General features: G+C 37.1%; 49 protein-coding genes (1 of these 49 running past the window's edge). 16 read left to right on the top strand and 33 right to left on the bottom strand.

Features of this window, described 5'->3' with window-relative positions:
• Positions 1-237 carry the 3' end of an OmpA family protein gene (locus tag DKG80_RS11735; RefSeq protein WP_162555844.1) on the top strand. It extends 1902 nt beyond the left edge of the window, so the window shows 237 of its 2139 coding nt (coding positions 1903-2139); its start codon lies off the left edge, out of view; its stop codon occupies positions 235-237.
• Between the two features lie 149 nt (positions 238-386).
• Here DKG80_RS11735 and DKG80_RS11730 read toward each other — a convergent pair whose 3' ends face one another.
• Positions 387-1685: an ATP-binding protein gene (locus tag DKG80_RS11730; RefSeq protein WP_109831534.1), complete on the bottom strand. Its 1299-nt coding sequence runs from the start codon at positions 1683-1685 to the stop codon at positions 387-389.
• A gap of 80 nt (positions 1686-1765) precedes the next feature.
• On the opposite strand from DKG80_RS11730, the gene DKG80_RS11725 reads away from it, so the two are divergent.
• The 5 genes from DKG80_RS11725 to DKG80_RS11705 all read left to right on the top strand — a co-directional run bounded on the left by DKG80_RS11725 (position 1766) and on the right by DKG80_RS11705 (position 5860).
• Complete coding sequence (locus DKG80_RS11725) at positions 1766-3103, top strand: LysM peptidoglycan-binding domain-containing protein (protein ID WP_162555843.1); 1338 nt, start codon at positions 1766-1768, stop codon at positions 3101-3103.
• Positions 3103-3477 carry a hypothetical protein gene (locus DKG80_RS11720; protein WP_162555842.1) on the top strand — a complete coding sequence of 125 codons (375 nt, stop codon included), beginning with the start codon at positions 3103-3105 and terminating at the stop codon, positions 3475-3477. Before DKG80_RS11725 ends, DKG80_RS11720 begins: the two co-directional genes overlap by 1 nt.
• Before the next feature lie 95 nt (positions 3478-3572).
• Positions 3573-3977: a hypothetical protein gene (locus DKG80_RS11715; protein ID WP_109831531.1), complete on the top strand. Its 405-nt coding sequence runs from the start codon at positions 3573-3575 to the stop codon at positions 3975-3977.
• A 156-nt stretch (positions 3978-4133) separates the two neighbouring features.
• Positions 4134-5456, top strand: coding sequence for a hypothetical protein (locus DKG80_RS11710; RefSeq protein ID WP_109831530.1), 1323 nt, complete (start codon positions 4134-4136; stop codon positions 5454-5456).
• Positions 5457-5461: 5 nt separating this feature from the next.
• Positions 5462-5860: a hypothetical protein gene (locus tag DKG80_RS11705; RefSeq protein WP_109831529.1), complete on the top strand. Its 399-nt coding sequence runs from the start codon at positions 5462-5464 to the stop codon at positions 5858-5860.
• Positions 5861-6010: 150 nt separating this feature from the next.
• Here the strand turns inward: DKG80_RS11705 and DKG80_RS11700 are convergent, their stop codons facing one another.
• From DKG80_RS11700 to DKG80_RS11670, 8 genes are all read right to left on the bottom strand, one after another.
• Complete coding sequence (locus DKG80_RS11700; protein WP_109831528.1) at positions 6011-7240, bottom strand: tetratricopeptide repeat protein; 1230 nt, start codon at positions 7238-7240, stop codon at positions 6011-6013.
• Between the two features lie 111 nt (positions 7241-7351).
• The gene (locus tag DKG80_RS11695) at positions 7352-8611 is read right to left on the bottom strand and encodes a tetratricopeptide repeat protein (protein WP_162555841.1); all 1260 of its coding nucleotides are present in this window, start codon (positions 8609-8611) and stop codon (positions 7352-7354) included.
• Positions 8612-8713: 102 nt separating this feature from the next.
• On the bottom strand, positions 8714-8881 hold the full coding sequence (locus DKG80_RS21160; RefSeq protein ID WP_162555840.1) for a hypothetical protein: 168 nt from the start codon (positions 8879-8881) through the stop codon (positions 8714-8716).
• 493 nt (positions 8882-9374) lie between these two features.
• Positions 9375-12293 (bottom strand): CHAT domain-containing protein, encoded by a 2919-nt coding sequence (locus DKG80_RS11690; RefSeq protein ID WP_109831526.1) that lies wholly within the window; start codon positions 12291-12293, stop codon positions 9375-9377.
• Positions 12294-12644: 351 nt separating this feature from the next.
• Entirely contained in the window at positions 12645-14387 is a 1743-nt protein-coding gene (gene lysS, locus DKG80_RS11685) for a lysine--tRNA ligase (protein ID WP_109831525.1), read from the bottom strand.
• 168 nt (positions 14388-14555) lie between these two features.
• Positions 14556-15263, bottom strand: coding sequence for a LytR/AlgR family response regulator transcription factor (locus tag DKG80_RS11680; protein WP_109831732.1), 708 nt, complete (start codon positions 15261-15263; stop codon positions 14556-14558).
• A gap of 2 nt (positions 15264-15265) precedes the next feature.
• Entirely contained in the window at positions 15266-16315 is a 1050-nt protein-coding gene (locus DKG80_RS11675; RefSeq protein ID WP_109831524.1) for a sensor histidine kinase, read from the bottom strand.
• Positions 16316-16486: 171 nt separating this feature from the next.
• Positions 16487-17374, bottom strand: a complete 888-nt coding sequence (locus tag DKG80_RS11670; protein WP_162555839.1) for an alpha/beta fold hydrolase — start codon at positions 17372-17374, stop codon at positions 16487-16489.
• A gap of 233 nt (positions 17375-17607) precedes the next feature.
• Here DKG80_RS11670 and DKG80_RS11665 point away from each other — a divergent pair, with 233 nt between their 5' ends.
• From DKG80_RS11665 to DKG80_RS11635, 6 genes are all read left to right on the top strand, one after another.
• Positions 17608-18135 (top strand): DUF1697 domain-containing protein, encoded by a 528-nt coding sequence (locus DKG80_RS11665; protein WP_109831522.1) that lies wholly within the window; start codon positions 17608-17610, stop codon positions 18133-18135.
• Positions 18136-18667: 532 nt separating this feature from the next.
• A complete protein-coding gene (locus DKG80_RS11660) occupies positions 18668-19396 on the top strand; it encodes an alpha/beta hydrolase (RefSeq protein WP_162555838.1) in 729 nt (242 codons plus the stop codon).
• Between the two features lie 428 nt (positions 19397-19824).
• Positions 19825-20730: an oxidoreductase gene (locus tag DKG80_RS11650; protein WP_109831520.1), complete on the top strand. Its 906-nt coding sequence runs from the start codon at positions 19825-19827 to the stop codon at positions 20728-20730.
• A 16-nt stretch (positions 20731-20746) separates the two neighbouring features.
• Positions 20747-21652, top strand: coding sequence for an AraC family transcriptional regulator (locus DKG80_RS11645; protein WP_245907000.1), 906 nt, complete (start codon positions 20747-20749; stop codon positions 21650-21652).
• Between the two features lie 240 nt (positions 21653-21892).
• The gene (locus tag DKG80_RS11640) at positions 21893-22426 is read left to right on the top strand and encodes a DUF4386 domain-containing protein (protein ID WP_221409115.1); all 534 of its coding nucleotides are present in this window, start codon (positions 21893-21895) and stop codon (positions 22424-22426) included.
• A gap of 252 nt (positions 22427-22678) precedes the next feature.
• Positions 22679-23515: a hypothetical protein gene (locus DKG80_RS11635; RefSeq protein ID WP_109831517.1), complete on the top strand. Its 837-nt coding sequence runs from the start codon at positions 22679-22681 to the stop codon at positions 23513-23515.
• 325 nt (positions 23516-23840) lie between these two features.
• Here DKG80_RS11635 and DKG80_RS11630 read toward each other — a convergent pair whose 3' ends face one another.
• The 11 genes from DKG80_RS11630 to DKG80_RS11580 form a co-directional block, all read right to left on the bottom strand.
• Positions 23841-24287 (bottom strand): GNAT family N-acetyltransferase, encoded by a 447-nt coding sequence (locus DKG80_RS11630; RefSeq protein ID WP_109831516.1) that lies wholly within the window; start codon positions 24285-24287, stop codon positions 23841-23843.
• A 327-nt stretch (positions 24288-24614) separates the two neighbouring features.
• Positions 24615-25028: a hypothetical protein gene (locus DKG80_RS11625; RefSeq protein WP_109831515.1), complete on the bottom strand. Its 414-nt coding sequence runs from the start codon at positions 25026-25028 to the stop codon at positions 24615-24617.
• A gap of 266 nt (positions 25029-25294) precedes the next feature.
• Positions 25295-25684 carry a hypothetical protein gene (locus tag DKG80_RS11620; RefSeq protein WP_109831514.1) on the bottom strand — a complete coding sequence of 130 codons (390 nt, stop codon included), beginning with the start codon at positions 25682-25684 and terminating at the stop codon, positions 25295-25297.
• 59 nt (positions 25685-25743) lie between these two features.
• The gene (locus tag DKG80_RS11615) at positions 25744-26295 is read right to left on the bottom strand and encodes a carboxymuconolactone decarboxylase family protein (protein WP_109831513.1); all 552 of its coding nucleotides are present in this window, start codon (positions 26293-26295) and stop codon (positions 25744-25746) included.
• Positions 26296-26386: 91 nt separating this feature from the next.
• Positions 26387-27235, bottom strand: a complete 849-nt coding sequence (locus tag DKG80_RS11610) for a helix-turn-helix domain-containing protein (RefSeq protein WP_109831512.1) — start codon at positions 27233-27235, stop codon at positions 26387-26389.
• A 962-nt stretch (positions 27236-28197) separates the two neighbouring features.
• The gene (locus tag DKG80_RS11605; protein WP_109831511.1) at positions 28198-29235 is read right to left on the bottom strand and encodes a DUF5694 domain-containing protein; all 1038 of its coding nucleotides are present in this window, start codon (positions 29233-29235) and stop codon (positions 28198-28200) included.
• A gap of 182 nt (positions 29236-29417) precedes the next feature.
• Positions 29418-31046, bottom strand: coding sequence for a BspA family leucine-rich repeat surface protein (locus tag DKG80_RS11600; protein ID WP_109831510.1), 1629 nt, complete (start codon positions 31044-31046; stop codon positions 29418-29420).
• A 421-nt stretch (positions 31047-31467) separates the two neighbouring features.
• Positions 31468-32475: a BspA family leucine-rich repeat surface protein gene (locus tag DKG80_RS11595; protein ID WP_109831509.1), complete on the bottom strand. Its 1008-nt coding sequence runs from the start codon at positions 32473-32475 to the stop codon at positions 31468-31470.
• Positions 32476-33093: 618 nt separating this feature from the next.
• Positions 33094-33699 carry a hypothetical protein gene (locus tag DKG80_RS11590; RefSeq protein WP_109831508.1) on the bottom strand — a complete coding sequence of 202 codons (606 nt, stop codon included), beginning with the start codon at positions 33697-33699 and terminating at the stop codon, positions 33094-33096.
• A 13-nt stretch (positions 33700-33712) separates the two neighbouring features.
• Positions 33713-34567 carry a DUF4249 family protein gene (locus DKG80_RS11585; protein ID WP_109831507.1) on the bottom strand — a complete coding sequence of 285 codons (855 nt, stop codon included), beginning with the start codon at positions 34565-34567 and terminating at the stop codon, positions 33713-33715.
• A complete protein-coding gene (locus DKG80_RS11580; protein ID WP_162555837.1) occupies positions 34551-36896 on the bottom strand; it encodes a TonB-dependent receptor plug domain-containing protein in 2346 nt (781 codons plus the stop codon). The genes DKG80_RS11585 and DKG80_RS11580 overlap by 17 nt, the downstream gene beginning before the upstream one ends.
• A 108-nt stretch (positions 36897-37004) precedes the next feature.
• Here DKG80_RS11580 and DKG80_RS11575 point away from each other — a divergent pair, with 108 nt between their 5' ends.
• Complete coding sequence (locus tag DKG80_RS11575) at positions 37005-38210, top strand: hypothetical protein (RefSeq protein ID WP_109831505.1); 1206 nt, start codon at positions 37005-37007, stop codon at positions 38208-38210.
• A 47-nt stretch (positions 38211-38257) separates the two neighbouring features.
• On the opposite strand, the gene ilvA is transcribed toward DKG80_RS11575, so the two are convergent.
• The 8 genes from ilvA to DKG80_RS11535 form a co-directional block, all read right to left on the bottom strand.
• A complete protein-coding gene (gene ilvA / locus DKG80_RS11570; protein ID WP_109831504.1) occupies positions 38258-39508 on the bottom strand; it encodes a threonine ammonia-lyase in 1251 nt (416 codons plus the stop codon).
• Complete coding sequence (locus DKG80_RS11565) at positions 39505-40833, bottom strand: pyridoxal phosphate-dependent aminotransferase (protein ID WP_109831503.1); 1329 nt, start codon at positions 40831-40833, stop codon at positions 39505-39507. The genes ilvA and DKG80_RS11565 overlap by 4 nt, the downstream gene beginning before the upstream one ends.
• Positions 40834-40889: 56 nt before the next feature.
• Positions 40890-41471, bottom strand: a complete 582-nt coding sequence (locus DKG80_RS11560; RefSeq protein WP_109831502.1) for an O-methyltransferase — start codon at positions 41469-41471, stop codon at positions 40890-40892.
• Between the two features lie 79 nt (positions 41472-41550).
• Positions 41551-42105, bottom strand: coding sequence for an acetolactate synthase small subunit (gene ilvN / locus DKG80_RS11555; RefSeq protein WP_109831501.1), 555 nt, complete (start codon positions 42103-42105; stop codon positions 41551-41553).
• A 12-nt stretch (positions 42106-42117) separates the two neighbouring features.
• Positions 42118-43860: a biosynthetic-type acetolactate synthase large subunit gene (gene ilvB, locus DKG80_RS11550; protein WP_109831500.1), complete on the bottom strand. Its 1743-nt coding sequence runs from the start codon at positions 43858-43860 to the stop codon at positions 42118-42120.
• A gap of 83 nt (positions 43861-43943) precedes the next feature.
• The gene (gene ilvD / locus DKG80_RS11545) at positions 43944-45614 is read right to left on the bottom strand and encodes a dihydroxy-acid dehydratase (protein ID WP_109831499.1); all 1671 of its coding nucleotides are present in this window, start codon (positions 45612-45614) and stop codon (positions 43944-43946) included.
• A 94-nt stretch (positions 45615-45708) separates the two neighbouring features.
• The gene (ilvE, locus tag DKG80_RS11540; RefSeq protein ID WP_109831498.1) at positions 45709-46599 is read right to left on the bottom strand and encodes a branched-chain-amino-acid transaminase; all 891 of its coding nucleotides are present in this window, start codon (positions 46597-46599) and stop codon (positions 45709-45711) included.
• Positions 46600-46893: 294 nt separating this feature from the next.
• Positions 46894-48051, bottom strand: a complete 1158-nt coding sequence (locus DKG80_RS11535) for a 2-isopropylmalate synthase (RefSeq protein WP_109831497.1) — start codon at positions 48049-48051, stop codon at positions 46894-46896.
• A gap of 142 nt (positions 48052-48193) precedes the next feature.
• On the opposite strand from DKG80_RS11535, the gene DKG80_RS11530 reads away from it, so the two are divergent.
• Complete coding sequence (locus DKG80_RS11530) at positions 48194-49741, top strand: hypothetical protein (protein WP_109831496.1); 1548 nt, start codon at positions 48194-48196, stop codon at positions 49739-49741.
• Positions 49742-49751: 10 nt separating this feature from the next.
• Complete coding sequence (locus DKG80_RS11525) at positions 49752-50930, top strand: acetyl-CoA C-acyltransferase (protein WP_109831495.1); 1179 nt, start codon at positions 49752-49754, stop codon at positions 50928-50930.
• A 120-nt stretch (positions 50931-51050) separates the two neighbouring features.
• Here the strand turns inward: DKG80_RS11525 and DKG80_RS11520 are convergent, their stop codons facing one another.
• The 4 genes from DKG80_RS11520 to DKG80_RS11505 are packed head-to-tail and all read right to left on the bottom strand — an operon-like array spanning position 51051 to position 55362.
• Complete coding sequence (locus tag DKG80_RS11520; RefSeq protein WP_109831494.1) at positions 51051-52505, bottom strand: carboxypeptidase-like regulatory domain-containing protein; 1455 nt, start codon at positions 52503-52505, stop codon at positions 51051-51053.
• Positions 52506-52520: 15 nt separating this feature from the next.
• Entirely contained in the window at positions 52521-53486 is a 966-nt protein-coding gene (locus DKG80_RS11515; RefSeq protein ID WP_109831493.1) for a FecR family protein, read from the bottom strand.
• On the bottom strand, positions 53479-54030 hold the full coding sequence (locus tag DKG80_RS11510) for an RNA polymerase sigma-70 factor (RefSeq protein WP_109831492.1): 552 nt from the start codon (positions 54028-54030) through the stop codon (positions 53479-53481). The genes DKG80_RS11515 and DKG80_RS11510 overlap by 8 nt, the downstream gene beginning before the upstream one ends.
• 3 nt (positions 54031-54033) lie before the next feature.
• Positions 54034-55362 (bottom strand): carboxypeptidase-like regulatory domain-containing protein, encoded by a 1329-nt coding sequence (locus tag DKG80_RS11505; protein WP_109831491.1) that lies wholly within the window; start codon positions 55360-55362, stop codon positions 54034-54036.
• A gap of 168 nt (positions 55363-55530) precedes the next feature.
• Here DKG80_RS11505 and DKG80_RS11500 point away from each other — a divergent pair, with 168 nt between their 5' ends.
• Positions 55531-56850 carry a toxin-antitoxin system YwqK family antitoxin gene (locus tag DKG80_RS11500; protein WP_109831490.1) on the top strand — a complete coding sequence of 440 codons (1320 nt, stop codon included), beginning with the start codon at positions 55531-55533 and terminating at the stop codon, positions 56848-56850.
• A gap of 159 nt (positions 56851-57009) precedes the next feature.
• Here DKG80_RS11500 and DKG80_RS11495 read toward each other — a convergent pair whose 3' ends face one another.
• Complete coding sequence (locus tag DKG80_RS11495) at positions 57010-57546, bottom strand: TlpA family protein disulfide reductase (RefSeq protein ID WP_109831489.1); 537 nt, start codon at positions 57544-57546, stop codon at positions 57010-57012.
• Positions 57547-57671: the final 125 nt, after the last annotated feature.

The following is a 57671-nucleotide window of genomic DNA, read 5'->3' as shown; positions in this document are numbered from 1 at the left end:
GAGACTAACCGCCCAATAGACTTGCCTTCAGCAAGAGGAGTCGTTATTCGAAAGCCATTGTCTTTGGATGAAGTCGCTGCCAAACTAGATATTCCTGTCCAAGAAGTTCATAAATGGAATGGCCCAGGTCATGACGTTATTACTCCAGGCCATGCCATTCGATTATATATCCCGTCCAATAGAGAACTCGATGCTAATTACTTTATTACAGAAGAGAATATCTGGGATGTCTTTTGATGATTGGAACATAGTTTCCTTTTGATAATTTATATAAAGTTCGTTTGAGAGCTCCATCAAAATCTATTGCTGAGCTGTTCAAACGCACTGTTTTGTGTAATTATCTTATGGATTTCATATAGTGTTTAGCTAAAAGACTTGATCTAAAATCAAATCTTACTTTTCTCAAACATGATTCCGTCACTGATCATTTTCAAGGTAATCATGGACTCTTCTAGTCTAAACATTTCTAAGACACAGAACTGCAAAACATTGGTAATCATAGCCCCTGTCATGTTGTCCACATTCGATAACTCTCGAAAATCCACCTCATCACTTATAGGAACCTCGGTGTCTAATATTTTTCTCCATAGCTCTAGTCGCTCAGGCTGCTTAGGAGAAGGGAAGCTTACCATAGCTTGAAACCTCCTCTTAAAAGCATCATCCATATTGGCTCGGAAATTAGTAGCCAATAATATCACCCCCTCGTAGTTTTCGATACGTTGAAGAAGATAAGACACCTCCTGATTAGCATATCGGTCATTAGAACTCGAAGCTTTTGTACGTTTACCGAAGATCGAATCAGCCTCGTCGAAGAACAAAATCCAATCCCTATGTTCAGCCACATCAAATATCTTTTTGAGGTTTTTCTCAGTCTCACCGATGTACTTAGAAACCATCATCGATAAATCCACCCGATACACATCTCGTCCAAACTGCTTACCCAGCAGTGCAGCAGTCGCCGTCTTACCTGTGCCTGAAGGTCCGTGAAATAAAGCCCTATAGCCCTTTTTCATCTTGCGACTCACAGAGCTTAACTCAGCTAATTGGTTTTCATACGAAAGCCAGTTCTCAACCGCCCGTAATTGTTGCTTGGTTTGATAGGTCAGTACCATGTCTTCCCATTCCAAGGTAGTAGTTAACTGTTCTGCAGGGAAGTTTGTGCTATATGAAGGATGATAGGTTCGATTAAAAAGCGTCACCGCTTGAAGTTCTTCACTTGGCAAGATGAGCTTAGACATAAAAGGAGCCTCTGGAGTGATGACATGATGAGCAATCAATCCAGCATTCATTAAGTTACCATAAATGGATAAGGCACTAGTTATTTCACGTCTTCGTTCCTCTCCCATCAAAAAACAGATCGTCTCGCCGTTAGGTATCAGGCCTGAGTGTTCAATGAAGCCACCAGATAATTTAACACCAGCTGAAGTATTAAGTTTATAAAGTATATTAAAGTCACAGTTTGGCAATAAACTAGCTACTAAGATGAACCTTTCTTCTTCGCTGATATTCTGTTTGTTGAGTATATCTGCGTAGGGGTCAGAAAACGCTTTATAATCAGCCTTGAAACCCTTCCAATGGGGTTGGTATTCTTCGCTATAGTGTTCTTGAATGTGATGGATGTGATCGATTAGGTCTGATATATCCTTGGCAAACAAGGAGTTTTGCAGATCAGGTATTTGAGACATATTAAAAAACAATTGTTAATTATAATTCAGCAATGATTTCTTATCATTGTTGCATCAGTAAAATTAACTTAAAAAATCTAATGGCAGACGGAGGAGATAGCGGTGATGGACATCGCATGTTTATCGATCGACAGAACAAAAACCAAAACCAACAAAATCAACTCAACAATCAGAACCAGATTGCACAGCAGTTAAATATTTTTCAGCGATATATGTCCAATTCAGGAGGTAATCCTTTGAAAGATATAATGCTAATGCAAAGGCAACCGGGATATGCTAAAGCAGCAACAGATCCTGAGAATATCAAACGAGCTAGGTTTGGTTTAAATCAATCCAATACTCCACAGGACAAAGAAGCCTCAAAAAAAGCAAGGCCTGTAAAGAAAATTAGGAGCGTTTGGGCAATTGATAAGCCTGAGAAAGTAAGCCATACTCAAAAAGCCTCTGATGCTGCTAATAGTGGTCAGTCTGTTAAAAAACCTAGTCAAGAATTAAATCAAGATACAACTTCAAAGCATAACACGGGTGTCCAACTTGAACAGGAAACCTACACTGTCAAATCAGGAGATAGTTTATCAAAGATTGCAAAAGCAAATAACATTTCTCTTAAAGAACTTGTTCAGTTAAATAAAGGGACTTTGACTAAGGGACTTAATACAATAATACATCCGGGAGACGTATTGAATGTTAATAATCCAGTTCCTCAATATGAATTTGATACTTCAGTATTAGAGAGTAAGTTGTTAGTTGAATCGGATAATACATTCGTTGCTCAAAGAAATTTTGAAGCGGAATTAAATATATCACCTCAAAAATTCGAGAAGAAAGAAACTAAGGAAAAAGTAGAAGCGGATACCAGTAAACCTGATTATGCAAAGATTGCTAAGAAACTAGGTGTTGAAAAAGAAGTTGTACAAGCAATAGCTACTGTAGAGTCTAGTGGGTCAGGTTTTTATAAAAACGGAAATCCAAAAGTTAGATTCGAAGGACATTGGTTTAGAAAATATCAAAAAGGGAAAGAAAACTTTAGTCAACTTCAAAAAGACAATAGCGATCTCATTTATCCTTACTCTGATAGCAGCTCAAAAAAACACGGGAGTGCTGAATATGAAAAGGCGCTAAAACTAGACTCTGAAAGTGCCATGCTTTCTACTTCGTTTGGAGCATTTCAAATTATGGGGTTTAATTTTAAAGCAGGGGGGTACGATAGTGTATCGGATTTTGTTGAAGATCAAAAAACATCAGCTGGACAAGTTGAAGCATTTATGAATTTTATTGCATCAAATAAGGCAATGCTAAAGGCTATGAAAGAAAAAGACTTTGCAAAATTTGCTAAGCTGTATAATGGTCCTGATTATAAAGTGAATAAGTACGATACCAAAATGGAAAATCTATACAATAAATTGAAAAAGAAATGATGGCAAGAATTTTATTAAGCTGTTTTATGCTGGTGAGTCTACTGTCTGGTTGTGCGAAAAAATGTGAAGTGAAGGATGGTATTTATGACGACGGAATATTAAAAATTACAACTAGCAGTAACGGTGTACAAAAAGGAGTCATTAATATATCGCAAGGACAGCCTAACATTGAATGCAATATATATTTTCAATTGAATGCCTCAAATACTGAATGTATTAAGGAAATAGTTCTCATGGATTGGGATAACAATAAATGCAAAGCATATTTAGAGGTAAGGGATAAGAACATATACATAAAATCAGAAGAGTCTTTATTCCCTTGTCAAAGAATAATTGATCTCAATGGTGGAGTAGAATTTTTCTTTGAGGAGTAATGGAGTATCACTTACTTATAGCCAACACATCTTGGGTATGAGAATACCCTGTTAGTCCGAGCGTAGAAAAGAAGAACCAATAGTTTTGTGTATAAATGATCAGATTAGCTCAAATATTTATATTAACTGTTCCTTTTATTTTTGCTTGTTCTAAAAAGAAAGAAACAAATAAAGGAGAGTTTGTACATCAAAAATGGATTTATATATCTAACAATGAAAGAAACGATCTTACGTTAGATTTAGAATTTAAGGAGGATTCGGTGTTTGGGTCTCATTGTTTCGTTTTTCAAACCGGAACTACAATTGATTGTACTGAAAAACCGTACTCAATTAGAGGTTCGAAAATTGCCCCATCTACTTTCAGAGGAATATTTACGAGTGATTATTCTATGACAAATCACGACATTATTTTTACGATAGACACTAACGAAATAAGTCTAGAGATTTCCAATTACGATTTCGTCAGCAAGCCTATCAAATTTATTCCTCGCGATGATTAACCCCTATTGTTCAGTATATGTTTGAGAGCAAAGGTATCGTGTTTTTCATGGTTGCTATACGGGGTTAGTAGGATGTGCAGTGATGAAAAAAGTTAAGTGTAATTCAGCAATGATTTCTTATCATTGTTGTATCAATATAATTAACTAAAAAATCTAATGGCAGACGGAGGAGATAGCGGTGATGGACACCGCATGTTTATCGATCGACAGAACAGAAACCAAAACCAACAAAATCAACTCAACAATCATAACCAAGTTGTACAACAGTCAAATTCTTTTCAGAGAAATACGTCCAATTCTGGAGGTAATCCTTTGAAAGATATAATGCTAATGCAAAGGCAACCGGGATATGCTAAAGCTGCAGCAGATCCTGAGAATATCAAACGAGCTAGGTTTGGTTTAAATCAATCCAATACTCCGCAAGACAAAGAAGCCTCGAAGAATACAAAACCAATAAAGAAAATTAAAAGCGTTTGGGCTGCGGGTAGCTCAGTGACCCCCAAAAACTTAGATAATACTAAAAGTGCTACTAATCAGCCCGTCAAGAAATCAAACCAAGATGGAAAGAAAGAGGCTTTATCAACATCGCTTCAGGCTGTGCAAAAGGTTACAGAGGGAGAACAAGCATCAAAAGCTAAGAGTAAAGGGTCTGTAAGAAGTCAAGTAAGACAGCAAGAGTTAGCGAATAGAGATTCTAAAACTCCACAAGGCTCAAGCGCAGTAGAAAAGGCAATAGGTAAACGAGCCGATGCAGTTGGAGATATGGGGAAAACCTTTGCAGCTGGATTAAGCATTATTCCTCAAGCTCTTAAGAATGAATTCAATGCAACATTCAAAGGTGATGGAGCTAGAGAAGAATTATCCTTACCTGAAGTCCAAACATCTAAGGGCGAAGTCACATTTGGAAGTGGTCAACATTCTCAAACAATGAAAGATGATTTCGAAGTGGTCGGTAATGATATTGTTACTGCTTCTGAATTTGCCGCTGGTGGGGTAGCAGGGGAATTAGTGGCAGGAGCTTCAAAAGTAGCTCCTTACGTAGGTGAGTTCGTCTTCGATGCGTCTACTGCAGGAGTTTCACAAAGTATAGGGAAATTTAGTGAAACAGGTGAAATATCTTTTAAACCGGGTGAAATTGATTTAGCTAATTCATTTTTTAAAGCTTTATTATCAAGCAAGTTAGGAGATAGTAATAAACTATTTAAAACTTTAAAGCCTATTATTGAAGAGGGGTTAAAAACTACTGTAGATTTTACCGCCAAAGAAGGGTTTAGAGATTTGGGAACTGCCAATGAGTTGTTAGCTGAGTTTGGCTTGAGACTGGCATTCAAAACAATACCAAATAAGAAAGATGAATTTAAGAGGAATATATTTAATACTACTCAACTAACTGTTTTAGAAATAACGAAAAAGGAGTTGAGAAATGAGGCGAGAGATGTATTCAAACAGCAAGAAACCAATACTAAACAGTTGAAGTAGCTTCAATGAAGAATCAAAAAGACAACATTTTTATTGCGGTAATCATACTAATAGTTTTATGGGTATGTTGGAGATATTACGATAAAGGTATTAATAAAAATAAGGTTCTGGAAAATTTTGACTTGACTACTGGAAGAGCTGTCAAATATGAAAGTATAGGAACAATTAAAAATTACTACCTAAAATATGAATACCTAGTTAACCGAAAAAAATATCAAGATGAAACATCAGTCCCGTATAAATTTTTCCCTAATTGCGAACATGACTTCAGTGTTTGCTCAGACAAACGTTTCTGGGTAGCCTATCAAAAGGATGATCCATCAAATAGCTTGATCAATCTCTATATAGAAATACAAGATATTGAAAATCCAAAGCCACCAGAGACGCTCGATAATTTTAGATAATTTCAATAGACAAAGACTTAAATCCTCGCTAGTCCAAACATGAATAAAAAGAACCCTTCCCGCAGCCTGCAGCAGACTTTCAGACTTACCCGAAACCTTCCTGCAGCTTGCAGGAGACCTTCAGATTGAAAAAAGTAGAGATTCCATATATCAACACTCTTTCAAAGTCTGATCGATCTCATCTATGAGCGACTTGTAAGCTATTTTTTTCCTCCGTCTAGCATAATACCACCAGCCTACAGATACTAGAAAGATGATCGACAATATACAGGCAGAGATGACCCAGATTTTGTAGTGCTTTTCCAGTTTTAGATTTGCTAAACCCTTTTCATGATCATTCATCATCAGTTTGGCACCGTTTATTTTAAGTTCAGCGTTGAACTTGGACATTTTTTCGATGATGCCAAGATCCGTCAATATATCCTCATCATTTTTTGCTTCAGCTACCAACTTGAGATATTCAAAAGACTCATTTAACTCCGCTGGATGAATGGAATTGGTAGAGGGATTGAAGTTTAGATCAAAAGCCCTATTGAGATATAAAAATGCAGAGTCGTATAGCGCTAAGTGATAGTAGCACCTTCCTAGGTTATTTAGTAGTGGTATATAAGTATCAGGATAAGTTTCATCTATCAAAGTCTCCGTCTCTCGGAACATTCCAATTGCTTTTCTATACTTTCCTTGATTCAAAAGAATATAACCTACATTAAGTTTAGATCCGGCAACTGATTCTATGTCAATATCAGGAACTTGCCCAGATTCATAGTATAGTTGAGCAGCAGTTTCTAGATCTCCTTGATCTTCACTATTCCAACCCAGTTCATTTAAAGAAGTCGAAACCATTTCATTGAGTTCAATTTCTTTAGCTATTTCATGACACTTAGAGAACATCTCTGTGGATGCTTCATATTTCCCTTGGTTTCTTAATGATATTCCTAAATTGTATAAGCAATATGTTATTCTGGTTTTGTTTCCTTCTATTTCGGCTATGGACAATGCCTTTTCAAACAATCTCTGAGCTTCAATAAAATTGCTTAATTCAAAGTTTATACCAGCAGAAAGGTGATAAGTTTTAAACTCAAGCTCTTTCAAGTCACCGTACTCTATGGCCAACTCTCTTGACTTAAGAAGATATGATAGGCTTTTTAGGTGTTCTTTATTACTAAAAAACTGATTACCTATCAGATAATAGTAATCAGCAAGTTCAGATTTACTTATACTATTATTAGAAAGGTATTGATCTAATAGCTCGATTGATTTTTGGGCAGAGTCTAGTTCTACTGCCTCAGCTTTCAGTTGCTCAAACTGCGACGACTCGGCTTGTGCTACTGATACGATCGACAACAGTCCTATCCAAAGTATGGATTGTATTAGCTTCATCTAAATGGGTTAAGAGTGATCAAGCATGAGTAAGAAGCAATGACCTCATGCTCTTGACGGTGTATGAAAACTATGATAGTGAATAAAAATCAGATACAAATCACTACCCCTCTATCTATGGAAGTCTAGCGACTGGTCGATTTCGTCCAATAGTGACTTGTAAGCCATTTTTTTCCTCCTTCTAGAGAAGTACATAAACCCTATAGTTGCTAGAATGATAGCCAACAATATGCAGGCGGAAACAACCCAAATCTGGTAGTTTCTTTCCATTTCCCTATTCATCAATTCTATTTCATGATCTTGGATTGCTAGCTTGGCATTGATTTTTTCTACATCATCTAGATTGACCATCTGGTTGGTACTGTACTGCACCATTTTCGCCACGACTCCTAGATCGGTCAATAGATACTTATCATTCTTCGCCTTGGCAACTAAGTCTAGGTATTCACAAGATTCTTTCAATTCTATGGGGTGATAAGCTAGTATGGTCGGATCAGATAGATTGAGATGAAAAGCTTTGTTAAGATACATTAGAGCTGAGTCGTATTGATTCAAGTGATAATAGCACCTTCCTAGATTGTTTAATAGTGGTATGTAGCTATCCTTAGATGTCTTATCTATACGGTTTTTAGCTTGTGAAAGTAGTATAATGGCTCTTCTATATTTCTTTTGAACTAAATTAAGATGACCCAGATTGAGTTCTGATATAGCAATAGTTTCTTCACTGATATCAGGGATTTGTCCAGATTCGTAATATAATTTGGCAGCCATTTCTAAGTCTCCTACATCTTCACTATTCCAACCGAGTTGATTTAAAGCTGATGAAATCATTTCGTTTATTTCTAACTTTTTGGCTTTCTCATGACATTTCAATAGTATATCTGTGGAACCTTCATATTTTCCTTGACTTCTAAGTGCCAGCCCCAAATTGTATAAACAATGTACTTCTCGGCTTTCATTCCCTTGGTTTTTGGCGATGGATAAGGCACTTCTTAGCTGTTTTTCAGCCTCTACAAAATTGTTCATCTCAAAATTTATGTTGGCAGAGAGATGATTTATTTTAAATTCAAGGTCTTTCATGTCACCTTGGTCTATGACTAACTCTCTTGACTTAACTATATATGATAGGCTGTTTGGATATTCTTGTTGATTAAAGAATTGTTCCGCTACCAAGTAGTAATAATCTGCAAGCTGCGAAATATTTGCTTTACTATTTGAGGAAAGGTGTTCATCTAATAGACGAATGGAGTACTGTGCGGAGTCGAATTTGGTTGCTTCAGCTTTTAGCGTTTCAAAATCTAACGATTTGGCATGTATAGCCACTGTATTCATTAGGATAAATAGTAATAGTGCTGATTGTTTTAGGTTCATGCGCATTGATTTTTAGTTCTTCACAATAGCTATTTAGACTTATCTAGATTTGGGAGAAACGAAAAGCTTCTCCCTATACTTGATACAAAAGTAAAACGCTTTTTAATAATTGGTAGTTGGTTTAAACCTTCCACCTCTACCTGCAGTAGGGTTGGTAATTTCAATCTCAGGGTCTTGATTTTCAGCCTTTGTAGGCAATTCATCTTCGTCACATGAGATGCAGATAAATGGAAGAATTAATAAAGTGAACAATTTAAGAAAAGTTTTCATGATTATAATATTTAAATGTTAAACAACCTCCAACTTAGGAAGCGTCCTTATTATAACCTTAAATCAATTACAGTTCTTTTAATTGCCTGTAAATCATGCTCTATTTTCGTTAAATGCTGTTTTTTATATCAGTTATACATAGTGTTTTGACTAGAAATGACTCAAATCTGGGGTAGAAATTATTTTGACAGCTAAGCTATGCTCACGTCTAACGCTATTACTTTCATGAAGCATGGTAAGTCGATCCGTCAATAGGCTGTACACTTCCGTAGTAGTTCGAATGATGGATTGTGCATTCTGTCTCGATTTGCAGTCAGGTCTCCACATGGTCTTTATACAGTCATCCTGACGTCAGGAAGGATCTATCTACAGGTCGAATAAAGATTCTTCCTTTGTCAGAATGACTTACTAGCCACAAAGACCTTTCATGATGATATATATTCTGCTTATCGACAGAAAGACTAGCTAGAGACTAATCGATCTGCTCTACGAGCTAGCCCTTAGTCACCAGAATGTATGCACCCCAGTTGTAAGGATTAGCGTCTTCCTCCCGATAGATATGGCGGGCATTGAAGAAGGCAATCTGAGGGTCCTCTACTTCTTTGAGTTGTTCGTAAAGCAAGTTCATGAATCGTCGAGCCGCTTGGTCATTGATTTTAACTAAACTGATCAAAACATTGTCCGCCCCCGCTACGAGAAATGCTCTCTGTAGACCGAAAACACCCTCACCATTCTTGACCGTACCTAGTCCCGTTTCACATGCCGCCAATACTACGAGGCTCGTTTCGTCGAGCTGAAGGTTCATGGCTTCGTATGCGGTCAAGATGCCGTCGTTGACACTGCTGTCTTGCTTACTCATGAATATCCCCGAGCTGTGGAGCGGATCGACATGGTCAGGATCATCTTTGAAAAAGCCGTGTGTAGCGACATGCATTACGCCAGGATTTTTGACCTGCTTGATTTGATCCTCAGTCGCTTCCTTGAAGTAGAAGGACTCCGTATCCCATTTTCTAGTATCAAGGATACCAGTGATGTCTTTAGCTTCTTCTTCTGCGCCCGGTAGTTGTTTGAGTCTCATCACATCAGTTTGCACCAATGAGAAGTCGGGGTTACCAAATATCCTTGCCTCACGCTTAAGAGATTTATCCTCAGCGAATATTAAGTCTTTACCACTCGTGATATTGGTGATATTGATTTCGTCTGCCACGTATTTGCCTCGATCATGATCAAATAGCACTGCTGGGTTGAGCTTGTGATAAATACCATCGGGAGAGAGATAGATTCTATTGACATCTCCCACGTGTTCTTGAATCGGTGCCCAGAATATTTTAAACGTCAGCTTGTCTTGAAGACCAAATCGCATGGCGTTTTTGTAGAGATTAAGCCCTTTCTCAAAGTCAATATTTCGATCCCAAGTTACTGTCTCTATCACGCTGTCTTGTTTGATGACGAAGGCGACATAGTGTGCTTGATCTTCAAAACCTTGGTCTAATTCTTTGTCTATAATCTTAGCATGGTAGTTTCTATATTGGATAATGTCAACCATCGCCGTACTGTCAGGTAGGACATTGCTGATTTCTTCCCAAGTATGGTATTGGCCTCGCTCTTCTTCTAGGAATACATGGAAGTGCTGGGCAAGCTCTTTTTCTAGATCCGCACAGTATTCCTCCATTTCTTTGATGTCTAGCCCTTGACGCTCACGTTCATCGTGAGTCAATAGATAGGCCTGAGCAAGAATGTATTTCTCTTCTCTCCACACATTGTAGGTTTCTTTGATTTCTTCATCGTCGCTTTCTTGAATGATCTGACGCATCTTTTCTGAAGCATAGAATAGCATTCCTTTGGTATTGATAAAGTGGTTGACAGCATGGACGGAGTAAGGCGTTTTTACGAAGCTAGGTTGAAAGGCCAGTGCACAGTATCGCTCGATATTGCTTCGGGTCATGTTGAAATACCGCTGTCTCTGCTTATCCGTCAGGACAGGAAAGACATCGTGCATATGGTGTATTTCCGCATCCAATGCGTGATCAAATGCATCCATCGCAGCGATGGTATCTTTTTGAACCAAATGATAGATGGCCAAGTCATTGACTGACTTGATGTAGTAGGGGTGATATTCTCCTAGTGCTTGGTATCGAATGTCTTTGGCTTTTTTCAGTAGTGTGCCAGCTAGGTGCATATTTCCTAGCTGCATGTAGAGCGTTCCTACGTTGCTGAGAGAGGAAGCATACTTAGGATGAGCATTGCCGTAGATGGCTCGATCCATGTCTAGAACTTTTGAATACGTATCTAATGCACGGTTAAGCTCACCGCGCTGTTTGTAGATACTAGCAAGTCCACTGAGGCTATTGGCATAGTCAGGATTGATGCTTCCATAGATTTCCTGTAGGGCTTTAGCGCTTTGAAGGAAAAGTTTTTCGGCTTCATCCAGTTTGCCATCTCGTATGTAGATCGTGGCTAGGTTGTTTAGCAGTTTGGGTTTGATGATCCTAGTATTCTGATTTTCGCTGAGCCCTTGCTGGATGAATTTCTCTGCGGATTCTAAGTCATTGATTCGGTAATAGAGCAGGCTTAGGTTATTGATGGTTTCTAGTTTGAGTGCCGAGTTCTGATTGAATAGTTCTTCCTTGCGCTGTAGGTTTTGAAGAGAATAGGTTTCCGCATCGGCAAAGTCGCCTTGCTCCATTTTGAGAGAGGAGAGTCTATCAATGGCTCGCAGTAGTAAAAGGTCTTGTGTACCTTCTGCGGCTTCTATAGCTGAGATGAGCATGTCTTCACTTTTGACAAGGTCACCTGAATTACGATAGGTAGTTCCTAGTTCTATTTGTAGCGCAATTTTCGTAGAGTCGAATTCTACTTCGATCAGATTGATTGCGGTACTAAGTGCTTCGATACTTTTAGGGAAGTCTCCTTTTTCTCGATTGAAGATTCCTTTGAAGTATAAAAAATCGATTCTGCTGTCGGTGTCTTTCTGATAGTGTTTGTCAACAATAGCTTCGGCTTTGTCTAGGTATTCACCTGCTTCTTGAAACCTAGCGGATTGGCGGTTGAAGGTGGCAAGGTTGTAATACAGTCCCAATAGGTCTGGATGGGTTTCAGGCTTTTCTTTGAGCTCCTCGGTCAATCCTCTTTGGAGCGCTTCTAGGCCTTTGATTTTTTCATTGATTTCCCAGAGCGAGAGGCCTATGTTATTGTATAGAGCTGCAATTCCCAGAGCAGATACGCAGCGTCCTGAGTCAAGGTCTTCGAGCAAAGCATTGGCATAAAACCTTGCTTTTTCGGGTTGATCATATTTGAAGGTATTTACGCTATCTAGCTTTTGTAGACAGGTCTGACCAAATCCAGATAGACTGAACAATATGGTGGCTAACAGGAATCCAAATTTGAATGTATGATGTACTTGTATCTTCATTTAGACTTTTCTCTCTCAATAATGTCAGGTGGTTAGGAGGGTTAGGTTCTTAAGAGGGTCAGGAGAAAGCAGATAATGAATAATCTTTAAATATAACCTGTGTTTGATATAAAAGAGATTTTACAGAAGTATTAAAACTCAATCTCTTAGCCGTATTTTCTGAATTTAACTTAAACGTAACTCCAATGTTGGGGAGTGAAACCCAATGAGTCATCGCCTTGCGATTAAATATACTGAATAAACGAAATGAGTAAAGGACTGTAAGGGAAGAGATTGGACAAATGGTCAAAAGAAAAGCGTCCGCAAGGGTTTGAATCTTACGGACGCTTATAAAATATTGTTTAGAAAAACCTATTCGGCTGCTTTAGCAATCCACCCTTGTACATCTTCCAAGCTTGGATTCTTCACCTCTTTTAGTTTGAGCTTTTTTCGAGTACCGCATACATCTTGGTGGAGCTTACCGTCTTTTGCTTCGGCAAATTGCTCTTTGGTCACCATTCCTAGTTTTTGAAGAATAGGAATCAACTCTGCTGCTACGCCAAGCTCTTCAAACTGCCCCGATGTCAATGCTACGATTTTCTTTTCAGGTTTCATCTGAGGGAAGAAAAGCACATCTTGGATAGAGTTGGAGTTGGTCATCATCATCGCTAGTCTATCGATACCCACACCCAGTCCTGCTGTAGGAGGCATACCGTATTCTAGTGCTCTCAAGAAATCTTCATCAAGCACCATGGCTTCGTCGTCTCCTCTCTTACCTAGTTCCAGCTGCTCTTCGAATCTCTTTCTTTGATCGATAGGATCGTTCAGCTCAGAGAATGCGTTGCAAATTTCTTTACCATTGGCAATAGCTTCAAATCTTTCCACAAGACCCGGCTTGTTTTTGTGCTTCTTAGCCAGTGGAGACATTTCTACAGGATAGTCAGTGATGAAAGTAGGTTGGATCAACTGTCCTTCGCATTTTTCACCAAAAATCTCATCTATCAGCTTGCCTTTACCCATTGTCTTGTCAACAGGAACTTCAAGTTTCTCAGCGGTAGCTCTCAACTCATCTTCATTCATCTCAGAAATGTCGATACCCGTGAAGTGCTCAATCGCTTCGAACATGGTATATCGCTTCCAAGGTCTCTGGAAGTTGATGACGTTTTCGCCTACTTGTACTTCTGTAGTACCATGTAGATCCATAGCCACTTTTTCGACCATAGCTTCTACCAGATCCATCATCCACTCATAGTCTTTGTACGCTACATACAGCTCTACTTGTGTAAATTCTGGATTGTGGAAACGAGACATACCTTCGTTTCTAAAGTCTTTGGAAAATTCGAATACTCCGTCATATCCACCTACGATGAGACGCTTTAGGTATAGCTCATTGGCGATACGCAAGTAAAGTGTCATGTCTAGGGTATTGTGGTGAGTCTTGAAAGGTCTTGCAGCAGCACCACCATACAATGGCTGTAGAATAGGAGTCTCTACTTCCAGATATCCTTTTTCTGCTAAGAAGCCTCTCATAGAGTTGACCAGTTGAGTTCTTTTGACGAATGTGTCACGAACCTCTGGGTTCACGATCAAGTCAACGTATCTCTGTCTATATCTTAGTTCAGGATCAGTGAAGGCATCGAAAGTTTTCGTATTGCCATCTGAGTCCTTTGCTTCTTTTACTATTGGAAGCGGTTTGAGAGACTTAGTGAGTAGTTTCAGCTCGGTCACATGAATCGATATTTCTCCTACTTCGGTGGTGAAGACATATCCTTTTATACCGATGATATCACCGATGTCCATCATTTTTTTGAAGACATTGTTGTAGAAAGACTTGTCTTCATCTGGACACAGATCATCTCTTCTTAGATAGATTTGGATTCTTCCAGTAGAGTCTTGAATCTCAGCAAATGACGCTGATCCCATGATACGACGACTCATTAATCGACCCGCGATAGAAATATCTTTATAGTCAGTCTTTCGTTTTTCGTAGTTTTCGTGGATGTCAGCCGCAGTGACATTCACCTCGAAAGTGTCTGATGGATAAGGCTCGATACCAGTCTCGATAAGCTTCTCTCTGGTCTGCCTTCTGATGATTTCCTGTTCGCTTAATATCATTGATTCTAAATTTTCAGACGGCAAAAATAGGTGTATTAGGCGAATAGATAAAACTTAATTTGATACTCGATATTCATTGCCAAATTGGCCTTGTTTTCAAGATTATTTAATAGTCTCGCTTAGACTTTTGAGACAATTTAATAGACCTTCAAGTCTATCACTTCATGATTAAAGACTCATTACCTCTTTCAGTTTGACACTCTGACGTCTAGATAGTTCTATTTCAATCTCGTTTTTAAGAAATAGCTTAATCGTCCCACTGAACCATGGTTCGACCTTTTCAATAGATTCAAGGTTAATAATCTGTTGTCGGTTGGCTCTGAAAAAGCAAGAAGGATCAAGTTTTGATTCTAACGAGTTGAGAGATTTGGGTATGATAGGGGCATGGCTATCGAAATGAATACGTGTGTAGTTGCCACTTACCTCAAAAAGATTGATGTCTCTAAGATTGATAAACCAGCATCGATCACCTTCCTTTACAAATATTTTATGGTCTTGAGGTAAGTATTTGTTAGTGCTAGTGTGTGCAAGTTTGCCTTTTACTTTTTCTATGGCCAGGGCTAGACGTTCAGATTTTACGGGCTTTTGTAAGTAATCCAGCGCATTGTACTCAAAAGCTTTGATGGCGTAATTATTGTAGGCCGTCACGAAAATCACCTCGGGTAAGTAATCAAGTGTCTCAAGCAATTCAAACCCATTTTTTTCAGGCATCTGAATGTCTAAAAAGATCAAGTCTGGTCGATGCTCTTCTACTAAGCTCTTTCCTTCTTCCGCGTTGGACGCCTCGGCTATTACTTCGACTGAGGGAATTTCCGAAAGTAGGTACTTTAGTTCCTGTCTGGCCAGCCGTGTGTCGTCAATGATGATAGACTTCATGATCATACGGGGATTTTTATAGTGGCAGTCACAAGGTTGTTTTCTTCTGATAGAGTGAATATAGGAGACTTACTGGATAATATTTTGATTCGCTCTAGAGCATTCTTTATTCCTGTGCCAGTGCTGTTTTCATTGTCAGGAGAGAGTCGACCAGAGTTTTTGACTCGTAAAGTTAGATTCTGGTGATTCAGGTCGGTTTCGATAGAGATGACCCCACTAGTTTTGGACTGAGCTATTCCGTGCTTGATGGCATTTTCAGTTAATGTTTGAATCACCATGGGCGGGATCATGCAGTCTTCGCTTCCTTGATTCATATTGACTTCATATTTAAGCCTTTCGTCGTATTGAATGGATTCAAGTTCCAAATAGTTTTTCACTATTTCAATTTCTTCCGATATGGTTACTTGAGATTGTTTGTTAAACTCAATGGAGTATCTCAACAAATCGGAGAGGTTAGTGAGCATATTTCTAGCTTTGTCTCCATCTTCTAGTATCAAGGCTTTGATATTATTCAGAGAGTTGAACAGAAAATGAGGGTTGATTTGAGCTTTGAGAGCGATAAGTTCAGCATCTTTTAGTGCTGTCGTCGCAGCTAGTTTTTCTAGTCTGGAGATTCTGGCATTTTCAATAGAATGATATCCGGTGTAGATGATAGCCCACATATTCAATAGATAAAACAGGTTAGCGGTGTAGAATGGTAAATCTTTCCATACAATAGGTTTGACAGAGTTTTGCCAGTCCAAAGCGACTATCATGATGATATGAATCACGATTATGCAAATCACAGCTGTGATAGCATTGAGCACTAGTAGTCTCGGGATGAGTTTTTTGATGGTGAGCTCCATCCATTTCTGAATGTGTATGATTTTTCTTACACCATGAGATCCAAAGAGTGCTACTATACCTATAATGAATTGCAAAAGAATGACTCTGGTCTGAGCACTTTCTGCTATTGGATACTGTAAAGTGAAGAAAAGAAGAATAAAGATATAGGTGCCCCAGCCGAGGATTTGGCAGATCCAATACAGTGTCTTTTTATTCAGAGATTTCATAAGTATATGGTTCCTTTCCTATTTTATGCTGAACACTTGACATTCAATCTTGCCTTTAAGAAATAAGACTTGAAGGAATAGACAAGTGTATTCATGATTCGAGTAATTGGGATAATAATGTAAGGAGTCAATCCATGAAGACTCCTTAGATCCACGATTAAGATAGTGAAGTTATTCAGATAAAAATTCCATAGCCATTCGATTCATAAATGTAGGATCATCCAACATGATGAAATGACGACCTATGTCTGACAGTTCTATTCTGACATTAGGCAACTTGGCAAATTGAGCTTTGTAGTTATTTAATGTCATTTCCTTAGTTACACCGTACTGTTCATATGCGACGTAGGCTCCGAGTACCAATACTGGTGATTTAATCTTAGAAATATCATCCCTGAGATCGGTAGTGTTCATGTCTTCCATAGCTGTGAAAACTGTATTTGGGTCACTGGCTTCTCCCCATGCATATACCAGGTCTTGATGATTGGGTGATGTAACCATTGACTTTACGACCATTCGTTGCTGTTGTCTAAACTGTTCGGTTGGTGTGGATCGCATACCCTTTACCCTAGCTTCTGAAGTAGCCTTCATAGTTTCCTCCGTGGCCATAGGATTGGTGATAGCGGGAAAAAATGGTAACCCATCTACAATAATAGATTTGGAGAAGGTCTCAGGGTAGCTTGATAGTAGATCTAATGCGATGAAGCCGCCCAAGCTATGACCTATTAATCCGGGCCGGTTGAGTTTTTTGTCTTGGATATAGGCAATAATATCTTGCTTTACAGTAGAGGTTAAGCCATTAGAAGGAAGGTCTATTGCTGGTAAACCTGCAAACCCTTTGATAGTGATAATGTGGCATTCGTAGGACTGTGATAATTCTGCTACGGTGCTATCCCATACTTTTCCTGAACAAGTCAGTCCCGGAATGAGGATTAGCGGGGAACCTTTTCCTTTGGTTTCAATTTCGAACGAATACGCACCGCCCTTTGCAGAGATATCGACAGTACTTAAGAAGACTAAAATGATGATGGATAGCCAGTGTTTTAGATTTGAATTCATGGTTGTGTTTTTTGATTTTGAAGCTCCTTGCCCAAGGGTAAGAGAATAAACCAAAGGGCACTTGCTTTACAATTAATTTATGATTCGAAATTAAGAGTGGCGCATGAGTAATAGAAGCTGTACATGGATGAGCGGTAGCACAGAGGTAGTGAGCGGTAAGTTGCTGCTCTGATGTGTCAAAATCTTCAATGAATTCGACACAATGCTTAGTTTTGGTTTTAAAATGATTGTCTATGGATAAGTATGTTGCTTTGCTAAGAGGAGTCAACGTCTCTGGAAAAAACAAAATCAAAATGGCCGATTTAAGAGAGGCATTGTCACGATCTATTATTGATAATGTGGAGACTTATATCCAAAGTGGCAATATCATTTTTGAAGCAGACATACCTGCTAAGGAGTCAGAAGAACTTATCAACCTGGTGATCAAAAAGGAATTTGGGTTTGATGTCCCAGTGCTGGTTTTGTCAGTGGAAACCTTGAAAACTGTGGTAGAGTGCAATCCTTTCTTAGATAAGGTAGACGATGAGAAAAAGCTGTATGTGGCATTTTTGTTTGATTACCCATCCACAGATGGTGTCCAACGCCTGAGTGATGCCGATACTAAAGGAGATGAGTACTATATGGATGGAGAGATTCTTTACGCTTGCTATCACAATGGTATGGGTAAGTCTAAAATGGATAACAATTTCTTTGAGAACAAGCTGAAGGTATCTGTTACCATGCGCAATTGGAAAACAGTCAATGTGCTAGCAGGAAGTTGAGTGTCCAAATAGTCCTAGTTCAATGCCATCGTATGAGGCAAAATATATTTGATGGTTTTTAGCTCCGCAGCGGAGCACGATTTTTACTGACGTTGGAAGCTTCCTCCGCCGCGGAGGAAGCTTTTCACGCTGAACAAAACGTTGCTCCGCCGCGGAGGAAGCTTTTTACGCTGAACAAAACGTTGCTCCGCCGCGGAGGAAGGTTTCTACGCTAAACAATTGGTCGCTCCGCCACGGAGCAGCAAACTGGTCTATTAATACCTCTTTGTTTAGAAGTTTGAGGAATTTCCTATCGTTCTAATGAACGCGCTCACCAACCTAAATTCAATTATTCCGACTTTGGTTGAGAATACCAGATCCCCTAGTTTAGCTGCATTACAAACATTAGTTGAGAGGTGCGTTATCTATTTAGGCATTGTATTCAATTAGGTAAGTACCAAACCAAATGATATGCTGAAACTGAAAATAGTAATTACAACTTTCCTATTCATAGGCCTATGCTTTAATCTAGTCGGGTAGGATAATAATTGTATTGATAGATCATCAAGACATATTATCCATTCCAAGTTTCTTGAGGAGGATAGGGAGTACTGGGTGTCACTATGCTGATTCATTAAAATATCCTGTTATATATGTTTTTGATGCTGAGTGGAGATTCGAACTAATAAAAGCGATCACTTTTGAATTAGGAGCATGGGATAAAATCCAAAAGTCTATTGTAGTTGGTATACCTCACATTGATTGGGAATATAAAAGAGGGCAAGACCTTACTTTTAGCGAATCGAGAATTGAATATGACGGAGACATAGTTGATTCTACTTGGTATAACAAGTCGAACTCCGGAGGAGCGATGAAATTTTATAACTATCTAACAAAAGAATTAATACCCAACGTAAACCAAAACTATTCTACCAATAGCCATGAAACTTTGGTCGGTCATTCCTACGGGGGATATTTTGGAGGTTATATTTTGTCCTTAAACCATCCCTTTGAAGTAATACATATTTATGATCCGTCTATTTGGTTTAGCAATGGGGAAGTGACAATCAGTTTCAAAAAAAGCAATTACAACAAACCAGTTAAGATTCACTTAACCTATCAGCCCAAGCCCAAATTTCATAGAGAAAAAATAGATGAGTTTATTGACGAGCTTTCGAAGAATAAGCATGTTCAACTCACTACTGAATTGTATGAAGATGAAACTCATAACTCTTTGTTTTTAGATAGCTTCTATAGCGGAATCACCCTAACAAACAAGTGAAAGAATACTCAAGCGATATTGTATTCTGGGGAGGTCTTCTAAAATTACCCCTTGTATACATTGGGGTTATGTTTTTCCATGTAAAACTCAGGATTGGGTACTTCCGTGAACCCAAACTTTTCATCTCCTAAATATGCCATCGTGGAAAAGTCTGAGATTATGCTAGCAAATCCAATTTGTTTACCCCAATGATAGAGCTCAAAACTTAAGGAGTGTTTAATTAATATTAATGCTATAGTGGTCAGCCCCATGTTTGGTTTATCTACATCTGCTCTACCCTTGTATCAGCAGTGGTATGTCCTGTGATTTTATTGATCTTTTAGGAATGGCTGAGATTTCTGAATTAGTATACAATAAGCCAGAATCTGTATAAATATTTATGCTTGATATGATTCTACATTTGTTATCTCAAATAAGATCGTGGAATTATGAAAACAAAGTGGAATACTAAAAACATAGATTCTCAAAAAGGAAGGATAATTTTAATCACCGGGGCAAATAGTGGTCTAGGTTTAGGAACTGCAAAAGCTCTAGCCATGAAAGGAGCACACATTGTTTTAGCTGTTCGAAACATGGACAAAGGTGCTTTCGCTACTAAGGAACTACTAAAAGAAATCCCTAATGCAAAAGTGGATCTTTTGAAAGTAGACTTATCTGATTTAAATTCTGTAAGAAGTTTTGCTGATAGATTTAAATCTAAATATGATAAGTTAGATGTTTTAATAAATAATGCAGGTGTAATGATGACCGAAGATAGATTTCAAACAATGCAAGGGTTTGAAGGTCATTTAGGAACAAATCATCTTGGACATTTTGTACTGACAAAAGAGCTGATAGATCTCATTGGGGAAACTGAGAATTCGAGGATTGTGACTTTGAGTAGTGTATATGCCAAAATGAAACCTGCTGATATCTATTGGGATGACTTGCAGTTTGAAAAAAAGTACAACAAAGAGAAGGCATATGCTCAAAGTAAGTTAGCTAATATGATGTTTGGTGTAATGCTTAACAAAAAACTATATGAAAGTGGAAGCAAAACAATATCCATACTAGCTCATCCTGGATATACAGCTACTAATTTGCAGAGACATATGGGGTTAATAGGAAAGGTTATGAATTTTTTAATTGCTCAAAAAATTGAGATGGGAATTTTACCAGTCTTAAGAGCAGCGACAGATGTTAATGTAAAAGGAGGGGAGTATTATGGACCTGAAAAAATGAGTAACTGGAGAGGTTACCCAGTTATAAACACATTAGCAGATAAAGCACTTGATGATAATGAATTAAAAAAATTATGGAAAATATCAGAAGAGCTAACTCAGACTAACTTCTAAATCTTAATAGATGAGCATGGTTTTTGGAATAAATACTATTACAGAATTACATGAGGTTTTTGGATATAAAAAACCAAAGCATCCTTTGATTTCAGTAATAAATTTATCGGATGTTGAAATTTCCGAGAGATTTCTAAATTCAAAAGTTGGGTTTCCTTTTTATAACATTACTTTAAAAACTAAGACTGCGCATCCCTTTAAATATGGGCGAGAGTATTTTGATTTTTCTGAAGGATCGTTATTTGGAACTGCCCCAAATCAGTTAGTCGAAATTGAAGAGACTTGTGAAAAAGGAGAAATGGAAGGTTGGGGATTATACTTTCATCCAGACTTAACTCATGGCTATAATCTAATCGATAAATTATCGGATTATGCCTTTTTTTCTTACGAGACTAAAGAAGCTTTACATCTTTCAGAGAAGGAAAAATCAACTTTAAACAATGTTGTATCACAAATTATTGAAGAGTATGAATCTAACATGGATGAGTTTAGTCAAGACTTACTTATTTCTAATTTAGAATTATTGTTCAATCATGTGCGACGTTTTTATAGTAGACAGTTTTTAACAAGAAAAAGTCAAAATATTAGCATTGTTACTAAACTCAAAAAGCTTTTAAAAGAATACTATAATTCGAATCAGATATCAGTAAATGGGTTACCCAAAGTTCATTATTTCGCAGAAAAACTCAATCTATCAAGTAGTTATTTAAGTGATCTCTTAAAGAATGAAACAGGAAAAAATGCTCAGGATACGATTCATACTTATTTAATAGAAAAGGCTAAAAATAATTTATTAAATACAAATAAGTCTATTTCTGAAATAGCTTTTGAACTGGGGTTTGAATATCCACAATACTTTAGTCGTTTTTTTAAAAAGGAGACAGGGCTAACACCTAAAGGGTTTAGGCTTGATGAGAACTAAATAAAATTGTCAGATAAAACCTATCGTTCCTTAAGGGTTTATTGAAGGCCTAACCTATATAGCTCGTGTTTAGTAATAGTGTAATAGCGAGTGACCAACTCAACAAGTCTATCTTCAACAATCCTTTTTGATCAATATAATCCATTGTAAATGATTACTGTAGGGGGTAGTATTGTGTATTAAGGTAAAATAAAAACTGAGTGGTTTATACTTGGCTCTTGTTTGCAACTAAAAATGAATATGAATTCAAATAAGAAAATCGGAAGATACGCTGGAGCATTATTTCTATTTGCTTTGATCCCCTATGTCATCGGCCAAGTGGGGATTTTGGAAAGCTTACTATACGTACCTAACTATTTACAGAAAATCATAGAAGTAAGGCTATTAATTGGTGTTGGAATACTACTAAAATGGATTAGTCTAACTGCGATGATAGCGTTTGCAATTCTTGTCTTTCCAATTTTAAGGAGTTTTGGAAATAAATTGACTATAGGTTATCTGTCATTAAGGTTTATTGAATTCGGAATGCTTATACTGGGAAGCACAAAGCTTTTAAGTCTAGTATCGTTGAGTAAACAATATATGAGTTGTGAAGAATCTGCTCATGACTATATAGAGGTTGAGGCAGATACCTTGCTTATTGAATGGGAATGGATCGGATTTGTATATATGTTCATCTTTGCCTTGCATTGTTTTGTGTTTTATTACTTGATGTATAAGTCAAATCTAGTTTTAAGGCTTATTTCAATTTTTGGCTTAATATCTTCGGTCTGATTTTGGTGAACGTAATATTTGGGGTGCTAGGATTAAGTATTGGTGGTTTTTATTTGTTCGCGCCCATTGGAGTTGTTGAATTAGTTTTGGGTGTATGGTTGTTGATTTATGGGTTTAGAAAGGCAAATGAATAGAGATTTGAGATAAATAAAAGCAGATAGTATTCTATATGAAATTATATCTAATCCCATTTGTTGATTTTACTTCATATTCCTGAAAACTATCATCTTATTAGATTTAAATACATCATTTTTGATAGCCAAGGCTTTAATCTTTTTATTATTCTACTTAGTAAGTGGTATTGCTATTGGACAAGTGTCCTCTGATGCAGACAGTATCATTTACTCCAATGACAATAGGGTATTAGCACAAATTTTTGATGAAGTAAAAACTGATAGTAGTAAAGTCAGTGAATACAGGTTTTATAATCAGAACGGATTTTTTTGTCTATCGCTCAGATACGACAATGGCGACTTTTATAGGTTTGATGACAATGTTGATTTAAACAGAGATATAATTTTCCTTGCGGATACTTTTGAGACAGGATTTATCAACCGGATCGATAATACGGATATTGAAAGTCCAGTTGAAGCCTTGTACAGAGTACTCAACACTTATTACAATCCCCATGAGTTGGATTCAACTATCCTTAGATACCTTGATTTTTTAACACAGCATTTCGACTCTAATATTTTTGATTCGGATGAAAAGCAAGAACATCTTGCTCTTTATAATAGTGATACAACAGCATACGAGCCGTGGGAAGAAACTTTTAACCTTACTTATCATTTTCCAGACCTTAGAAGATTATATGCTCAACTTCATAGACTGTGTATTACTGATTTGTCAGGATCAGATAAAAAGAAGAACAATGACAAGATATATTTCAGGCTTGTCACTGAGAAGGGCGGTAAGATTCAGGAATTAGTTTGCTTGTCTGATCTCCGGCCTAAAAATAGAGCGAGTCTGTATGAAGAGCTGGAACAGCTAAAGAAAACCAGACTTTACCCTACAAGAGCACGAGGTTATGCAGGGCAGTTAAAAGCAATCTTTTATGTAGATCTTAAGAATGAAAAAATTACTCACTAACCTCAGTTCGATTTAAAAACCTATTGATTCATACTTATTTGACGTTTTGTAAGAAAGAATGAAAATTATACTGTCTGAGCGTTAGCGAGTTTATAATTTTCTAGACTTTTTGGTTCCTTTTTTGGCAATGAAAAAAGGAAGAGCCCGCCTGGCTTGAAGGCAAAAGCTTGATTAAGTATAATGGATTGAGGTTTTGTAGAGTGTTTGAAAAATTATTAATCTAACTCAGGTTCACTAAGTATCTATTTCATTCTGAGAAGGCTTTTAAAAAGAGACTAAAAACTAAAGATGTTCATAGTCTCTGTCGTACGGTCTCTTTCTGAAATTACCCCTTGTACACATTGGGGTTATGTTTTTCCATGTAAAACTCAGGATTAGGCACTTCAGTGAACCCAAACTTTTTGTAGAGCCACTCGGCAGTATCAGTCAATAAAATCCAGCGCCTTAATCCCTGAAGATTGGGGTGTTCCATTATTTCATTCATCAGCCATTTGCTTAATCCCTTTCCTCTATATTCATCTAGGACGTAGACATCTCCTAGATATGCTATCGTAGAAAAGTCTGAGATTATTCTAGCAAATCCAATTTGTTTTCCCCCATGATAGAGCCCAAAATTCAAAGAGTTTTCAATTGATGTCTTCAAAGTATCGATAGGAATTCCGTTAGCCCAGTCTGTTTCGTTTGCAAGGAACTGGTGAATGCTCGAAATATCTAATTTATCCTTGTCAGTCGAAATGGTATAGTCATTTCTATGTGTTTCTCTAATTTCCAATTCAGTGTTTAGTTAATGTATGTTTAAATTGAAAAAAATAGTCATATTGAGCAAAGCGAAATATCTAGCTAGGGTGTGCAGAGTCTCTATGTTATGCTGTTTTTATTTGAGGTGATGGGGAGTTGGAATGGTAAACCACCATGCTGAGCATGGCACTAATGGAGCTATAAACATCTTCACTGCAATCAACACCGTGTCAGAAAAACTACTGATTCATTTCCTGTTTTAAGACACAGTCTTAAAACAACTGGTGTGAGAGGCGCTCCGTGAGCTTATGGCTCACGGCCGTCTACTCGATTGTGTACATTTTTTTCTAATATTTAAGAACTAAGCGTTCCTTCGGTCTAAGTAAAAGTTAATTACGACTAAGATGATATAACTAATCCCCATCAATGGTGGTTTGTATTCCATAGGAAGAATTTCTGCAGGGATATCAGGATGAAGATGCGTGTAAATAGCTACAATCATCATTACTACAACAATTAAGTTGGCCGAAGTAAAGAGAACTCTTCTGAACTTTTGATCGATTGTGTTGCCTTTAATGGCCAAAAATATTAGCGCAAAACCTACTGCCAATTCACTAAATTTTACAACATATTGCATTGCGCTTGGAAACGGAAAACCGATGATTTCCAAATGTTGATATATGAAAGTTTTAAATGGCTCTGTAAATTTTGCCAAACCTGGCAAAACCATCATAAAACCCAATGCTCCTGTTATTATTCTTACTGACTTTTTCATTTTACTTTTTTTAATAGTTGAATACCAATGCTCAAATAGAAAACGTACATTAAGGTTAGAACTCCTTAAGTGAGTTCAAAGCTTGGATCTGGAAGTCAAAAGAGTACCTTATAAACGCCAAAGCCCCTAGAATTGAAAGAATTCGACTTAACCCAACTTTTAATAGAGATAAACCATAAAGTGCTGATGAAATGAGAAGTGTAAAGAAACCTATTCCTGCAAATCCCATTGCTAATTGGTGCGTTCCTATTATTACTGAAGCTAGATTACTGTTTTAGTCCGTACCATTTTGCGTTTATCAATGAAGGTAATGTAAGCCCGTAAATGATTAATCTAAGGGAGTACAGAGTTTGATCAATCACTAAACCAATAAACGCAAACAAACCCAATGAAATGATATTGTCGTTGGCTGATTTCTTAACTTTTTGGTACAAACTATAGAAACTGATTATACTCGACGGAGTACCCTTTAACACCATTATGTGTGAGGCTAGGTAAGCGTTTGTTTGCCTAATAAATATAGTGTCTGCTAACTTATGTGGTGGTATCTGATTGGTTGTGACACTTTCGGTCAATAGAGTTGGAAAAATTCTAAGGACGTTGAGCAGTCCTGCTCCACTTAGACCAATACTGCCAAATTTCATTATTGCTTTCATAACTATTAGAATTTGACTTGTTCCCAAAAGAACAGATCGATTTTATTTTAAACCAATACTTATCTTTCCCAAGCAAACTTCTCGAAGACTTTATCTACAGGAGTTTGCGCTATATGATTGGTGTAATTACTTAGAATCTTTTGAGAATAACCCAAAAAGATTTCTAATACGTGTTGCTTGGTGAATCCTACATTGTAAAATTCGGTCAACTCTTGGTCACTTAGCACACCTTGGTTGCGTACAATTTTTAAGGTAGTTAATCTTAGTATCTCCAATTTGTTGTTTTCAAGAGGTGTTTTGTCTCTCAATGCTTGTGTGATTTTGGTATCGACCTTCATTGAATGCGCAATGCCAGTGTGTGCTGGCACACAATAGTGACACTGGTTTTCTACATTAATGGTTTGCCAAATTACGGTTAGCTCTTCTGCATTGAAGGCAGTTTCTTCTGAAAACAAACGATGCAGTATTTTATAAGCTTCTAATACCGCTGGAGATTCTGCCATTACTGCATGTAAATTGGGTATCATTCCAAAAGCCTTTAGTGAGTTCTCTAGCAGACTTTTACTTTTTTCTGGAGCTGTTTCTATTGTGTGAATTTTCAAATTGTCCATAATCTATTTTTTAATTACTAATATCATAGGACAAATTTCTGACTCTATTTTCACTATTATATGGACAAAAAGATCAAGAATATGGAGAGTGTTACTGGGTTTGTTGTTTCCTGAAGTCGGAAGGGGAGAGTGACACACTTTTTTTAAATATGCGTGTGAAATAAAGAGGGTCATTAAAACCTATTTCAAATGCAATTTCACTAATTGTCATATTTGTTACTACCAATAGCTCTTTGGCTTTATTGATTTTTTGAACATTGAAAAATTTGGCAGGGGTATTATTAAATGTTTTTTTAAACTCTCTTTTAAATGAGGATACACTAAGATTGGTTAGGCGAGCTAATTCTTCAATCTCAAGATTGTTGAATTGATGTAGTTTGATAACATCTTTGAAGTTTGCCTCTCTTTTAGAATACAGGTCTTGAATAAGCTCAAGTACTGAAGATGCGTTTTTTGTCTGAACCAACAGCAAAATCAACTCTCGAACTTTGAGCTCTAAAAGATCATCGTTTACGAGGTGTGGATTATCAAAGTAAAAGTCGAGAGACTCTATAAATCTTGTAATGGTTTCGTCCTCAACAAGTTTATTTGTTTTTGGAGGGGTGGCATTGTTTTTTATGGTTGCTGGTATTTCATTCGCATAAAGTGCTTTAAGCAAGTCTGGGTATAAATGAATAGCAATGACTTCTACAGCCTCTTCTGACGTTGATTTCACAAAGTCAAGAAAGTAAGTGTCACATTTTAATAAAATAGCTTCTTTTAGATTGGGGGTAAAGTCAAAGCTGTCTTCTGATGACATCAATTTACCAGTAGCACCTTTTAGATGTATAAAGCACCCCTCATTTTGGAACACTCTTCCATGTTTATATGGAGGCTTAATGTATGCCTTTTCAATAAGCACTTTATCTTTGTATTGAAAGCTCTCCTTTTTGAGTATCATTTATTCTAATTGTACATAACAACCAAGTACATAACACCAAGTCTTTTCTTTTACGTTGATATACAATTCTAAAAACAACAACAATCAATTACAACGGTAATGCATAATACATACTTCCTTATTTACTGAACCCAAAAAACAGCCAGTAAACCCCTAAAACCACACCAAAACTCTCAAAAAACGACGCCTCGCAGTTTTTAATGACAAAAACCCAGAAAAATGACCCTTCGCTGAAAAAAATGAGTCTACGGAGATTTTCTGGGGTCATTCGGGGTTTTTTGAGTGCCATTCGTTGATTTTGAAGGGGTATTCGCATGCGAATGGCTATAAAAAAGTGCCTCCGTTCCCGCCATGCTCAGCATGGTGGTTTACCATTTCAACTCTCCATCTCCTCAAATAAAAACAGCCATAGCAAAGAGACGTTATACACTCTAGCTAGATATTTCGCTCTGCTCAATATGACCGCTCTTTTTTGAATTATGCATACCTACACACCTATGCATATATGCACACCCATTACCCCTTGCATATATGCACACCTCTAACCCCTTGCATATTTTCATTTTTGATCATTTCAAATTATGCACACCTATGACCCCATGCATATATGCATACCCATACCCCTGTGCATAATACACAAACTACCTTCTCTAAATAATGTGTCACTCGTTGCACTTTGGTTAAATGTGCGCCATTACAGAAATTTGGTATGTTTTAATAAATTCGAACCAATAGGATCTTAGCCTTAGATTAATACCTTCAAAATGTCCATATCAATAAAAGCAACTTAAGTCCCCATACCATGTAAAAATGCTTGGCCTTTTTCGATAAAATAGATTTAATTTCCATTCACCTCCATACCCTCTTATTAGAATTTTGTTGATTCATTCCCTACAACGCTCTGTGTATAGTGCGTATTCTGAAGAGTATGCATTACAAACCTTGCTGACAGTCGTTTTTACTTAATATTTTAAAACTTCGACATGCTCAATTTGTTCTAGATATTTCTCAACAAAACTTTTATGTGAAGCGCCTATTATGACAATCAATTTCTTTCCTGGATTACGAGCAACAACTCGCATAATATTAGCTGTAATCTGTAAATTACGCATCTCCCAGAATGAATATCTCGCTTTATCAGAATGGGAGGGAAAATTTGTTTTTAACCAAATTTTCCATTGCCCATTATAGTCCTCCTTTTTATATTCATCACTGTTTAAAAAAGTGTATAAATCAGATAAATCATTTGTTCTTAGGCATTCTTGAGTTAATTGATTTAACTTCTGATATACAGGTAATTGATTAATATCATTTATTTGATTGAAGTTGTCCTGGTAATCCTTTATAAAATCAGGATAATACTTAAGCAAAAGAGCTTCATCTTGGAAATTATCTATAGGCTCAATTTGATTGATATTTTCTCTTTTGGCCAAAGATACCGCCAAGCTATAATATTCATTATTACTTATAGTGCTCTTTTCTAATAAGTTGGCGATATACTTATCAAAATTTGATGTAAATACTACTTTATCTTTAATATAGGCATATTGCAAAACTGCCGATGGCAAGTCTGTAATGGCTAGATAATTGAATAGTAGTTCTTTTCGCTGATTAACATTAAGATTACTTTTGCAGGACAGTTCTTTAATGTTTTTTTCAGCTTTTAAATAACTGATACTTTTACTACTTTGAACCGTATCTGCTACCTTAAGGAATTTAGATCCAAATCTTCCTTTAGTTATTTGATCAAAGGAACTATCCTGTCTTGATTGTATGCCATATAAAAGTTCCCCAGACATTTTCTCAATACATATTACTTCAAAATTAAACGAATCCAATTTATCAATAACTTTATCTAACATTGATATCTCAAACCCTTTTAATTGTTCCAAATGAGATGTTCCTAATACTAGTATTTGATTTTTGTCTGTCTGAGCTAATGCTGTTAGAGAGAAAAAGCATATTATAATTATGGAATGTGTAAATTTCGTTTTCACCATTTTGATTTCTATTTATTAATTATTCAGTTACCATTCTATTTTTAGAATTCAAACAATAACCTAGTATATAACACTCTACTTTTCTTTGTATTAATAATTAATACTTGCAGTAGTTTCAAGAATATGAAACAATAAGGAATGTTAACAAGCGATCACTAATCCCCATATGATACAGGCTGTTCTTACCGAGATGCAAAACAACCCTTACTTGGTAAATGCGAATCCTCTAAAGCTGAGTCGGTAGAAAAATCTGAACATAGAGTAACTGCAGAAGTGTCCCATTCACTCAAATCTTGGTTAAATGACTGTGCTTCATAAAACATCAAACGAATATCTACTACACTAGAGACATCCCAATTCAAGGGTTGATTGAACATAGAGGCTCCTGAAAACATATATCTCATATTAGTAACATTAGATACGTCCCAGTTTAAAGCTTGATTAAATGAACTGGCTCCTCGAAACATACTATTCATATCCGTCACTTTTGACACTTCCCAACTGCTCAAGTTTTGATTAAAAGAAGTAGCGCTGTTAAACATCCTTTTCATATTCCTTACGCTTGATACATCCCAACCACTTAAGTCTTGATCAAAAGAAGAAGCTTGATAAAACATATCTTTCATGTCTGTAACGCTAGAAACATCCCAGTCCAAAGGTTGATTAAAGGATTGAGCTCTTCGAAAGGTTCCCACCATATTGGTAACTTTCGAAACATCCCAGCTACTTAGGTTCTGATTCAAAGAGGCAGCTCCGGAAAACATACGCTCCATCGTACTAACCGAACTCAAATCTGGCGCGTCCGATGCAGTGACTTCTATATTGGTACACCCCTTAAAGGCAAATTGCATGGTTTTCCATTCGATTTCTCCCCAACTTGTCACCTCTTGTATGAATAGGGATGAACCACTTCCATTGAAGAAAATAGCTGGAAATTCTCCTTGAACTTTAACTGTGTAATCTCCTTCAGTCGTGTAAGTATGTGAAGCATCTCCCTCGTAGCTTTCTATATCACTCCCGTCTCCCCAGTCTACAGTATAGTTATAAGTATAGGTAGGGTTAGTAGGAATAGTAATAGTCAGAGATGTTGGGGTGATTTTCCACTTAGTGATGAACGGATCATATTCGTTCGTTACATTTATCGTGACTTTAGCCTGTGACTTCAGCTCTCCGTCTGATACTTCTATGATGATCTCGTGACTTGTCATGGTTTCATAGTCTAGTAACTTCCCAGAAACTAGACTCAACTTACCATCATTGGATATCTCAAATAGTTCATTGCTATTCTCTACTAGAGTATAGATTAATGTTTGATCGTCAGTAGCTACTATGGCTGCTATCTCTACATCATCAGCTACGTGCTCTGCGACTGAAAAAAGCTGATCGGCTATTTCGGGTGCTTTGTTTTCCTCTTTTGTCCCTTGGGTTTCATCTTCATCTAATACTTTGATCGTAACCTTTGCCATTGAGCTCAACTCTCCATCGGATACATCGATTGTAACTTCGTAACTAGCTACCTTTTCATAGTCTAGGTTTTTACCTGATACTAGGCTGAGTTCGCCTGATGTAGTAATTTCAAACAAATCATCAGTATTCTCTGTGATAGAGAATGACAGATCGTCTTGATCTATATCTGAGGCTTTCACAGTACCAATTACCACATTGTCAGCTGCATTTTCTGAGATTGAAAATGATTGATCATTTATTTCTGGTGCTGTATTTTGACGACCTGATTCATCTTCTGTACAAGCGAAACCTATGACAGTAAAGATGATTGTTAAGGCTAGTAATTTTAGATTTTTGAAGAACATTTATTGATAAGAATTGAGTTGAACTTGGTCTTGCTATTCCAAATCCTACATGATTAATGGATACTAAACAATGAGCCAAAAGTACATTTCGAAAAGACTTCAAAATTGTATATTTCTTACAGTCCTGAATTAATTGATGAAAATCTGAAGTCCGAATGGAGAAGGGAATATTGAACGATAGTCATGGTCAAAAAGTCTACACTTAATAATCTTGACGGTTCAGAACTTCAAAATCAGATTAGGATTGCTTTGAGATTTAGCTGAAGTAATACAGCAGATTCTAAATCAGAAGATATGCTTGCATTACCATTATAGAAATAATCACTATCGTGACGATTTAGCTCAAGATCATATCTTCTAAAAAACAAAAAGAGGTTGCTCAGACCTATGCCCGAGCAACCTCTCTTCATAAATAAGTTTATTAATTCTCGAAACAGCCCTTAGTTGGTAAGTAAGAGGCATCAAGAGGAGCTAATAAAGAAAAACTACTACATTTAGTAACATTGATGGTATTCCACCCACTCAAATCTTGATTGAAAGATTGAGCAGCGAAAAACATTTGATACATATCTGTCACTTTAGAAACATCCCAGCTACTCAAGTCTTGGTTGAATGTCCTTGCAAAGAAAAACATCTCATGCATGTCTTCGACATTGGAAACATCCCAGTCTAATGGTTGGTTAAAAGCCCAAGCGGCATTGAACATACGTTTCATATCAGTAACACTTGAAACATCCCATGCACTCAAATTTTGGTTAAAAGCAAAAGCATTCATAAACATGCTGTTCATGTCGGTTACACTTGAAACATCCCATGCACTCAAATCTTGGTTGAACAACGAAGCATTCATAAAGACACCTCTCATATCCTTTACATTAGAAACATCCCAACTACTCAAGTCATTGTTAAATGATTTGATACCACGAAACATAAATTTCATACTAGTAACCTGACTCAAATCTGGAACATCTGTCGCAGTTACTACCAAGTTGGAACAACCATTAAAAGCATTTGACATCGTCTTCCATTTGATATCTCCCCAACTATTTAATTCCTTCACAAGATCTTTGGTCCAGCGTGGAAATGTTATCCCAGGAAATTCTCCTATAATCTTAACTCTATAAGTCCCAGCAGTTGCGTACCTATGATCAGCTCTACCAGTTTGGTTATCGCTAACAGTACCATCGCCCCAGTCAACTGTATAGTCATATACATAATCTGAATGGGTATCAATAGTTACATTCTGGTCAGAACTATTGGTCTCCCATGTAAAGATGAACGCTCCATCTTCAGACAACTCTTCTGAAACTGAAGATAACTGATCCTCTATTTCAGCATTAACATTTTGACGTTCTAGTTCTTCGTCTGCACAAGCGAAGCCTAAAAATGCCATGATAATTGATAAGGTCAGTAATTTTAGATTTTTCATATAAAATAACAGTTAAAAACGCATGCGGCACACCTAATCCAGACCATGCTTGATACAAAAGAGTTTAGGACCTCCTATTTAAACTCTATAAAATCACTTGAAACATTCATCCAAATGAAGTTATAGCCTGTTTCACTAATGACGTTCCTATGCTCAATAGTATAGGACATATATGGCTTTTTCCAAGATCGACGAAGGAGTCTAAGAATTAAACCCTATGGGCTATAGCCCTTAAATTAAATTGACGGGATTATTTTACAGGGATGCAGGTGAATTGCTATTTCAAGCGCGTTTTATATCAGACAGATGGCGTACTGACTCAATAGCAACTAGGACGAAATTACGCTCAGGAAAGCGAAAAAAATTGTAGAAATCTTTCAGAGGATGAAAAAGATGAAATCATAAAAATTGAAAACAATCTTCACACTTTCTTAACAACCAAAACACTAATCTCTAACAACTGTTTTTCAAGCTTTTATCAAGAGTAAATACTAATAAAAGGAAGTTTTTTAAACAGAATAGAGGAGAGAAACTTAAAAATAGTTTTACACTAAGAATAGATTTCAAACTCTAATAGCTAAGTAAGAGTACTTTGATGGTAGTTAAGTTTGGAGAAAGCTATTTTCTTACAATGCTTCTTTTCTTATTATCCTCTATCAAACGGTAAATATTTAATATGAGTAAGCCTGCGATAATAATTAATGCCCCTATATAATAGTATGGAGAAGAGGCAAGTTCTGTTTTCTGAAAAAGTCGTTTCAAATTTGCCAACATAAAAACTGCACCTACTATGGCTAAAGCTAGAAGTACTCCGTTCTTGGTTAAAAAACTCCATTCGGAGAGATTATGTAGAACGACAGGCATCACTAGCAGAATAAGATAGACTATTATTCCTCCTGCACTATTAGGCACGACTAGCGCAATATCCTTCAGGTGATGATTCATCACTAAAAAATAGAAATGAATCAAGTGATTAATCCCTATAGCAGCTACCCATAACGACAATAACTTACGTGAATTTTGATATCGAGAAATTTCTTTCATACCCTCTATCCCTATCCAAAGTGCCAATCCTGTAAACATCAAAAATGAAATTCGAGCTGAGTATCTTGCGGAGAGTTGAAATCTCATATCTAAGATGTCTGTAATCTGAGCAGCGTAGAGATAGACTATTATCTCTATGACAAAAAGTGATGCTGTAGTAATTACTAACTTTTTAATCATAGATCAAATTTAATTAGTTAGCGACAATGACATAATAATTTGATGCATATCCTCCCCATACACCGAGTGCTTTACTATCCACATTGTGCTGAACTTCATTACCTGAAGAAGAAAAGGGATTGCTGAAGGAATAAATCTCAGATTCGGCAGTTGACCAAAAAGTAAAATGCTCGTAGTCTAATGAACTAAATTTTACAATTACACTATCACCCGACTCAAAGAATCCATCATCTCTGGTCTCATCGAAACTCTCAACCCCTTTAAAAATAGAAAAATCAATGGTTTCCCCTTGAAAAAACTGATCTGAAATAGTTGAGTAATACATTGGTATAAATTGGTTGTCAATACCTATTCTCTTAGTAAAAACTCTATAGTAGTTTTCTCTATCAGGCGTATCACTGACTCTCCCCATAAGAAAAAATTTATCGTTTTCTTTACGAAACCAAAGGCTATCGATTTCCTCTCTGGGCTGAATCGATGTATATGAGACATATGTTTCTCCATCTACTTCAACCTTTAGCTCATACTGTTTACCTAATTCTCCTTTGATTTTTGACCCTCTATAGACGAAAAGGGGGAAACTCTTTTCGTTTCGTCGCAATATCAATACCTCGCTATTTTCTCCATCATACAAGGTCACCAATGCATTAACCTCTGATGCTCTTACCAATGAATCTTTGGTTAAATTTTCAAGATATCCTTCAGACTTGGTGAGTGCTACGTGAGCAAAACCGTCTAACTCTATACTCCCGTCTATTACTAATTTTGGTACATAATTTCGTGAAGCATCACTAAGGTCTACTTCATCACAGCCCAACATCACAATTAACAATATCAGAATTGTATTGACTTTAAAATCGATATTCATATTGCACGCTTGGTATGATTGTAAATAAAGACACTTCTATTATATCAACACTGACTTCCAATTCCTCTAGACTTCCTATAAGATCGTAATAGACGTAATAAGGGTTTCTCCGATTGTAAACATTGTATATCCCAAAATTCCAAACTCCTCCTTTCTTCCCTTGAAGCCGCATCCCTAGATCTAATCGATGATAAGCAGGTAGCCTTAAATTATTCCTACCTTCATAATCTCCAATTACATTTCCATCAATTATATATCTGCCAATAGGTACTGTAATAGCATTCCCCGTACTATATGAAAAGGCAGAATTGATAGAAACCCTATCATTTATTTCAAAAACAATCTGAGCATTTAAAACATGTCTACTATCATATTTAGCAGGGAATGAAACACCTTCATTTAGCTCTTCGAATACTTGATCTGTCTTTGACAATGTATAATCAAATTTGGAAGACCACTTTCCTAGTCTCTTTCTTAATACTATTTCTGCTCCTTTTGATTCTAATCTTCCAGACAAAAAATTATCGTCAAAATTTAGCCCCGATGTTCCATATCCAAGCAATATACCATTTTGATATTCTATAACATTGTTTACCGTCTTATAGTAAGCACTCAATCCTAACGAAAAATCCTCGTCAGGAAATTCTATCGAATATTCTGAGCTTAATTGATGACCTATTTGAGGCTTGATCTTTTCAGTACTTGGCACCCATACATCTGTAGGTAAGGACACTGAAGACACTGGTGCTAAGTGAACATATTGAGACATCTTATCATAAGCTAATTGGACATTCGAATCGTCTCCCAACTTATATCTAATGGATACTCTAGGCTCTAAATTTTGAAAGTTGACAATTTTTTCGCCTTTAGCATAAAAAACAGAATCCACGACAGTCAAACTTGGATCTGCGCTATATCTAACATGCTCACCTAAATGATAATACCAACTAAATCTTCCTCCAATATTCAACGAGACCCGATCACCAATCGACATTTCTTGATTTAATGAAGTAGCCACCTCTCTGGCATTCAACTTTTCCTCATCTAGCGTATTTAGTTCAAAGTCCCCAGATCTAATGTCAAATGTATTTGGTACAAACTGATATTGCTTGATCTCAAATGACAATTCAGTGTTTTGATTCGGCAATAAATCATCTATATATAACCTACTAGAAAACCCTACTTCATCAATAGAAGAATATATACCAAGTACATAATTCAGAATGGTAGCATTAAAATTCACATCGTATTGAGATCTACTTATTGTAAAATCTTGTGAAACCATATCGTTATATAAATGATAGTAGTTCATAGCATAGGCTTGATTCTCCCAACCAATATTATTAGTAAACCCATTATTTCTATTGATACCATTGTTTATATAACCATCCTGTCCATAGAATGAAGTAAATGTGATTTTATCATTAGCACCTAGTCGGTAAACAAGCTTACCATTTAAATCAAAAAAGTAGCTATTGAGAGAATTTCTAACTTCTGAATCTTCTGGTAATACAAGTGCCGATAATTTGTCAACATACATTCTTCTTGTCGCAAGATGTACTCCTAATTTCTCTTTAATAATGGGTACCTCTAAAGAAGCCGAAGCCGAAATAGTGCCTATACCTATATTCCCTTTTATTTTGTCCAAACTAGGGTCTAAGGTTCTAATATTCATTATTGATGATACTCTCCCTCCCATTGAAGGACGAAAGCCGCCTTTGTAAAAAGCAACCTCATCAAGAATATCAGAATTAAAAACGGAAAAAAAACCAAACAAATGGTTTGGGTTGTAAATGGTAGCACCATCTAACACGATCAAATTTTGATCAGCAGCTCCCCCTCTTACATAATACCCTCCTACATTTTCTCCTCCAGAATACACACCTGCATTTGTTTTTATTGCATTCAAGACATCTGCTTCGCCTATAGACGGTGCATATGCCATATCTTGAGATGAAATGTACTGAACTCCAATATCAGAGTTTTGACCTACTAACCTGTCGTCATTAATCTCAATTTCTCCTATAAGAATATCCTCTATTTGAAGTTTGTACAACAGTTTTTGTTCGTCAGAAGAAACCTCTATAGTATCTGTGATTTGTTGATATCCAATTCTCGTAATTAGGATATTTGTCTTCCCAGACGGGATGTTGAAGCTAACTTTGCCATTTGTATCAGTTACCCCAGTTTGATTATTAACCTTTACTAAGGTCCCTTGTAACACAAATCCAGCCTCTGAATCTTGCACTTCAACGACTAATTTTTGTGCAGACACTGAAAAATTTAATATAAAAAAAACAATAATTAGTACAACATTTAGTTGACTCATAAAATAAAAATTTAATCGGCGCAAAACTGCGGAATGTTGTCTAAAGAGAATAACTTCCGCGCTCATTTAACTGATTGTTTTAATTATCTAATTCTATTAATTATCACTATGGAAAAACCTTCAATTTCAAAATTATTTTTAGCTGTGCTTCTAGGACATTCATTACTTTATTCGTGTGGGGATAAAGATAGTGATTCACCTGAACCAGCTACTGTTGAGAGTTCTAAAGACAGAATGGTTGACGATGGCGTAGCGCTTTCTAACTCGTTGGAAAAACTAAAAGACGAACCTGCTGTCACGGCACTTATCCACTTGTCTTCTTTAGGAGATGAAGAAGATGGGTTCGCTATTGCTGAATTTATCGATCAGTCGATAACTCAAAAAGTAGCTAATGGAGATATTGTATCAACTTCAAGAGTGCTTGAAGAGGATGTAGTAGATCTTGATCAAGAATGGAATGATAATAAAGGTACTTATGAGTACAATTCAAATACTGATGATTTCGATTTTACAGAAGGAGGAAACAGTATTGTTATCAAGTTTCCGTCTAAAGAAGGAATATCGAATAATAGCTCGATTACTTTAAGCAACTATACATCTAAAACAACTTCGAATGCGGATGTTTCTAATGAACTAGAAGTTTTACCAAAATCAATAAATGTAAGTCTTTCAGTAGACAATATTGATGTAATGTCCGTAACTGGATCTATGAGTTACGATTCGGAGGACTTACCCAATGATGTAGATGCAAGTGTAACAATAGGTGATTTTTCATTGAATGCTGATTATAGCAATGATGGCTCGAATGTAAAATATGAATTAAGCTTCAAGGAAGGAGAAAACATTATTCTTCTTAACTCTGCTTCGATATCTGGAAACATTTCATATTCAGAGTTTTCTGATTTTGATGAAGAAAAAGGTGAACTTTCCGATTTTAACTTAAACAGTCTTACATACACTACTCAGTTGATTAATACTAAGATTGAGCTTGCACTGGATAATGGGAATAAACTTCTTTCCGAAATTGAGGGTTTAATCGAGCCTTCTGAGGATGAAATTGAAAAAGTTCTTAATGATAATATCTCAGTAACAGCTGTATTTGCAGATACTAATCAAAAAATTGCTGATGTTTCTTTAGATATAGTTACAGAAACATATACTGAAACTTACGGAGGTTACGTATATGAGTATGAAGAAAGAAATATCGAGTTGATTATGACATTCGATGATGGTTCAAAAGTTGCTTTAGAAGACTTCTTTGATCAACAGTTCAATCAGGTAATTACAGATCTTGAAAACTTACTTGAAGAATAAGCTTACAAAATAGAAAATTATTTAAAGGCCTCTAATGAGGCCTTTTTTTATATTAAATACTGTAGAAGATCAGGTTTCTCATTGAGGTATTCATATGGAAAATTATTCTTGGTCATATTCTCAAAAAGAGTATTTAGACTCTCCTTATCATGAAGTTCTACACCAATAAAAACTGGACCATTTTCCCTATTATGCTTCTTAGAATATTCGAAATGCACAATATCATCTTCTGGACCTAATACATCCGATACAAACTCTTTTAGTGCTCCTACTCTTTGTGGAAAGCGAACCATGAAGTAGTGCTTTACACCTTCGTAAAGAAGTGATCGCTCCTTAATCTCCTCGGTTCGTGTGATGTCATTATTACTCCCACTGACTATACAAACTACCGTTTTACCTTTGATTTCATCTTTATAGAAATCTAATGCTGCTAAGCTCAACGCTCCAGCAGGCTCTACTACAATAGCTTCTTGATTGTATAATTGAAGAATAGTGGTACATATTTTCCCTTCTGGTACTAACTTGATCTCGTCCAGTCCATCTTTACATATTTCCAGAGGTAACTTACCTACAGCTCGGACAGCAGCTCCATCGACAAAAGTATCTATCTCATCCAAGGTCACATTCTTACCTTCTTCAATAGACCTTTTCATTGCTGGAGCTCCCTCAGGTTCTAGTCCAATGATCTTAGTGTCTGGTGATAGTTGTTTAAATGCGGTAATTAAACCAGAAGCCAAACCTCCCCCTCCGATGGGGACAAAAAGGTAATCTATTTGTTGGTCAATATCAGTTACTATCTCAAGAGCAACCGTTCCTTGTCCTTCAATAATCTTAGTATCATCAAAAGGGTGCACGAATGTAGCACCATGTTTATCTTCAAACGCGCGAGCCTCTGTATATGCATCATCAAAAGTATCTCCTGTAAGTACAATATCAACCATGTCCTTCCCGAACATTCTTACTTGATTGATCTTTTGCTTAGGTGTTACACTTGGCATGAAAACAGTGCCTTTGATACCTAGTTTTTTGCACGAATAGGCAACACCTTGAGCATGATTGCCTGCACTTGCGCAGACTATACCATGCTCTTTTTCCTTATCTGATAGACTAGAAACTTTATTATAGGCACCTCTGAGTTTATACGATCTCACTACTTGAAGGTCTTCTCTCTTAAAATAGACCTTGCTTTCATAACGATCCGAAAAGTTCAAATTAAACGAGGTGGGAGTGCGCTCAGCTACTCCGCTCAAACTAATATGTGCCTTTAGGATTCCTTCAAGTTTGGGTTTATTACTCATGACATTACAGCTTCTACTTCTTTATCAGAAGTACAAAACTCATTGATTGCATCCGCGATCTTACTAAATGTCTGATCAAGTACCTCTATATCTTCCTCTAAAAGTGTAATCCTAAACCCCAACAGTTCTGACTGGAAAGAAGACAATGGAACCACACATACTCCTTTAGCTGCCAATAGATAGTAGACAAATCTCTTATCTGGCGAAGACACATTCTCTACCCAATCCTCCGCTTTTGCTTTCAACTTAGCATCATCAATTTCCAGAAACTGATTATTGTTGATCACCCCATCTTTAAATACAATCGTATTGTAAAACGCTCCATTTGTAGGGTTGAAGTTAATATATGAGATATCCTCTAATCTTGAAGATATTACTTTGCTTCTCTCCGAAACTTCTTGTCTTCTTTGAGCCAAATAAGGTTGAAAGCTTGGATGTTCTTGAATCAATGGTAATGCTTTCTGAGGTAGAGTTGTAGAACAAACTTCTACCATTTTAGCATTTTCCATAGTGGCACAGTAATTATTAAAGTCTGGATCTGCATCGCGGTTATAAAACTCCATCCACCCACATCTTGAACCCGGCCAAGGAGTATCTTTTGAAATACCTTTCATGGCTATCCCCGGTACATCACCAAGAACTTGAGACAGTGATTTAGTTTCAACACCATTGTAAATAATATTGGTATAGATTTCGTCACTAACTAGGAAAAGATTGAATTCTCTTGCTATCTCTACAATTTCTGTCAGCACTTCTACAGGATATACCATACCTGTAGGATTGTCTGGATTGATGATAAGAATACCTACTATACTTGGATTATATTTTACCTTTAATCTAAGATCTTCCAAATCGGGGTACCAATGATTTTCTGGGTCTAGATTATAGGTTAAAGGTTCTTTATTGGAGTGAGCAGCTTCCAGTGCTGAATGCGTCGAATATGCAGGTGAAGGACCGATGACTCTTGAATGTGGATTAAGAAATTGATAAAGTTTACCAATAGCATCTCCTAAGCCATTGAAAAACAAAACATCATCAGCTGTTATTTGAACCCCTGCTTTTTCATTGTTCTTTTTAGCTACATACTCTCTAGTCCCAAGCACTCCCTTTGAATGACAATAGCCATAGGTCAAATCGTCATCGACTAAACCATGAAGAATTTCTTTAATCCAATCAGGAATAGTGGCATTTTTGAGGATTGGGTCTCCTATGTTTTCCCAATAGATCTTCTGTCCAAGCGCTTCGAGTTCCTCGGCTTTTTTGACGATGTTACGTATTTCGTAATCTAGCTGTCTTGACCCCTCATGTAATAATACCTGCCTCATTTCTTTAGTATCATGGGCTAAGGCCAATTTTCTTTAACCTTAGCTCTTTTATTATTTTATTTCTTCTTAGTACAGAGAATTACCCCTGTCGACCAATTCATTTTGGTGATAGAAAAGTCCTCTCTACTCTCCAAATAAGTGACCAACCCCTTGGCTTTTTCTGCATGTCCTTCTGGCCAATTAGGCTGAGGGTTCATATCATCAATTACGTAAAAGCCACCGACATTAATCAAATCAAGTACTTCTTCAAGCTCACTATATTTCCCCGGCCATGCATCTGCAAATACCAAATCGAACTTACCTCCTTGATAATTCTTGATCCAATCAGTACCATCACAACACTGTAAATCAACCCTATGATCATTTCCAAAGTATTCTTTTGCAATTGATACAAGTTTAGGGTCATTATCTATACTGATCAAATGTGAGTCCTCATCTAGACCTTCAATCATCCATGCTAATGACAAACTAACACCAGTTCCTAACTCCAGTACCTTAGCACTCGGTTTAGATGCTATCAAAGATTTCAACAATGTCCCGATATATACATCAGAAGGCATTGTAAAACCAATTTCAATACACCTTTTCTCAAGAGACTGAAATACACTTGGCATTTTTACGATTACTGATTGATCCATAATGACCGACTAATATTTAAAACTAAGAGCAAAGACAGCGAACCATCTTTGCTCTTTTAGTCTTTGTTTTATGTCTGGACTAAAAGTCGCTTATCTTCAAAACATGATCCTTGGATGTCTCCAATTCATGAATAAAGTCCTCTGTTCTTCTTTTTGACTTAGAGATCGCTACTCTACCTGATCTGACAAACTCAAGCAAACCAAGTGGCTTGAGTTTTTCGTATAGATCGTGAGTTTCCGATTTGTAACCTGTCTTTTCAAGTACAATATGGTCTTCCTCAATCACGAGAATTCTGGCTCCATTATCTCTTACGAGCTTCTCTATACTTTCACCGTTCAAGAAAACTTTAGTAGGAACTTTGTACAAAGCCATTTCTTGATAGTAGATTTCATCATCCTCGTATAAAAACGCGCCAACGACATCTACAATCTTATGGATCTGCTTTACCACTTTTTGTAAATCTTCCTTAGGTGCATCTGCTACAATAGTAAACCGACTAATCCCCGCTACCTCTGTAGTAGAGACGTTTAAACTTACAATGTTGATCTTCCTTCTAGTGAAAATTATCGTGATATTATTGAGTAAACCAGCCTTATCTTCGGTCAAAACCGAAATTGTGTATACTTTATCCACTGTCTTACGTTTTTACTTTTCTAATTTTATTTCTGACACAGAAGCGCCTGCAGGTACCATTGGGAATACATTCCCTTCTTTCTCGACTACTACTTCTAATAAACATGGGCCGTCATAATCTAACCACTCTTGAACTGCTCCATCCAACGCCTCTCGTTCCGTTACTTTATTAGTCTTAATACCATACCCTTCAGTTATTTTTTGAAAGTCAGGATTGACCATTTCAGTATTAGAATATCTCTTGTCAAAGAATAACTCTTGCCACTGACGTACCATTCCAAGGAAATTATTATTCAGAATAAGAACCTTAACTGCAATATTGCTCTGGAATATTGTCCCTAATTCCTGAATAGTCATTTGGAATCCTCCATCACCTATTACAGCAATAACTTCTTTTTCAGGTCTACCCATTTTCGCCCCCATCGCTGCGGGTAATGCAAAGCCCATTGTTCCTAATCCACCAGAAGTTACGTTCAGTCTAGTATCAGCAAACTCATAATAGCGTGTTGCAATCATTTGATGCTGTCCTACATCTGTAACTAAGATGGCTTGACCTTCTGTTTTATCAGAGATCATCTTAATTACTTCAGTCATCTTCAATTCTTCCCCTGTAGGATTGAATTCGTGCTTGATAACTTTTTCATATTCTAATTGATCACAATCATGAAACTCCTTAAGCCAAGCATCATGTTTATTCTCTTTTACCTCAGGAATTAATTCCAACAGAGCAGCCTTAGCATCAGAGATGATTGCTACATCTGTTTTTACATTCTTATCTACTTCGGCAGGGTCAATTTCGATATGTATCACTTTCGCCTGTTTGGCATATCTACTCAAATCTCCCGTCACACGATCATCGAACCTCATACCAATTGCTATCAAAAGATCACATTCATTAGTCTTGATATTCGGGCCATAGTTACCATGCATACCTAAGTAACCTGTATACAAAGGATGAGCATTGGGAACTGCGGATAATCCCAGTAGTGTAGATGCCATCGGAATCCCTCCCTTCTCTGCAAACTCAAGTAATTCACTTTGAGCTTGAGAAATGATAACTCCATGTCCAACCAAAATCAAAGGCTTTCTAGCTTCATTGATTAATGATGCAGCTTCTTTTACCTTATCCTTCTTTAGTTCAGGGTATGGGTGGTAACTTCTGATTTTCTCACACTTTTCATAGGTGTAATCCATCTCATTCACCTGAGCATCTTTAGTAATGTCTATCAATACTGGCCCTGGTCGACCTGAATTAGCTATATAAAAACCTTTGGCAATAGCCGCTGGAATATCTTCCGCTCTAGTCACCTGACAATTCCATTTTGTCACCGGCATAGAAATACCAACGACATCAGTTTCCTGAAAAGCATCGGTACCCAATAGCTTGGAAAATACCTGACCAGTAATACAAACTAAAGGAGTGGAGTCAATTTGTGCATCTGCAATACCTGTAATCAGGTTAGTCGCACCTGGACCTGAGGTAGCAAAAGCGACACCTGTTTTGCCGTTGACTCGTGCATATCCTTGTGCTGCATGTGCAGCACCCTGCTCATGTCTTACCAAAATATGGTTAAGCTTATCCATGTACTTGTACAACAAGTCATAGATAGGCATAATAGCTCCACCTGGATAGCCGAAGATAGTATCTACACCTTCCTCCAACAAGCTCTTCAATACTGCTTCAGAGCCTGTTATTCTTTCAGTTTTGCTGATCATCTTCTTTTCTTGTTCTAATTCTAATGTCGATGTATTCATAACTCAATCATATTGAGTCCATAGTCTGTAATCCATAGTCCATAGAAATCTTTGGACTATCGTCTATTGACTATCGACTGATTTTACTCATCCGTTACGCAGCCTTCAGATGCAGACTTCACGCAATTGATATATTTTTTAAGTACTCCTCTTTCAGCCTTGTAAGGTGGCTGTACCCATTCAGCTTTTCTTTTAGCCATCTCCTCATCGGAGATCTTAATATCCATCCTATTGTTGACTGCATCAATAGAGATTATATCTCCATCTTTGATCAATCCTATTGGACCGCCTTCTTGTGCTTCAGGACAAATATGCCCCACCACAAAACCATGAGATCCACCAGAAAACCTTCCATCTGTAATCAGGGCTACATCTTTACCTAACCCCGCGCCCATAACAGCACTAGTAGGTTTAAGCATTTCTGGCATACCTGGCCCACCTTTTGGTCCAGAGTATCTGATCACGATCACTTCACCTTTCTGTACTTCCTCTCCTATACCTTTGATAGCTGCGAATTCGTCATCGTAGCATCTTGCTGGACCTTCGAAGTATTCACCCTCTTTTCCTGTAATCTTAGCTACAGAACCTTCCGGAGCTAGATTACCATACAATATTTGAAGGTGACCTGATTTCTTGATAGGGTTATCAAAAGTGTGAATGATCTTCTGATCCTCTTTCAATGGAGCACCTTCCTCAATATTTTTAGCCAAGGTCTGCCCAGTTACTGTCATTTCATCACCATGTAGGTAGCCTTCGTTTAACAATATTTTTAACAATCCAGGGATACCTCCTACATCGTGAAGATCCTGCATCAAATACTTTCCACTTGGCTTCAAATCTGCTATAAAAGGAGTAGCGTCAGAAATTCTTTGAACGTCCTCCAAAGTCAAATCGACATTCACCGACTTAGCCATCGCCAACAAGTGAAGTACTGCATTAGTCGAACCACCGGTTATCATGATCAACGTCAAAGCATTCTCAAATGACTTCTTAGTCATGATCTCTCTTGGCTTGAGGTCTTCTTTTAACAAATTGTAAATAGCCTGACCTACTCTGTATGTTTCCTGTTTCTTATCTTCAGACTCTGCGGGGTTGGAAGATGAAGAAGGTAAACTCATACCCATTACTTCTATAGCAGAAGCCATAGTATTAGCAGTATACATACCTCCACATGCTCCTGGTCCTGGGATAGAGTTTTGAATAATCCCTTTATAATCTTCGTCGGAAATATTTCCTTGTAGTTTAGCACCATAGGCTTCGAAAGCAGACACTATATTTAGATCTTCCCCTTTCCATTTCCCTGGTTTTACTGTACCTCCATATACCATTAGTCCAGGCCTATTGAGTCTACCCAATGCCATGATCGATGCCGGCATATTCTTATCACATCCTACTACAGGGACAACTGCATCATAAAACTGTGCTTGAACTACAGTCTCTATAGAATCAGCAATAATATCTCTCGATACTAAGGAATAGTTCATTCCTGTAGTACCATTGGAAATACCATCTGAGACTCCAATTGTATGAAAAATCAATCCGACAAGATCCGCTTCTTTAACTCCCTTCTTGACTTGATGAGACAAGATATTAAGGTGCATGTTACATGGGTTCCCTTCGAAACCTGTGCTGACGATACCGACTTGAGGTTTGTTCATGTCAGCTTCAGTCATACCCGTAGCATAAAGCTGGGCTTGCGATGCAGGCTGTGATGGATCCTGCGTTAGCGTCTTACTGTACTTGTTTAACTCCATTGATTTTCAATAATTATTCTGCTCTATTGAGCGTGCTTATTTCTTTTAGTCTGACAAACTTTTGGCGTTTGACTGCCATTTTTTCTATAAGGGATTACCCCAAATTGAACTCGCTTAACTCATCATTGGTCACCCTAGCTCTGTACATCTGAAAGAGCTCGTAAGCGATAGTATCCTTCCAATTCTTTTTAAACTTAAAATCATCTATGCTGGCGATACTTGCTACTTCTGTTGCTGTACCAGTGAAAAAAGCCCCTTCAGCTTCTTTCACTTCTTCTGGCTTAAATAGCTTCTCTATCACAGGATAACCTAACTCCATTGCAAACTCTATGATTGTAGCTCTTGTAATACCAGGAAAAATATTTCCTAGTGGTGGGGTTACAAGCATATCATCCTTGACATAAAAGAAGTTTTGGCCAGAACCTTGTGCTACATTCCCATCCAAATCCAACTGAAGTGCTTCGTCAAATCCTTTTTTCTTCGCGTCATTCGTAGCCAAGATTGAATTGGCATACATTCCGTTCACCTTAGTATCAACAGGAAATGCTTTTGGACTTGGTTTATGATACGGAGAAATCATGACTTTCTGATTCTCATATCCCAAGTATGGAGGCCACTCCCAGCAGGCTATCATAATATGAACTTCACTACATGTGATCAATTTCATATTGGCTCCCAAATATGCCAAAGGACGGATGTAAGCATTTTCAACACCGTTCTTCTCCAATAACTCATAAGAAACCTTTACTAATTCGTCTACATCGTAGTTGAATTTGATCCCCATAGTTTCGCATGAGTATTTCATACGCTCAAAGTGCTCACGGGCCTTATATATATTAGGGCCTGCACCACTGCTGTATGATCGTATCCCTTCAAAAACTCCATTTCCATGATGAAGTGTCTGACTGTATAGATCCACATGTGAATCAACTGCCTTCACCCATTCACCGTCTAGGTATATTATTGAGTTCTTTTTGTAATACATCTTAGTTTTTGTTTTAGGTTGCTTTTTGGGTATAAAAAAAGCGTCATTCTTTTAGGAATGACGCTTTAGTATATTTTCAAAACACTTTTGACACATCATTCCTTGACCGAAGCGACGACCGCTTCAGCAATGACCACAGATGCTATGACTAAAGTATTTTTCATTTCTTTTTCTTATTGGCTCAAAGGTAACAGAATTAAAAACTGTCCTCAAAATATTCATCAGCGTTTTTTATCAATTACCAAATTACTCCTATCTCTTAATGATTAATGTCAGAATCTTACTCAAGGAAGATTAAGCATCCACCATATTTTCGTCCAATAATTTTTTCAACATATCGTCATTCACTACGTCATTAGCATCGGCCAACTCTAGGAATTTTTGATACACTGGCTCTAAATCTTCTTTAGATAAATTAGCACCAAGGTTCTCTAGTCTATAGAGCAATGCTGCTCTACCCGATCTAGCTGTCAATACAATGGAAGACTCATGAACACCAACCTCTGCTGGATCTATAATTTCATAATTATCTCTATTCTTAATGACACCGTCTTGGTGAATTCCAGAAGAGTGAGCAAATGCATTTGCTCCGACTATTGCTTTATTAGCTTGGACTGGCATTCTCATTCTTTCTATGACCAGATTGCTAATTCCTTTAAGCCTTTTTGAGTCTATTCTAGTATCTGCTTTTAGAGCTTCATGCTTTCTCATGATCATGACAACCTCTTCCAAAGAAGTATTACCAGCTCTTTCACCTATGCCGTTGATAGTACATTCTATTTGTCCCGCTCCATTTTGGATACCCGCGATAGAGTTCGCTGTAGCCAATCCTAGGTCATTGTGGCAGTGAGTAGATATGATGGCTTTATCGATATTTTTCACATTCTCTTTCAAGAATTTGATTTTAGCACCGTATTGCTCAGGAAGACAGTACCCAGTCGTATCAGGAATATTGACTACAGTGGCACCAGCTGCAATCACAGCTTCAATTACCTGAGCCAAGTATTCGTTATCCGTTCTCCCTGCATCCTCTGCATAGAACTCCACATCTTCTACAAAAGACTTAGCATACTTAACAGCTCTAACTCCTCTCTCGATGATATCTTCTCTAGTTGTTTTGATCTTAGTAAATACGTGCTGATCAGAAGTCCCAATACCAGTATGAATTCTTGGAAACCTAGCATGTTTCAAAGCATCTGCCGCTACCTCAATGTCTTTTTCTACCGCTCTGGTCAATCCACATACTGTAGCATTCTTTACCAGTTTAGCGATCTCAGATACTGACTCAAAATCACCTGGACTGGAGATAGGAAAACCCGCTTCGATAACATCAACACCTAACAACTCCAGCTCCTCTGCGATAAGAAGTTTGTTCTTCGTATCGAGTCTACAACCTGGCACTTGCTCTCCGTCTCTTAGTGTCGTATCGAATATTTGAATGCGATTTTCCATAACAATTTTTTAATCTATTATTCAAATGTAATTGGCGACTTATCACTGTACAATGCCAATCTTTTTTTTAATTACGATTTCTAAGTATTTAATTTTAAACCTAAATCTTATTTTTGAGATCAATAACGTCTAAATAAATACAATGCCTAAGGATAGTTCTGATACTTTGTTCACTTTAATAAAATCTTTAAAAAAAAGCGAAAAACGTTATTTTAAAATAGCAGTACAGGATGATGGCGACAAAAAGTTTGCGAAACTGTTTGATATCATTGACAAACAAAGCGAACACAATGATTCAGAAATCTTAAATAAAGACAAAACCCTGAAAGCCAATCAGCTTTCCAACATGAAGGCTCACCTGTACAACAAAATCCTTCAAAATCTAAGAGACTACAATTCTGGAACCCTGCCTAATATTAAAATCAGAGACACCATAGATCATGCAGAAATTCTATTTAACAAGAGTTTATATAGTCAGTGTGGAGAGGTGATCAAAAAAGCAAAAAAAATGGCTGTCAAGTCTGACAATCTTGAACTACGCCTTGAAGTATTGAAATGGGAAAAACAAATGCTAGCCCACTCAGCAGCCAAAGACAATGTATCTAGAACTGACGCTGTTATCAAAGAGGTGCAGGAGGTGACAGGTCGAATCAACAATATCAATTCTTTCTCAAATCTTCAGTTTCGACTACAATCTATCTACAAAAAGATTGGTTTCATCCGGAATGAAAATGATTACAAAGAAATTAAAAAGGTGTTTGAAGAGGATATTCCGTATTTCGTAGAGGCCAATCTATCGATAGGAGAAAAAATTGGACTTTACAATCTATACATTGGGTATTACTTCTTTATCCAAGATTTTGAAACGGGATATGAGTATGCAAAAAAGCTTGTCAATATATTCGATGGACAGAAGACGTTGATTCTTTCAAGATTAGAAACTTATATAAATAGTCTTAACAACCTGCTCATTGCTCAAAATAAGCTTTTGAAAATTCGTGAATTTCAAAACACTACTCGAGAGTTACGTGCTTTAAATAATCTTCCGTCTGCTTATCAGAATGAAAATATAAGTTTGAAGCTCAGGAAGTACACTTTCGTACATGAATTCAATCGACTTTTCTTGTTAGGTGATTTTCAAGGAGGTGTAAACCTGATGACTAGAATCAACCCTGGACTTGAAACCTTTATCCCTCAACTAGACCCTCATTCTCGAATGATTCTCTTTTACAAAACGGCTTGTTTATACTTTGGGAATTCGGATTTTCAAATTGCGATTAGCTGGGTTCAAAAAGTGATTAACTCCACAGAAGGAGACCTAAGAGAGGACATTCATGGGTTTGCAAGAATCTTAAGCTTGATTTGTCACTATGAGTTGGGCAATATGGATCTAATTCAATATCACGTCCGATCTACGTATCGATTCCTTTACAAAAAAGAAGATCTTCATCAGTTTCAAAAATACATTTTGAACTTTCTACTGAAACTGAATATGAGTATCACTGAGGAAGAATTAAAAAATAGATTTATTACCTTAAGGAATAGCCTGATACCTCTATCTAAAGACCCCTATGAAAAGCGTGCGTTCATTTACTTTGATATTATTTCTTGGCTTGAATCTAAGATAGAAAACCGCCCAATTGGTGACATTGTAAAACAAAAAGCATACGCCATTTTGAACAAACATTAACTATACATCCATGCAAGAAGTCTTCATAGTCGCAGCTGTCCGTACTCCAATTGGAAGTTTTGGAGGTGCACTCTCTCCATTTTCTGCTACTGAACTGGGTTCTATAGCTATTCAAGAAGCTATCAAAAAATCCAACATCCCAATAGAGTCTATCGATGAAGTATTCATGGGCAATGTTGTCTCGGCTGGACTAGGTCAAGCTCCGACAAGACAAGCTGCACTTGGAGCAAATATTGGTCACAATGTACCTTGTACAACAGTGAATAAAGTATGTGCTTCAGGAATGAAAGCGGTCATGCTGGGTGCTCAATCTATTATGCTTGGTCAAAATGAGGTAGTCGTAACTGGAGGCATGGAAAGTATGTCTAATATTCCTTTTTACTTGCCCAAAGCACGATTTGGCTATAAATATGGAAATGACACATTAATAGATGGTTTACAACATGACGGGCTTTGGGAACCTTATCATGAATTCCCAATGGGAAGCTGCGGAGATCATACAGCTAAAGAAATGGGTATTTCACGTGAGGAACAAGATGAGTACGCTATCACATCTTATCAGAGAGCGGCACACGCCACTGAAAAAGGACTTTTCAAAGACGAGATTATCTCTATTGAAATCCCTCAACGTAAAGGCGAGCCAGTCTTAATGACAGAGGATGAAGAGTTTAAAAAAGTTCGATTCGACAAGCTTCCGTTACTTAAACCTGTTTTCAATAAAGACGGTACGGTCACCGCTGCAAATGCTTCAACTATTAATGATGGCGCTGCTTGTATTATCCTAATGAATAAAAAGAAAGTAGACGAATTTGACGTCAAACCTATTGCAAAGATTAGAAGCTTCTCAGATGCAGCTCAAGAACCACTTTGGTTTACTACTGCTCCTTCATTAGCCATTCCTAAAGCCATGAAACTAGCTGGAATAGAAAATTCAGATGTAGATGCATTTGAGATAAATGAAGCTTTTTCTGTAGTTGCGTTGGCAAATATGAAAAAGCTTAACCTTGATCATAGCAATGTCAATATTCTTGGAGGTGCTGTTTCTCTAGGCCATCCACTTGGAGCGTCTGGAGCAAGAATAGTAACCACTCTGAATTCAGCTCTAAATTCAAATGGAGGTTCGATAGGAGTCGCTGGAATATGTAATGGGGGAGGTGGGGCAAGTGCCATTGTTATAGAAAAAGTTTAATCGCAGGGCGATAGCCCTTTGGGTTAAATTCCCCGGTCCTTGGGTCGAGTAGAAATAAAACCCCAAAGATACCCCGTACCCTTGGGTCAGGGAACTTCACTTCAGCTCTTCTTTGAATTTTCATTTTAAAAGAGCTTTATACACATCAAATTCAATTGGAATAAAGCCAGTATTGTCCCAAAAGTTAATATCATAATCTATGGACTGTTCTAGTAATACGTCATTAGTCATGAATGACTCTTTACTGGGAAATTTTATCTGTGACGGCTTGCTTTCATGAAACACTAAATCTGCTTGACTCCTAAAAACACCTTCCTCTTTGGTATCCCTATTTTTCACTTCGAAGCTGACATTAACTTGTACAGAATTCAAATGAAGACGTCCTTCCTTCCTGACATAATCTACAGCATAGGTTGCAGCCTTATTTTTAATCTCTAGATTTTTCGGTTTTTTTTCAACAAAATCATCATTAGCTAATTGCCGATAAGCTGCCGCCACCTCTAGTTTCATAGCTCTTAATGAATAATCTCTTTGATCAAGAAACAAACTCCCTTTGTAATATTCTCCAGAACCTTCTATTGGATAAAAATCGACCTGATGTACCATCGCGTCTCCGAATACTACGAAATCAACATACCTAAAATCGTAACTAGATTGACTATCCTTATCATAAAATCGTCCCAGATGTTGAACAACATCTAGCTTCAAACAGCTACTCAAAGAACCTCTAGTCTTGTACACAATTGTATCTCGGTATTCTGGAGACATCCATTTCCTTCCTCTAATCAGCTTCACTCTTTCCCGCTCCATTGCTCCATAAGCAGGTTTTGTAATATCAAATTCAGCTTCAGCCAAAGCTGTTAGCTCTTCATTTTCGAAAATCATTTCTCTAAAAAACGCTCGATTGATCGTTCGATAATCTGTAAATGCTTTGGATATGTTTTCTATCGATTTTTCTATAGCCAAACGTGGAGTAATTTTTCTAATTATTACCTCTCTCAACGTAATGGCTTCTGGCACTACGGCTACGTTGGCATGCTGAGTAACAGAAAGACTAAAGTTCTTACTTTGATACCCTAATGCATGCACCGAAATCAAGACTGAATCTTGACCACATGGAAGTATCAAACTAAAATCACCATCAGAATTACTTACTGTAGTCTTTCCTTTTCCATACCTGATTGGTGCATAGGGTAATGGATCTTTTGTAAGTTGATTAAAAACCTTTCCTCTAAGCTGTTGTGATTGTACACAATCGTTCTTCTTTGATCTTGGAATAGAGTTGTATATCACCACAAAGTCTTCCAACTCATCAATTACCAAAGTGCTGTCTTCAAAAAGAATATGAAGCAACTGTCTTGTCGTCAAACTATCAGAGCTAATAGAGACTCTTCTCTTTCGCAATAGTCTCGTATCATAGGAAAAATTAGTTTTTCCCATCAGTGACTTTATCGCCTTAGCACTTTTCTGATTTTTCACCTCAAAAGAGATGACTCTATCCAAATCACTTCCTTGAATAGTAGCAAAAGCCACATTCAAACAACTAAAAAAAATGAAAGACAAGGCAAACCTCATAGCCCTTACTTCTAATTATTCACATGGATCTCCGGTGACAATTGTTTGCTCTCCTTCTTCCTTCATTTGCAAATTATAGATTTTAGAAATGGCTTGTTTAATATCTTTTAATGTGGCTTGTTCATAATTGGCAGTCAACCTACAGCTAGAGAATGACTTTGATTCAAGCTTAAACTCATGCTGATATGCGTGTCCCACGACATCAAAAACTTCCGTCAAAGGAGTATCTTCAAAAGACAATGACTTATTGTACCATGATAAAATGTTTGGCTCTGAACGTTCAACCATTGAAATTTTCCCGGCCTCAACTTTTAGATTCATGTTTTTAGTCAGTAGAACTGGTTTGTTCCCCTCCAGTTCGTAAGCGACTTTCCCTGATTTCACCTGAACACTATGAACTTTATTTGAAGAGGCCACATTAAAAGAAGTTCCTAGCACCTTGACTTGAGCGTCTCCTAAACCAATCACAAAAGGATGACTTTCATCTCTACTCACATCAAAAAATGCCTCTCCATTCAGTTCTAGATTTCTATTTTGCGCAAAGTCCTCTTGATACTTTAATGTAGAACCAGGATATATGTAAACAATAGAACCATCAGGAAGCTCGTATTTTTTATCATCCAATTGATCTGCTGAAACAGTCACCCATGAATTAGTAACTTCATTTCGAATAGTCAGAAAAGCCAGTGTCACTCCGAATACAAGTACTGCCGCGACACCTACTTTAACCAATTTACTCCTCCATGACTCCCTGACTATTCGGCGCTTTTGTTTTTCCCAAGCATCTGTCAAATCGTCTTCACTAACCAAAGTAGCCAAAGAGATCTGCTGCCATTCTTTTTCAAACAACTCAAAATCAATTTTAAGCTCAATGTCATTTTTCAAAGCAGCTTCAAACTCAGCTGATCGACTTTGTTCCATCTGGCCAGCTAGATACTCAGCCATAAAAGCCTCATCGTATTTTATATTTCCTTTATCCATAATTGACCATGATTAAAAAAAGAAGAAAAGCATATTCTGCTAGCGCCATTCTCAATTTTTTCAAGGCGTTGGTCATATGACCTTCGACCGTCTTGATAGAAATGTTGAGTTCTTCTGCTATTTCTTTGTACTTCTTACCTTCATATCTATTCATTCTAAACACCTGTCGGCCTTTCTCTGGAAGCTCATCTATGCAGTGGTTAATTCTCTTACTCAGCTCTTCGTTATTGAGTATTTCTTCAGGGTTTAACGAAAGCACTGCTGGCGATTTTACCAACTCTGATTGATGTTTACTTACCACCATTTGATGTCTCAATCTATTTTGACATTTCCTTTTGACTGCTCCAAAAAGATATGATTTGACCGAATGGGATATTTCTACCTTATCCTTCTGATTCCAATAACTGAAAAACACCTCTTGAACTACGTCCTCAGCCTCACTGCGATCCCCTACCATTCTTATTCCATAGACAAGTAAGGAAGAGTAGTATTCTTTGAATATTTTTTCAAAAGCACCTAAATCTCGCTGTGTGGTGAAAGACATGAATTATGACTTCTGTTTATTTATTTTTTTCAACGCTTTTAGTAAATCCTCCTCAGGCTTGATAATGGTATTATCTCCCCAATAAGAAGCATCGTTGTACTTAGGAGCCTCATCAGAAAAAACCAAATTCTGATTTATACCTTTAAACCCTTCTTTGGAAACTTCCTTATTTCTATTAGTCGTTACCATCTCAGATGTGGCATAGAAAGTAGAATTAAAAAGCCTCTTCTTCCAATTAACTTTTACTTGAAGATGACTCCTCGCATACCCAAGATACCACTTACCATCTTGAGATTGAAAAAAATTAACACTGTATGAAGCATCTTCAAGGGCCAACTTTGCAAACAGTGGCTTCTTTTTAACCATCTCAGTACCCATTCTATCTAGTTCGCTTGGATGATAGCCGAATCTGACCGAAGTAAACGCCATCGACTCCTGATCTATATAGATCAATCCTTGAAACTTAGTCCCATCGTATCCCTTTTTAGAAGTAAAAGAAATTTTATAGTTTCTTCGACCATTTAGCTCTTCTACATCCATGAGATTATAATCATAGTTTTCAATAGAAGACTCGGATAGAATCTCTCCTGGATTCTTTACTAAATCCAGCAACAACATAGTCCCTAGACCACCTTGAAGTTTCAGTGCTAGTGTATCACTTTTCTTGTAACTCTTGCCACGGTAACCTTTATTGATCTTCACCATAGAGCTTAGGCTGTTATTATATGCTTCCTTATAAAATTCCACCATACCCTGAGAAAAATCGACATATTTATGACTTCGACGAATCATCTCGCGATAGAACGATGTCAGTACTTCTGGCTCATTTAGGTAATTGACTTGCTTTTTTTCGAGTGCTTGTCCGATCAGATACTTAGCATCCGACACTACCACATCCTTCAGTAAATGCACCTTTTCCTTTAATTCAATTTTGTTTCCAGTAGGCTGAAGCTCAGAAATAGCAGATACTACAGACTCGTATCCTATACTTGAAAAAACCAGATTTCCTTCAATAAACGACTTTGGAATTTTGATTTCAAATTCACCTTCGTAGTTAGCTACTGAGTTTAAATCTTGCCCTTCTATGCTCACTGTACAAGAACCAATTGGACTGCCTGTAGATTGAGATTTTATTGATCCACTAACAGTAATAAAATTATCCTGAGCCAAAACGACATTTCCCAATAATAGAATGGTCAATACAAGTAATTTAATCGCTAGGCGATGGCTTATTGGATTTAATTCCTTTCCCCTTGAGGTGAGCGATAATAAAACTCCAGAGGAAACCTCGTCCTCTTGAGTCGGAGCGTTTTTATTAATTCTAGCTTTCATGACAATAACAATTTAGTTTCTACTATTGAAGTACCCTTTGATAGATTTTACCCTGTGTCCAAAAAATAAATAGTTTCAATTTTCAGTATTAGACTCAACAATAATGGCACAATTGCTGCAAGTCTCTTTCGCCGTTATAGATTTGCAACGAATTATCGAAAAGAAGGAATGAGAAGAGTACTTTTTGCTTTAATCGCTATACTATCGACCACTTTATCTTGGGCACAGGAGGATGTAATCACCCGATACAACACTCGAAACGAAAACGGCGAATACCCTATCAAAGAACGATACAAAACCATCCAACTAGACACAGCAGTGGTAGATGGAGCATACGTCATGTATAGTTTCACAGGAGACACCATAGTGACTGGACATTTCAATAGAGGTAAAAAAGAAGGAGTCTTTTTGAATCTATACCCTAGTGGTCAAATTCAACGAAAAACGGAATACTCTAAAAACCTTCGTCAAGGCAAAACCGAAGTCTATGACGAAACGGGTGCATTGATTCAATCTGGTACTTTTCTCAACGATACCTTGGTTGGGGTTCTATCCAGCTATTACTCGAATGGTAATCTCAAAAATACTACTGCATTTAAAAAAGGTAAGCCCAACGGAGAAGTCAAGGAATATTATCAAAGTGGCGCGCTAAAAGAAATCATCAACTATCGTGACGGCAAACAACACGGCCTTAATACTACTTACTACGAAAGTGGAAATCTAAAATCCAAGATTAACTATAGCTATGGATTGATAGATGGAGCTATGATAGGCTACTATCCTAATGGAAAGATAAATACTGAGGCGTACCAGCGTCATGGCGCAAGACAAGGAACATATAAAAAATTCTACGAAAGTGGACAGTTGAAAACGTCTGGAGAATATCTAAACGGTACTTTGGATGGTGATGTCATTAGCTACTTCGAAGATGGGTCTGTCGAACAAAAGTTCATTTATCACTCTGGTAAGAAAACTGGATTAAACTATATCTATTTTCAAAATGGCCAAGTGAAAATCAAGTCTGATTACTCCAATGAGGAACAGGATAATACTGAAGTAGAATACAATGAGAAAGGTGGAATCATCGCGAAGCGGAGGCATAAAGACGGTTTCAAATCTGGTGAATGGGAATACTTCAGAGAGAAAAATGGTAAACTACATATCACAGAAAACTATACTGATGGCAAACTGAGTGGTAAGCGAACTACATACAATGACAAAGGAAAGGTAACCTTAGTAGAGCGGTTTGATAAAGGAAAACTACATGGAGAGACTAAATCTATGCACCCGAACGGCAAACTTATGATTTCGAAATTTTACAAATTCGATAGACTAGATGGTCTGTACAAAGAGTATGATAAATCTGGACATCTCTTAACAGAAGGAGCTTATCATAGAAACGAAAAGAATGGTGGTTGGAAATACTACGACAAAAAAGGAAACTTACTTCGTGAAGAAAAGTACAAGTTTGGGAAGTTGATAAAGTAAAAGAATCATATAATAGATAAGGTTGAACTAGTTTTAAATATTCTTAAAACCAATTCAAGATTCTAAAAAAGGGTAGAATCAAGCCTTTTAAAAAATTCTAAAAACGGGAATAATAAGGAGAAGCTATCTACAGCTATGTTCTATAACTGAATCTTATGATTATTTTCTAGTATCGGTGAGTATTTCGAAGAGTGAACTATCATCTATATGAATTGATTTGGGCTCTATGATTTTACCTTCTTCATCTAAGACAATGTATCTAGGTATCCAGTCCAGATCTACGTAATTAGAGAAAGGATTCTTCCAACCTCGGTCAAATCTATAATGATCACCTAATATGTTAAATCTAGATATAGCCCCTTTCCACTTTTCATCTTCTTTATCAACAGATAAAAGAAGATAAGCAACATCAGAACTTTCCGTTTTCTTTCTGAGCTTATTGTAACCTGGCAACGACACCAAGCAGTCCTTGCACCACGAGGCCCAAAAGTCTACCAATACCTTCTTACCTATATAAGAATCAAGAACATCTGAAAGTGAGGTCGACTTTCCATTCATTGACTTAAGAACGGTGTTATTCACTGAATCAGGAAATTCTTGAATCGTCAGATACTTAGGTGCTGGTCTATCTTGAGCAGATAGCAGTTTAGTAGAGAAAACGACTACTACTATCAGGAGTAAAATTCTTTTATTCATCGAGCTTTTGGTTCATTGTATTGTCATAGTAAGCTGTTGACCTAACTACGAAAAGTTTGTAACACTTCGAATCTAGCCGATCCAATCCATACAGTTCATTGTTTTAAGTATAAATACAATGACAC

This window comes from Reichenbachiella versicolor (genome assembly GCF_003171675.1).
Classification (GTDB): domain Bacteria; phylum Bacteroidota; class Bacteroidia; order Cytophagales; family Cyclobacteriaceae; genus Reichenbachiella; species Reichenbachiella versicolor.
Note: the sequence above shows the minus strand (reverse complement) of the source record. Positions and strands in the feature narration are given on the sequence as shown.

Coding starts and splice junctions, on each gene's coding strand:
- DKG80_RS11495 (WP_109831489.1), bottom strand. CDS start 57,546: ATGAATAAAAGAATTTTACTCCTGATAGTAGTAGTCGTTTTCTCTACT.
- DKG80_RS11675 (WP_109831524.1), bottom strand. CDS start 16,315: ATGAAATCTCTGAATAAAAAGACACTGTATTGGATCTGCCAAATCCTC.
- DKG80_RS11715 (WP_109831531.1), top strand. CDS start 3,573: ATGATCAGATTAGCTCAAATATTTATATTAACTGTTCCTTTTATTTTT.
- DKG80_RS11530 (WP_109831496.1), top strand. CDS start 48,194: ATGCCTAAGGATAGTTCTGATACTTTGTTCACTTTAATAAAATCTTTA.
- DKG80_RS11645 (WP_245907000.1), top strand. CDS start 20,747: ATGGTTTTTGGAATAAATACTATTACAGAATTACATGAGGTTTTTGGA.
- DKG80_RS11640 (WP_221409115.1), top strand. CDS start 21,893: ATGAATTCAAATAAGAAAATCGGAAGATACGCTGGAGCATTATTTCTA.
- DKG80_RS11610 (WP_109831512.1), bottom strand. CDS start 27,235: ATGATACTCAAAAAGGAGAGCTTTCAATACAAAGATAAAGTGCTTATT.
- DKG80_RS11505 (WP_109831491.1), bottom strand. CDS start 55,362: ATGAAAGCTAGAATTAATAAAAACGCTCCGACTCAAGAGGACGAGGTT.
- DKG80_RS11585 (WP_109831507.1), bottom strand. CDS start 34,567: ATGAATATCGATTTTAAAGTCAATACAATTCTGATATTGTTAATTGTG.
- DKG80_RS11510 (WP_109831492.1), bottom strand. CDS start 54,030: ATGTCTTTCACCACACAGCGAGATTTAGGTGCTTTTGAAAAAATATTC.
- ilvA (WP_109831504.1), bottom strand. CDS start 39,508: ATGAGTAATAAACCCAAACTTGAAGGAATCCTAAAGGCACATATTAGT.
- DKG80_RS11605 (WP_109831511.1), bottom strand. CDS start 29,235: ATGGTGAAAACGAAATTTACACATTCCATAATTATAATATGCTTTTTC.
- DKG80_RS11710 (WP_109831530.1), top strand. CDS start 4,134: ATGGCAGACGGAGGAGATAGCGGTGATGGACACCGCATGTTTATCGAT.
- lysS (WP_109831525.1), bottom strand. CDS start 14,387: ATGATATTAAGCGAACAGGAAATCATCAGAAGGCAGACCAGAGAGAAG.
- DKG80_RS11520 (WP_109831494.1), bottom strand. CDS start 52,505: ATGAGGTTTGCCTTGTCTTTCATTTTTTTTAGTTGTTTGAATGTGGCT.
- DKG80_RS11580 (WP_162555837.1), bottom strand. CDS start 36,896: ATGAGTCAACTAAATGTTGTACTAATTATTGTTTTTTTTATATTAAAT.
- DKG80_RS11695 (WP_162555841.1), bottom strand. CDS start 8,611: ATGAACCTAAAACAATCAGCACTATTACTATTTATCCTAATGAATACA.
- DKG80_RS11575 (WP_109831505.1), top strand. CDS start 37,005: ATGGAAAAACCTTCAATTTCAAAATTATTTTTAGCTGTGCTTCTAGGA.
- DKG80_RS11500 (WP_109831490.1), top strand. CDS start 55,531: ATGAGAAGAGTACTTTTTGCTTTAATCGCTATACTATCGACCACTTTA.
- DKG80_RS11620 (WP_109831514.1), bottom strand. CDS start 25,684: ATGAAAGCAATAATGAAATTTGGCAGTATTGGTCTAAGTGGAGCAGGA.
- DKG80_RS11625 (WP_109831515.1), bottom strand. CDS start 25,028: ATGAAAAAGTCAGTAAGAATAATAACAGGAGCATTGGGTTTTATGATG.
- DKG80_RS11670 (WP_162555839.1), bottom strand. CDS start 17,374: ATGAATTCAAATCTAAAACACTGGCTATCCATCATCATTTTAGTCTTC.
- DKG80_RS11720 (WP_162555842.1), top strand. CDS start 3,103: ATGGCAAGAATTTTATTAAGCTGTTTTATGCTGGTGAGTCTACTGTCT.
- DKG80_RS11525 (WP_109831495.1), top strand. CDS start 49,752: ATGCAAGAAGTCTTCATAGTCGCAGCTGTCCGTACTCCAATTGGAAGT.
- DKG80_RS11690 (WP_109831526.1), bottom strand. CDS start 12,293: ATGAAGATACAAGTACATCATACATTCAAATTTGGATTCCTGTTAGCC.
- DKG80_RS11705 (WP_109831529.1), top strand. CDS start 5,462: ATGAAGAATCAAAAAGACAACATTTTTATTGCGGTAATCATACTAATA.
- DKG80_RS11725 (WP_162555843.1), top strand. CDS start 1,766: ATGGCAGACGGAGGAGATAGCGGTGATGGACATCGCATGTTTATCGAT.
- DKG80_RS21160 (WP_162555840.1), bottom strand. CDS start 8,881: ATGAAAACTTTTCTTAAATTGTTCACTTTATTAATTCTTCCATTTATC.
- DKG80_RS11595 (WP_109831509.1), bottom strand. CDS start 32,475: ATGAAAAATCTAAAATTACTGACCTTATCAATTATCATGGCATTTTTA.
- DKG80_RS11600 (WP_109831510.1), bottom strand. CDS start 31,046: ATGTTCTTCAAAAATCTAAAATTACTAGCCTTAACAATCATCTTTACT.
- DKG80_RS11560 (WP_109831502.1), bottom strand. CDS start 41,471: ATGGATCAATCAGTAATCGTAAAAATGCCAAGTGTATTTCAGTCTCTT.
- ilvB (WP_109831500.1), bottom strand. CDS start 43,860: ATGAATACATCGACATTAGAATTAGAACAAGAAAAGAAGATGATCAGC.
- DKG80_RS11680 (WP_109831732.1), bottom strand. CDS start 15,263: ATGAAGTCTATCATCATTGACGACACACGGCTGGCCAGACAGGAACTA.
- DKG80_RS11565 (WP_109831503.1), bottom strand. CDS start 40,833: ATGAGGCAGGTATTATTACATGAGGGGTCAAGACAGCTAGATTACGAA.
- DKG80_RS11535 (WP_109831497.1), bottom strand. CDS start 48,051: ATGGAAAATCGCATTCAAATATTCGATACGACACTAAGAGACGGAGAG.
- DKG80_RS11665 (WP_109831522.1), top strand. CDS start 17,608: ATGGATAAGTATGTTGCTTTGCTAAGAGGAGTCAACGTCTCTGGAAAA.
- DKG80_RS11650 (WP_109831520.1), top strand. CDS start 19,825: ATGAAAACAAAGTGGAATACTAAAAACATAGATTCTCAAAAAGGAAGG.
- DKG80_RS11700 (WP_109831528.1), bottom strand. CDS start 7,240: ATGAAGCTAATACAATCCATACTTTGGATAGGACTGTTGTCGATCGTA.
- ilvD (WP_109831499.1), bottom strand. CDS start 45,614: ATGGAGTTAAACAAGTACAGTAAGACGCTAACGCAGGATCCATCACAG.
- DKG80_RS11590 (WP_109831508.1), bottom strand. CDS start 33,699: ATGATTAAAAAGTTAGTAATTACTACAGCATCACTTTTTGTCATAGAG.
- DKG80_RS11615 (WP_109831513.1), bottom strand. CDS start 26,295: ATGGACAATTTGAAAATTCACACAATAGAAACAGCTCCAGAAAAAAGT.
- DKG80_RS11730 (WP_109831534.1), bottom strand. CDS start 1,685: ATGTCTCAAATACCTGATCTGCAAAACTCCTTGTTTGCCAAGGATATA.
- DKG80_RS11515 (WP_109831493.1), bottom strand. CDS start 53,486: ATGGATAAAGGAAATATAAAATACGATGAGGCTTTTATGGCTGAGTAT.
- ilvE (WP_109831498.1), bottom strand. CDS start 46,599: ATGTATTACAAAAAGAACTCAATAATATACCTAGACGGTGAATGGGTG.